At 50.2% G+C, this 50,015-nt stretch carries 50 protein-coding genes and 5 tRNA genes; 10 read left to right on the plus strand and 45 right to left on the minus strand.

Annotated features, from left to right (window positions below):
- Positions 1 to 81: 81 nt before the first annotated feature.
- The 4 genes from NR121_RS21910 to NR121_RS21925 form a co-directional block, all read right to left on the minus strand.
- Positions 82 to 2,205 (minus strand): ATP-dependent helicase, encoded by a 2,124-nt coding sequence (locus tag NR121_RS21910; RefSeq protein ID WP_256831932.1) that lies wholly within the window; start codon positions 2,203 to 2,205, stop codon positions 82 to 84.
- A 107-nt stretch (positions 2,206 to 2,312) separates the two neighbouring features.
- Positions 2,313 to 2,666 carry a DUF6075 family protein gene (locus NR121_RS21915; RefSeq protein ID WP_054818874.1) on the minus strand — a complete coding sequence of 118 codons (354 nt, stop codon included), beginning with the start codon at positions 2,664 to 2,666 and terminating at the stop codon, positions 2,313 to 2,315.
- 173 nt (positions 2,667 to 2,839) lie between these two features.
- The gene (locus NR121_RS21920; protein WP_256831933.1) at positions 2,840 to 3,379 is read right to left on the minus strand and encodes a hypothetical protein; all 540 of its coding nucleotides are present in this window, start codon (positions 3,377 to 3,379) and stop codon (positions 2,840 to 2,842) included.
- 20 nt (positions 3,380 to 3,399) lie between these two features.
- Positions 3,400 to 4,155 (minus strand): helix-turn-helix domain-containing protein, encoded by a 756-nt coding sequence (locus tag NR121_RS21925; RefSeq protein WP_256831934.1) that lies wholly within the window; start codon positions 4,153 to 4,155, stop codon positions 3,400 to 3,402.
- Between the two features lie 362 nt (positions 4,156 to 4,517).
- Here NR121_RS21925 and NR121_RS21930 point away from each other — a divergent pair, with 362 nt between their 5' ends.
- A complete protein-coding gene (locus NR121_RS21930; protein WP_256831935.1) occupies positions 4,518 to 5,651 on the plus strand; it encodes a DUF4238 domain-containing protein in 1,134 nt (377 codons plus the stop codon).
- Between the two features lie 159 nt (positions 5,652 to 5,810).
- On the opposite strand, the gene NR121_RS21935 is transcribed toward NR121_RS21930, so the two are convergent.
- The 9 genes from NR121_RS21935 to NR121_RS21975 form a co-directional block, all read right to left on the minus strand.
- Positions 5,811 to 6,248, minus strand: coding sequence for a hypothetical protein (locus NR121_RS21935; protein ID WP_256831937.1), 438 nt, complete (start codon positions 6,246 to 6,248; stop codon positions 5,811 to 5,813).
- 149 nt (positions 6,249 to 6,397) lie between these two features.
- A complete protein-coding gene (locus tag NR121_RS21940; RefSeq protein WP_054818868.1) occupies positions 6,398 to 6,613 on the minus strand; it encodes a hypothetical protein in 216 nt (71 codons plus the stop codon).
- Positions 6,614 to 6,924: 311 nt separating this feature from the next.
- Positions 6,925 to 7,083, minus strand: a complete 159-nt coding sequence (locus NR121_RS21945; RefSeq protein ID WP_256831938.1) for a hypothetical protein — start codon at positions 7,081 to 7,083, stop codon at positions 6,925 to 6,927.
- 440 nt (positions 7,084 to 7,523) lie between these two features.
- A complete protein-coding gene (locus NR121_RS21950) occupies positions 7,524 to 7,733 on the minus strand; it encodes a hypothetical protein (protein ID WP_054818867.1) in 210 nt (69 codons plus the stop codon).
- A gap of 183 nt (positions 7,734 to 7,916) precedes the next feature.
- Positions 7,917 to 8,180, minus strand: a complete 264-nt coding sequence (locus NR121_RS21955; RefSeq protein WP_054818866.1) for a hypothetical protein — start codon at positions 8,178 to 8,180, stop codon at positions 7,917 to 7,919.
- Between the two features lie 591 nt (positions 8,181 to 8,771).
- Positions 8,772 to 9,071 (minus strand): hypothetical protein, encoded by a 300-nt coding sequence (locus NR121_RS21960; protein ID WP_054818865.1) that lies wholly within the window; start codon positions 9,069 to 9,071, stop codon positions 8,772 to 8,774.
- 104 nt (positions 9,072 to 9,175) lie between these two features.
- The gene (locus NR121_RS21965; RefSeq protein ID WP_256831939.1) at positions 9,176 to 10,021 is read right to left on the minus strand and encodes a hypothetical protein; all 846 of its coding nucleotides are present in this window, start codon (positions 10,019 to 10,021) and stop codon (positions 9,176 to 9,178) included.
- Positions 10,022 to 10,601: 580 nt separating this feature from the next.
- Complete coding sequence (locus tag NR121_RS21970; RefSeq protein WP_256831940.1) at positions 10,602 to 11,441, minus strand: TrmH family RNA methyltransferase; 840 nt, start codon at positions 11,439 to 11,441, stop codon at positions 10,602 to 10,604.
- 11 nt (positions 11,442 to 11,452) lie between these two features.
- Positions 11,453 to 12,112: a potassium channel family protein gene (locus NR121_RS21975; RefSeq protein ID WP_054818877.1), complete on the minus strand. Its 660-nt coding sequence runs from the start codon at positions 12,110 to 12,112 to the stop codon at positions 11,453 to 11,455.
- A 145-nt stretch (positions 12,113 to 12,257) separates the two neighbouring features.
- On the opposite strand from NR121_RS21975, the gene sspI reads away from it, so the two are divergent.
- Positions 12,258 to 12,479, plus strand: coding sequence for a small acid-soluble spore protein SspI (sspI, locus tag NR121_RS21980; protein ID WP_054818864.1), 222 nt, complete (start codon positions 12,258 to 12,260; stop codon positions 12,477 to 12,479).
- 51 nt (positions 12,480 to 12,530) lie between these two features.
- Here the strand turns inward: sspI and NR121_RS21985 are convergent, their stop codons facing one another.
- From NR121_RS21985 to zwf, 8 genes are all read right to left on the minus strand, one after another.
- Positions 12,531 to 13,634: a Gfo/Idh/MocA family protein gene (locus NR121_RS21985; protein WP_074729822.1), complete on the minus strand. Its 1,104-nt coding sequence runs from the start codon at positions 13,632 to 13,634 to the stop codon at positions 12,531 to 12,533.
- A 27-nt stretch (positions 13,635 to 13,661) separates the two neighbouring features.
- Positions 13,662 to 14,366 (minus strand): ThuA domain-containing protein, encoded by a 705-nt coding sequence (locus NR121_RS21990; RefSeq protein WP_256831941.1) that lies wholly within the window; start codon positions 14,364 to 14,366, stop codon positions 13,662 to 13,664.
- Between the two features lie 16 nt (positions 14,367 to 14,382).
- Positions 14,383 to 15,543 (minus strand): Gfo/Idh/MocA family protein, encoded by a 1,161-nt coding sequence (locus NR121_RS21995; protein WP_256831942.1) that lies wholly within the window; start codon positions 15,541 to 15,543, stop codon positions 14,383 to 14,385.
- Between the two features lie 46 nt (positions 15,544 to 15,589).
- Positions 15,590 to 16,660 (minus strand): LacI family DNA-binding transcriptional regulator, encoded by a 1,071-nt coding sequence (locus tag NR121_RS22000; protein WP_074729842.1) that lies wholly within the window; start codon positions 16,658 to 16,660, stop codon positions 15,590 to 15,592.
- Positions 16,661 to 16,785: 125 nt separating this feature from the next.
- Positions 16,786 to 17,553, minus strand: coding sequence for a YheC/YheD family protein (locus NR121_RS22005; protein ID WP_054818876.1), 768 nt, complete (start codon positions 17,551 to 17,553; stop codon positions 16,786 to 16,788).
- A 209-nt stretch (positions 17,554 to 17,762) separates the two neighbouring features.
- The gene (locus NR121_RS22010) at positions 17,763 to 19,346 is read right to left on the minus strand and encodes a peptide chain release factor 3 (protein ID WP_062409629.1); all 1,584 of its coding nucleotides are present in this window, start codon (positions 19,344 to 19,346) and stop codon (positions 17,763 to 17,765) included.
- A gap of 50 nt (positions 19,347 to 19,396) precedes the next feature.
- Positions 19,397 to 20,458 carry a metallophosphoesterase family protein gene (locus NR121_RS22015; RefSeq protein ID WP_054818863.1) on the minus strand — a complete coding sequence of 354 codons (1,062 nt, stop codon included), beginning with the start codon at positions 20,456 to 20,458 and terminating at the stop codon, positions 19,397 to 19,399.
- 155 nt (positions 20,459 to 20,613) lie between these two features.
- Complete coding sequence (gene zwf / locus NR121_RS22020) at positions 20,614 to 22,134, minus strand: glucose-6-phosphate dehydrogenase (RefSeq protein ID WP_062409631.1); 1,521 nt, start codon at positions 22,132 to 22,134, stop codon at positions 20,614 to 20,616.
- A 200-nt stretch (positions 22,135 to 22,334) separates the two neighbouring features.
- On the opposite strand from zwf, the gene NR121_RS22025 reads away from it, so the two are divergent.
- Entirely contained in the window at positions 22,335 to 22,667 is a 333-nt protein-coding gene (locus NR121_RS22025; protein WP_062409632.1) for a hypothetical protein, read from the plus strand.
- Between the two features lie 47 nt (positions 22,668 to 22,714).
- Here the strand turns inward: NR121_RS22025 and NR121_RS22030 are convergent, their stop codons facing one another.
- A complete protein-coding gene (locus tag NR121_RS22030; RefSeq protein WP_054818861.1) occupies positions 22,715 to 23,155 on the minus strand; it encodes a GNAT family N-acetyltransferase in 441 nt (146 codons plus the stop codon).
- A 343-nt stretch (positions 23,156 to 23,498) separates the two neighbouring features.
- Here NR121_RS22030 and fliD point away from each other — a divergent pair, with 343 nt between their 5' ends.
- Positions 23,499 to 24,791, plus strand: coding sequence for a flagellar filament capping protein FliD (gene fliD / locus NR121_RS22035; protein ID WP_137671191.1), 1,293 nt, complete (start codon positions 23,499 to 23,501; stop codon positions 24,789 to 24,791).
- A 12-nt stretch (positions 24,792 to 24,803) separates the two neighbouring features.
- On the opposite strand, the gene NR121_RS22040 is transcribed toward fliD, so the two are convergent.
- The 6 genes from NR121_RS22040 to NR121_RS22065 all read right to left on the minus strand — a co-directional run bounded on the left by NR121_RS22040 (position 24,804) and on the right by NR121_RS22065 (position 32,629).
- Complete coding sequence (locus NR121_RS22040; protein ID WP_256831943.1) at positions 24,804 to 26,141, minus strand: ABC transporter substrate-binding protein; 1,338 nt, start codon at positions 26,139 to 26,141, stop codon at positions 24,804 to 24,806.
- Positions 26,138 to 27,751 (minus strand): response regulator, encoded by a 1,614-nt coding sequence (locus tag NR121_RS22045; RefSeq protein WP_256831944.1) that lies wholly within the window; start codon positions 27,749 to 27,751, stop codon positions 26,138 to 26,140. Before NR121_RS22045 ends, NR121_RS22040 begins: the two co-directional genes overlap by 4 nt.
- Positions 27,752 to 27,754: 3 nt before the next feature.
- Complete coding sequence (locus NR121_RS22050) at positions 27,755 to 29,467, minus strand: cache domain-containing sensor histidine kinase (RefSeq protein WP_256831945.1); 1,713 nt, start codon at positions 29,465 to 29,467, stop codon at positions 27,755 to 27,757.
- A 69-nt stretch (positions 29,468 to 29,536) separates the two neighbouring features.
- Positions 29,537 to 30,376 carry a carbohydrate ABC transporter permease gene (locus NR121_RS22055; protein WP_054818853.1) on the minus strand — a complete coding sequence of 280 codons (840 nt, stop codon included), beginning with the start codon at positions 30,374 to 30,376 and terminating at the stop codon, positions 29,537 to 29,539.
- Complete coding sequence (locus NR121_RS22060; RefSeq protein WP_062409638.1) at positions 30,373 to 31,275, minus strand: carbohydrate ABC transporter permease; 903 nt, start codon at positions 31,273 to 31,275, stop codon at positions 30,373 to 30,375. Before NR121_RS22060 ends, NR121_RS22055 begins: the two co-directional genes overlap by 4 nt.
- Before the next feature lie 76 nt (positions 31,276 to 31,351).
- Complete coding sequence (locus NR121_RS22065; protein ID WP_062409639.1) at positions 31,352 to 32,629, minus strand: ABC transporter substrate-binding protein; 1,278 nt, start codon at positions 32,627 to 32,629, stop codon at positions 31,352 to 31,354.
- A gap of 295 nt (positions 32,630 to 32,924) precedes the next feature.
- Between NR121_RS22065 and NR121_RS22070 the strand changes: the two genes are divergently transcribed.
- The gene (locus tag NR121_RS22070; protein WP_256831946.1) at positions 32,925 to 34,913 is read left to right on the plus strand and encodes a glycoside hydrolase family 125 protein; all 1,989 of its coding nucleotides are present in this window, start codon (positions 32,925 to 32,927) and stop codon (positions 34,911 to 34,913) included.
- Positions 34,914 to 34,987: 74 nt separating this feature from the next.
- Here the strand turns inward: NR121_RS22070 and NR121_RS22075 are convergent, their stop codons facing one another.
- The 7 genes from NR121_RS22075 to NR121_RS22105 form a co-directional block, all read right to left on the minus strand.
- Positions 34,988 to 35,635, minus strand: a complete 648-nt coding sequence (locus NR121_RS22075; protein WP_062409641.1) for a response regulator — start codon at positions 35,633 to 35,635, stop codon at positions 34,988 to 34,990.
- Positions 35,616 to 36,692, minus strand: a complete 1,077-nt coding sequence (locus NR121_RS22080; protein WP_054818849.1) for a sensor histidine kinase — start codon at positions 36,690 to 36,692, stop codon at positions 35,616 to 35,618. The genes NR121_RS22075 and NR121_RS22080 overlap by 20 nt, the downstream gene beginning before the upstream one ends.
- A gap of 22 nt (positions 36,693 to 36,714) precedes the next feature.
- The gene (gene liaF / locus NR121_RS22085; RefSeq protein WP_062409642.1) at positions 36,715 to 37,365 is read right to left on the minus strand and encodes a cell wall-active antibiotics response protein LiaF; all 651 of its coding nucleotides are present in this window, start codon (positions 37,363 to 37,365) and stop codon (positions 36,715 to 36,717) included.
- A 136-nt stretch (positions 37,366 to 37,501) separates the two neighbouring features.
- Positions 37,502 to 38,200 (minus strand): PspA/IM30 family protein, encoded by a 699-nt coding sequence (locus NR121_RS22090; protein WP_062409643.1) that lies wholly within the window; start codon positions 38,198 to 38,200, stop codon positions 37,502 to 37,504.
- Between the two features lie 2 nt (positions 38,201 to 38,202).
- Positions 38,203 to 38,712 carry a PspC domain-containing protein gene (locus NR121_RS22095; protein ID WP_054818847.1) on the minus strand — a complete coding sequence of 170 codons (510 nt, stop codon included), beginning with the start codon at positions 38,710 to 38,712 and terminating at the stop codon, positions 38,203 to 38,205.
- A gap of 2 nt (positions 38,713 to 38,714) precedes the next feature.
- Positions 38,715 to 39,389 carry a PspA/IM30 family protein gene (locus NR121_RS22100; RefSeq protein ID WP_062409644.1) on the minus strand — a complete coding sequence of 225 codons (675 nt, stop codon included), beginning with the start codon at positions 39,387 to 39,389 and terminating at the stop codon, positions 38,715 to 38,717.
- Between the two features lie 43 nt (positions 39,390 to 39,432).
- Positions 39,433 to 39,732, minus strand: coding sequence for a LiaF transmembrane domain-containing protein (locus NR121_RS22105; protein ID WP_054818846.1), 300 nt, complete (start codon positions 39,730 to 39,732; stop codon positions 39,433 to 39,435).
- Positions 39,733 to 39,957: 225 nt separating this feature from the next.
- Here NR121_RS22105 and NR121_RS22110 point away from each other — a divergent pair, with 225 nt between their 5' ends.
- On the plus strand, positions 39,958 to 40,446 hold the full coding sequence (locus NR121_RS22110; protein WP_054818845.1) for a hypothetical protein: 489 nt from the start codon (positions 39,958 to 39,960) through the stop codon (positions 40,444 to 40,446).
- A 353-nt stretch (positions 40,447 to 40,799) separates the two neighbouring features.
- Here NR121_RS22110 and NR121_RS22115 read toward each other — a convergent pair whose 3' ends face one another.
- Positions 40,800 to 41,984 carry a GNAT family N-acetyltransferase gene (locus NR121_RS22115; RefSeq protein WP_074729835.1) on the minus strand — a complete coding sequence of 395 codons (1,185 nt, stop codon included), beginning with the start codon at positions 41,982 to 41,984 and terminating at the stop codon, positions 40,800 to 40,802.
- A 238-nt stretch (positions 41,985 to 42,222) separates the two neighbouring features.
- Between NR121_RS22115 and NR121_RS22120 the strand changes: the two genes are divergently transcribed.
- The gene (locus NR121_RS22120; protein ID WP_083351381.1) at positions 42,223 to 42,315 is read left to right on the plus strand and encodes a sporulation protein YjcZ; all 93 of its coding nucleotides are present in this window, start codon (positions 42,223 to 42,225) and stop codon (positions 42,313 to 42,315) included.
- A 60-nt stretch (positions 42,316 to 42,375) separates the two neighbouring features.
- Here NR121_RS22120 and NR121_RS22125 read toward each other — a convergent pair whose 3' ends face one another.
- From NR121_RS22125 to NR121_RS22140, 4 genes are all read right to left on the minus strand, one after another.
- A complete protein-coding gene (locus NR121_RS22125) occupies positions 42,376 to 43,629 on the minus strand; it encodes a molybdopterin molybdotransferase MoeA (protein WP_256831947.1) in 1,254 nt (417 codons plus the stop codon).
- 74 nt (positions 43,630 to 43,703) lie between these two features.
- Entirely contained in the window at positions 43,704 to 44,354 is a 651-nt protein-coding gene (gene mobA / locus NR121_RS22130; protein ID WP_054818844.1) for a molybdenum cofactor guanylyltransferase, read from the minus strand.
- Between the two features lie 197 nt (positions 44,355 to 44,551).
- Positions 44,552 to 45,358, minus strand: coding sequence for a pyruvate, water dikinase regulatory protein (locus NR121_RS22135; RefSeq protein WP_062409648.1), 807 nt, complete (start codon positions 45,356 to 45,358; stop codon positions 44,552 to 44,554).
- Between the two features lie 31 nt (positions 45,359 to 45,389).
- Positions 45,390 to 46,037 carry a helix-turn-helix transcriptional regulator gene (locus tag NR121_RS22140; protein WP_082660858.1) on the minus strand — a complete coding sequence of 216 codons (648 nt, stop codon included), beginning with the start codon at positions 46,035 to 46,037 and terminating at the stop codon, positions 45,390 to 45,392.
- Between the two features lie 231 nt (positions 46,038 to 46,268).
- Between NR121_RS22140 and glpX the strand changes: the two genes are divergently transcribed.
- The 3 genes from glpX to NR121_RS22155 all read left to right on the plus strand — a co-directional run bounded on the left by glpX (position 46,269) and on the right by NR121_RS22155 (position 49,286).
- Entirely contained in the window at positions 46,269 to 47,243 is a 975-nt protein-coding gene (gene glpX, locus NR121_RS22145) for a class II fructose-bisphosphatase (RefSeq protein WP_062409649.1), read from the plus strand.
- A gap of 76 nt (positions 47,244 to 47,319) precedes the next feature.
- Positions 47,320 to 48,138 carry a sulfite exporter TauE/SafE family protein gene (locus NR121_RS22150; RefSeq protein ID WP_062409650.1) on the plus strand — a complete coding sequence of 273 codons (819 nt, stop codon included), beginning with the start codon at positions 47,320 to 47,322 and terminating at the stop codon, positions 48,136 to 48,138.
- Between the two features lie 95 nt (positions 48,139 to 48,233).
- Positions 48,234 to 49,286 (plus strand): polysaccharide deacetylase family protein, encoded by a 1,053-nt coding sequence (locus NR121_RS22155; RefSeq protein ID WP_256831948.1) that lies wholly within the window; start codon positions 48,234 to 48,236, stop codon positions 49,284 to 49,286.
- Between the two features lie 182 nt (positions 49,287 to 49,468).
- Here NR121_RS22155 and NR121_RS22160 read toward each other — a convergent pair.
- The 5 genes from NR121_RS22160 to NR121_RS22180 form a co-directional block, all read right to left on the minus strand.
- Positions 49,469 to 49,547, minus strand: a tRNA-Leu gene (locus tag NR121_RS22160).
- Between the two features lie 15 nt (positions 49,548 to 49,562).
- Positions 49,563 to 49,636: transfer RNA gene (locus NR121_RS22165), tRNA-Arg, on the minus strand.
- A 25-nt stretch (positions 49,637 to 49,661) separates the two neighbouring features.
- Positions 49,662 to 49,750 (minus strand) — tRNA-Leu (locus NR121_RS22170).
- Between the two features lie 7 nt (positions 49,751 to 49,757).
- Positions 49,758 to 49,831 (minus strand) — tRNA-Cys (locus NR121_RS22175).
- 6 nt (positions 49,832 to 49,837) lie between these two features.
- Positions 49,838 to 49,912, minus strand: a tRNA-Gly gene (locus tag NR121_RS22180).
- Between the last annotated feature and the right edge of the window lie 103 nt (positions 49,913 to 50,015).

Below are 50,015 nucleotides of genomic sequence, written 5' to 3' on the forward strand. Positions count from 1 at the left end.
CGTTTTCTTTCCGGATCGAATCGGGCAGCACTTGCCGTAAGGGGCCAATCTCCCCTAGGGCAGATTCCTTTATACATGAGTTTACACAAAATTATTGACAGACCCGATTTCGCCGCGTCCAAAGACTCGATGCCTGACGGAATTCCCTATCTTCAGTTCTGCTATATTCTTAATCGTATTAGATTTATGCGGGGTAATGGTTGCCCCTTTCTTCTCCCTTCCCCCTTGCTGTGCCCCTTTCTCTTTCGGTATCTGTTTAGGCGGATTCATGATGTTTCGGACATTCGCTACAAATGAGGACTCTTCGACTTTTTCCCCGTCCCGTTCCCTATACGCGATGAGCTCCAGGTGCTTTTTCGCTCGTGTTATTCCGACATAGAATAGGCGGGTTGCTTCTTCCATCAGTTCGGTACTCCCCCGATCGTCTGATGACGGGATGATTCCATCAATCAGGTCAATCATATATACCCGTTCAAACTCCAAACCCTTAGAGCTGTGAAAGGAAGAGAAGGTTACCGCGTTTTGACCCTTTCTGGATTTAGAGGTCTTCAGTACCGATTCCAGATGCTTGAGCCGATTCGCAAATTGTTCCATCGTCTCCAGTGTATCTGCGATCTCCTCTAAGGTGTTGAGGATGCCAATCAAATATTCCTTTCGGAACCCAAGACGCTCGCATATCTTCTCAATAGCCTTCTCGTAGCCTAATCGATCTCGAATGACACGGATTGCGTGACGCGGCGGCATCCCTCTCATTTGTTGGAATGTCTCTTTGCTTGCCTTCAATTGTTTTACTTGATAATCCTGCAATTGCACGTAATTCAGCAAGTTATCAAATACCGATTCGTTGTTGTCGATTTCTTTGACTGCTGCCATCTGCTGTTTACTTATATACCCGTTAAACTTCAAATGGATTTTCTCCAATATGTCAGGACGCTTATCCGTAAAGGTCATTCGCATAAAGTTCAAAACATCCTCAACCACCCAATGCGAAGAGAAACGGTTGTCGGCATCTTTCATATAGAAAGGGATCCCAGCTCGATCAAACTCATTTATTAATGAGATCGAAGAGGAATTGTTACGATACAAAATTGCCACTTCTGATAGATTCTCAACCTTCTGAATTTCCTGCACCAAGTATTTCGCCTGGTACTTATAATCAGCAAAGCTTTTGATCTTAATCGGTTTGTTTGGCGGATTCTTTGTAAACATGTTTTTGTCGTACCGGCTTTTATTCCGCTTGATGAATTGATTGGCGACATCGACAATATCTTTGGATGACCGATAATTCTGCTCCATAAACAGGGTTGTAGCATTAGGGTATACCTGTTTAAAGTTGAGAAGGTAGGACGGCTCTGCCCCACGCCAGCTATAGATCGCCTGATCCTCGTCCCCAACTACACAGAGGTTGCCATGCTTCCGAACCAGCTTCTCGATTATGGCATGTTGAACCATGGAGGTATCCTGACTTTCGTCCTTAAGGACGTAATCAAATCGATCCTGATACTTCCGAAGCAGTTCTCCGTCCCTCTCCAAAACCTGCTCCGCTATCGTCAGCATATCATCAAAATCGACCAGCAACTTGCTATGTCCGGACCGCTTGAACTCCTCATATTCCCGCAGAATTCTTTCAGCTTCCGGCACATCCACTTTAACCGTTGACCAATGTTCAGCAGGAATCATTTTGTTTTTGATAAAGCTGATGTACGTCATCAGCTCGTCCATCTGATCGTCGGTTATGTTTTCGCCGACAATCGCTTTGAACAGGTTCCGTAAAATGATCTTCTTATGTATCGGCAGATCGTTCGATTCGAGTTTATTCTGCTCCTCCAAATCAAGGTCGCCTTCGATAATTTGATAATACGTCCTCGTTCGGCGAAAATGTTCCTTGACCACTTCGAAAGCAAAGCTATGGATTGTCGAGAAATCAACCGGCGGAAGATGTGGGAAGAAACGTTTGAATCGTTCCTTCATGTCATTTGCCGAAGCTCGGCTAAATGTAACCGCTTTGATCCTTGCCGGGTCTACGCCCTTCTCCTCGATAAGATAGCCAATCCGCATGATGATCGTCGTTGTCTTCCCCGATCCTGGTGATGCCAGTAAGAGCAATGGTCCTTCGGTCTGGATAACCGCCTTCTTTTGCACATCGTTTAAGGTAACGCCAATTTCGTTTTTCTTGCGTGTAAAGAAATCTTCCTTTATCTTCATACCTGTTTACCTTCCAAAGTTCGAATCTTATGGTTCCATTATATCATCGTTTGAAAATGGAAAAAGAGGAGCTTCCTCCTCCCCTCATCCCCTTCTTTTCACTGCTTTTACACCTGCTCCAATCCAAACCTGATCTTTATCGCCTCTACCGCCAATAGCTTATTCCTCTCATCCAGACCAGCAAATAAATCAACAACCGTTCCACAGGGATAATTATTGTACAGATTGTATGCAAGCTCCAGCAATGAGCGAGTGCCGTTGGTTAAATCAACCTCGCTAAAGCTCTCGGGTCGAATAAGGCGATCATTGAAGTCATAAAAAAGGTTTACCTTCTCTCCAAGCTCCCGACATCCTGCAAGCACATAAAACAATGCTTTTCGCTCAATATCCTTCGGATGAGTGCCATCCTGCCTTATAAACTGCTCGTATCTCTCCTGGTGCTCTGGAAACAAAAACAACATAGAAGTCCCCTCCTGCTTATTTGAACTCCTATGTTATATGTGTGTGAGCAGGAAGAAATAAAATGTGGTTTTCGGGTTTGGAATTGCCGTGGATAAGGCGAATCAGCACTTATTGAGGACGATATGGCATCATCCGTCTCATTGACTAACCCTTAAATTGTTTAAATCTTCATTCATGTTGTTATACGAAATATTTGTAAACACCATTCGTTGTAAAACGCAGATAGTTCAGTAAGTTTTCCTTTTGCCCATGTCGCTTGTTCCTTTGGACTCAGCCATGAGGTTTCTTCCAGCTCGTATTCAGTCTCATGAATAAAACCCAAATAATATTGACATTGAGGATGTTCTTTTCGCTTCAAGTATGTCTTTACTTTATTAATATCTTCACGAAACGGATTTATTGGCACAGTTCCACTTTTATGCTTCAATTCGATTACTGCCACAATATCGGTGATCTGTTCCCTTAGATGGACCTTTTCACTATCGTCTATTCTGACAACAGAAATATCAATCCGTTCTCCATACCCTGTATGCAATTCGGTATAGATTCTCAGGTTATTCTCTCTTAAAAATGCATCGGTGAGTTTGTTTCTTAGGTGGAAATAAAATGCATTCTTTAAACTGTCTTCGAGCAATATGAAATTTGATGAATAATCAGACTTAATATTGTAGAGCCACGCTTCTTTTATTGCTCTATCTACTGTGATGTGCATGTTTCGCCGTCTCTTCCACTTCATATACTATATCGTTCAAGGAGCTGTTCCTTGTCCTTCTCAAGCTGTTTCCAGTCAAAAATGTCGACGGCTTCCGGCATTACATCAATCTCCTGATCGCTTAAATGCCCAAACAATTTATGAAAAGTCCCGCCGAATTTTTTCTCGAATTCGCCAATCTGCTTGTATATCCTTTCGAGTTTTTGCTCAGGTGTCAGGCTTCTCTCCTGCTTCATTTGATAAATCCATTGAAATTTGAAGGCATTTGAAGGGTTCTTCCATGCTTCTATAATAAATTTTGGGATCTTTTGGCTCCCCTTGGCTCCCACCGTTTCTAAACCACGCTCCATGTACTTGTAGATCATCTGCCGAGTTACTCCAAGTGCTTCCGCCGCGTCAGTGATCGAAAGTAAGTTATCTGGCTTGTAATCGTAAACCAAGAAACCTCCGGCTGTCACTTCATAAAACCACGAATCGAAACTCAACTTCAGTTCGGCAAAGTCCATCTGGTCTTGAAATATGTGTTCCGAAAAAAGCAACATGCTCTTCAAAGATGACAAAAATTTTTCTGTAAAGTTAAAGTCAGGCTCTTTTCGAATCTGTACACGAATCGGCTTAACCGATTGTATAATTTCGGGATAAGTTTCCGCCATATTGAAAGCGACATTTTGAAGAATGAAAATCGTTTCTTTTTCGAGCAAATGAGCATTAAGCTCTTCGAAAGCTTTGTGGATCTGGCTATCTGTTAGCGAAAGCAATTCTGCATTCAGCCTCATTTTTACCACTCTTTCATTTCAGACCGTTTTACACTTTTGAAATATTGTATACTTTACATTATAAAGATATTGTGCAATCTCGGAAAGCATGTTTTCATTTTTGACCAACAAAAAACGCCCATTGTGGCGGTTGATCCTTAACTATCGTTCTCCGTTAGCTGAATCATGTTTCTTAAACAGAATGCAACGGTTGATAATGGCGAGCCCCAAAAACCCAATCTCCTTCGATTTGTTCCGTAAGCTCAGTCACCGTGGGGGTTTGTGGTTGTTAACATCGTTAATAAAAAATATGGATTCCATATTTGCAAATGTATTAAAATGGTATATAGTGAGAGTAACCCGAAGCGAAATAAGGTGAAAATGTGGCTGAAAAAAATAGGCAGCACTACGTTCCGAAGTTTTATTTAAGAAACTTCTCCGATAATCTAAATGCAATCGATACCTTTAATCTTACCAACGCAAAATACATTCAAAACGCATCCATAAAGGATATGTGCCAACGACATAATTTTTATGGAGCTGATAACAGAATTGAGAATTTCCTAAATGAAGTAATCGAAACGAAGGCATGCTTGCTTATTCGACAAGTTCTTGAAACGAATGAATTTCCTCAAACAATGCAGGATTACGTGCACCTATTTATGTTTTTATTGGTCAGTGAAGCAAGAAACTTGAAAGTTGCAGAATCAGCCAATCATACGGTGGATATGCTGGCAAAAGCAATACTGGAACAACATCCTGATTTTCAGGATTTCGACTTGGACAAATTTACAATCAAGTTGAATGAACCAGCCACCTACAACATTCAAACAGCCATAGAAGGTACACCACTTGTCCTGGACTTAAAGCCACTTTTGATTGTCGAACAAACAGGAGGGGCAAGGAGATTCATTACGTCAGATAATCCTTTAATTCGGTACAATTCATTTTACTTGAGTAAGAATTATCCTGGAGGATTTGGCTATATAAACAGAGGAGCACAATTCTTTTTTCCGATCTCGCCACATAAGTGCATCCTGCTCTATGACGAGAAGGCATATGATATCCCCGACCAACAAGATCACATCTTGATTCTAAAGAAAGCAAAAGATGTGGACCAACTAAATGAAATGTTTTATTTAAACGCTCATAATAACGTGTTCTTTAACCAAAAAACAAAAAAGGAATATATCGAAGGATTACATCACAAGAGTAGACGAGAACCCAAGATCGGCGATTTAGAAAGAGAAACTATAGCCTTCAAGGCTGAGGACCCACAGGGTGGCAAGCTTTTACACTTTAGCCATAATCGGGTGCGGAAGAAGTTTCATTTTTCATGGATGAAAATCTCCAAATTCGCGGAAAGTTTAATAATCCCTGCTCATATGGGCGGAATTAATCGAACAGAATCACTATTTATTAGAGAATTTTTAGAAAAAAGAGATTTAGAATTTGCACAGGAACGCCCCCATTTAGTAAAAAATTCTTTAGATCTTAAAATTTCTCAAAAATTATAGGAAGCTGCCGTCAAAGACTACTGCGTTATACTCCCTAATAGCTCAATAGGCCGCCAAATTAATCCACGGCGGCCTCATGGTGCATGTTATTGAACAAGCGTACTCCGTTAGCGGAGCAAAAATTTAACTTTATAGCTTAATGCTCTCATCCATATGCGGTTATTTATAAATAATCTTGCTAAGCTCAAAGGAAAACTCTTGAGATATTGTGTAGCCTTGACTACTATTGGATGATTCAACAAGCAACCCTTTTGTTCCAAATTCTTTGTCTATGTTTAAAACATACTTTTTTTGTGTTCCGTCTTTTAAATTTATCTGCATCAAAAAATACGCCCCATAATCAACTGTTCCCAGCATCTTCTCCGAACCCTCGTTTATTGCCTTGGCAAATAATTCGATATCTTTTTCATACTCAAAAGTCTTTACTGAAAATGGTGCTGTTCCTTTCTGTTTGCATAGCTCTGTGCATTCCAACTGAATAGACGCTACTTCTTTTTTATTGAGTATTTCCTTATCTTTTTCACTGTTAGTCATGCATCCAGTGAGTCCGCAAAGAAAAACCAAAAACGCCAAAATTATAACTGTTCTATTAAACACAGTTCTTCCCCCTTTCTAAAATGTTGAGACGATTGAATACCCTCAAATGTTTCCACAGACAATGAGATTAAACATAACTGCCCGTTACTCTAATAAAATCAACAACAGAGCTTATCAAAGCTTACCCTAAAAGAAATGAGGCGGCTTCATTACCCTGCCCGCCCCACTTCAATTTGTACAAATCGGTTCAGATCTGGAACGTAATAATACCCACCTTTCCGCAGTTCTTCCTTCATATCTTCGGAATCAATGAAGATGCCCGCCGCTAACGCCTCCAGTGATTCATATCGACCGGACTGTAACATGTCGTTCAGGTACTTGGCTCTGATTTGAATTGAGTATTGATAAAACTGATGACCGTACATGTTTCAAACACCTCCTTATCCACATTTGATTTGTTACTTTCATTTTAAGCGGATATCAAGTGGGGAACTATCGGTTTTGTGTTCGAGGTTGTTTGAGCTATGAGTTGAAGTGACGGCTGGATGGAGGGCGGGGGCACTCAAAATTTGAATAAAAAAGCCGAGCAAAATCAGGATCTGACACCTGAATTTCGCTCGGCTCGAAAGATGACTTTTTAGGCTTTGAGATGACTATTTAGGCTTTGTTGAAAGTTTGATTGCTTTTTACAATTTGCTCATATTCAGATCCACTTTTGATTCACTATTCCATTTTTTCATTGTTTTCCACGTACTTCCCTGCAAATCAATTGTGCATCAATCTTATGCTTGGTTTTAACGGATCCTCCAGCCTTTAACGCCCTGCGTTTCATTTCTAAATCCTTATGTTTATATTCCGCTTGCGAATGCTTCATAGTATTTTTGCCTTGTTCCATAATGGATACCCCTCTCTTGTACATTGAATGGGGATTCACTTAGTAACCCTTCTACCCTGACCAAAGACGCTAAGGAAAAACGGTATCCAAATTCATTAATCGACTCAGGGATTTGGTCATATTACTTATCAAGAATAGACCATGGTCTTCATTAGAAAATATCCTTTTACATAAATTGATTTAATTCTTCAAGTGGATTTTTTCCATCTAAATGCGGTCAACCGTAATCCGCTTCAACTTCAACACCGTTACTCCGCATTTGTTCTTTCACTAATGCTAACCCCTGTTTTAAGGATAACAGAAAAACCACGGGAAAACAGAATACCTGATTTCGCTCGGCTCGTCCTCTTTTTCCATACAAAACAACCTCCCGAGAATCTTTAGGCGGAATTTAGCTCGATCTTGTCGAACCTTTCCGCCCGATCCCATTTTCGAATAATCTACTCGAAGAGTTGTTCAATTTGGTTGCGTTCATTGTCTGAAAGCAACTTTTCAGCCATTGTTGTCATGAGCTTAATCACCAAATCTCTTTTCTCCTTTTCAACTAATTCATTCGCGATCTGCACTGAGTCCGTTGTTCTCTGGATACGTGAAATATCGGTTGCCATGAAAGGCAACAAAATAAGCCTGCACAAATCTTCGTCCGTCAAATCGCTCTTCTGTTTTGCTTTTCCGGCAAGTTCTTCTGCGATCTTATCACCATTCCATCTGCTTAACCACAGCCCCTCCGCTTTATACTTGATTGCTCCGATGTCCCAGCTAAGTTGGGCATCAAGAACCTCTTGACCAAAAACAATGATCGTTCGAATTTTTGTCTCGTACTTCTCGCCGATTTATAAATCGTACCACATCAAATCCAAAAACAATCGATCCAAATCTTCTGGGTTTGGAGATAATTGATACTCAATATGGAGCAATGTGTCATCCTCCAGCCAAAACAAATCCTCGATGATGTGTTTCTCTCCTCTGATAGTCAGAATCTCGGTTGGAATGTGCTCAACAATTCTCTTTGATTCAATGCCAAAGGCGATAAGAAAATAATTGCCGAAAGCCTGAACAACCGATCTAACCCATTTGTCGTGATTTGAATTGCTCATTTTGCATCCTCCCTAATATCGGTTCGTTTTGTTTCACCGTTTGTGTTCACTTGTTTTTGAGATATACTACGACCTAAAAACCTGGAAACAATATCATGGAAGTTCCCTCCTGTTTTTTTTACAAACTTTTGTGTTATATGCAGTAAAGCGAGCAGAAATAAAGATTTGGAGTGTATTAGCCTCCCGCCTCGTAAGCGAGATAGACAGCAGTTTTATTGTTGTTACATTCCTAACAAAATAAAAACACTCAGGCGTGATTACCTGAGTGTTTAATCTTTTTTGTGAAAATGGATTAGGTTATAATTGAGATTGACTTTTCTCCGTTTCAAGAGCGTCACGCCCTTCATATCAATTGATTGAGACAGATGATCTCTAATTATGCCTCAACTCAAACTGTATGTCAAGTCAATGACTTCTCCATACCACGATATTTAGCTTTGCCGCCTCTTTTACGGTTTTTCTGTCAGGAGAGGATACCCGGATTTCGCTCGGCTCGTAGGATACTTTTAGGCTTTAGTACGACCATTTAGGCTTTGGGATGACTGAAATTGCTTTCTACAGCATATGATTGGGGTTAGTATATGATTGGGGTCAGTATATTGGTCTGTTAACGAGAACTGCTTTAAAGTGTATATCAACAACACCAACAACATCTGACTGCAACAATTTCTTTTTGATTTCATTGATCCATTTATATATTTCTCTTCCATTCATCACTTCATCAGTTATATCAATTTTTAGTCGCCCAACATTTTCGGTAGGAAATTGCTCAAGTCGCACTGAAACTAAATATGAGTTCAATGGATCATAATAATATTTGAAAGGTTTCGCAATCCAATCCAAATCCTTATAGTGTAATGAAATACTTACTTCGAAAAATTCATTCCCCATTGAATCGTCCCCTATATTCATCTCGAAACGAAAACGACATATTCACTTTAAAGAACATATTCCTTATCCCTTGCCTCAATAAGGCATTTGTTAACTTGAGTTTGTTAACTTAAGATTGTCATCGATCTGTGGTTCAAATATTTATTCAGATATTCTTGCCAATAATCTTCGTCGCCCTCGATTTCATGAAGCCAAAAATACATCATGATAATTTCAAGATACTGTTTCTTTCCCTTGAGAAATGGCTTCGCTGATATTCGTGTGTAGAGCGAATTTATATTAAACAGATTGTTTTTCTGCCTGTAATCATACTTGTATTTCCGCCATCCGCCTTCAAATTTCCTTCTATGGCTCGCTGGCCAGCTATTTTCATTGTCATAAAAGCGATGTACCCAATCACCGCAAAATGCAAGGATATCTACTTTGTACTTATTCCAGGTCTTTACGATCCACTCGTCGATTTCTTCGGTGATGAGGATTGGATTCGCCCCATTGTTTGGCTGGCTCTGAATTTGATGATAGTCCTTAATAAACAAGTACAGCATCTCCGTCTGATCTTTCAAAAACGGATGTTTTTTAATGAGCTGTGCATAGCATTCATACGATAGACTTCTAAAATCACTGTCCGAACTATACAAATAGAAAAGCTCATCCCGTTTAATTACATTGACAATGGAACGATCCATTTTTTTATTATGAGTGTCATATATACCAAGCAGCCATTCCTGAAGATCTGAATCATAATGAGAAATGCTGTTCTTGTATTTTTCAAGTCGCTCATCATTCAAAATGGTCTTCTCATCCATCTTGGTAGTGTCTAAATATTGATTGAAATATTCAAATACATAATTTACGCATGTCTTCATGTTCTCCATCCGGTCGTTCAAGCTAAACTCATTCAAATGGTCTTCTTTTTTCCTTTTTGCTATATAAGCTTCAAGTGTTAACATGCATTCACCTACTGGATGACAATTTGCAAGGGATTCCCTTATCCCTTTCCCCTAAATCCCTATTATTTTGAAGAAAAATAAAAATTCCCGTCCTCCCCCACCATTTTCCCCCAATCACCGCAACTCCTTGCCCCACCAGGTACGAGAGGCATTTTCGAGTCAAAATCGAGTTAAAAAATTAAACGGCAATCGGAGCAAAATAACGGGTTAATAAAATGGGATTATCGGGTTCAATTGTGAACGAAACGAGATAAAAATTGGTGTCCGCAAAGCAGGGGAAAAGACAGAGAAATGACTGGGCGTGAAGGCTTAAAAATCGAGTTAGAGCGGGAGTCGAAACTTGAAAAAATGCTTTCCTCTTTCCGTCTCAAACCCTTGCCACGCTTGAGTTTTAGCTGAAATATGCTTGAGAAATTATTCGAGAATATCCCTGCTTTTTCCTGCATTATTTCCGCCGCGGCATAAGAAAAAGACTGGAGTTTGATCGAGAAAAGAATCGATCAAACTCCAGTCATTGGTGAGTTTGCGGACAGTTGTTTTTATTCCTGGATAGTTATTTGGTGGGAAACTCAGGAATTTCTTATTTGTTAAATCCCCGCTGCCGCATCGCTTCAAAGAGCACGACCGTTGCCGCCATGGCGGCGTTAAGCGACTCCGCGCGGCCCTGCATCGGAATGCGCACGTGGCGCTGTACAAGCTGCTGCACCTCTGCGGATACGCCCTGGCCTTCGTTTCCGATCACAAACCATGTGGGGCGACGGAAGTCATAGTCGTAGAAACTGACCGCATCCTCAAGCCGGGTGGCCGCCACCTGGATACCGCGGGAGGCTGCTTCCGGCAGCCATTGCGCCAAGTCTCCCTGTACAATAGGCAGATGGAACAGCGATCCCATGGTGGAGCGCACCGTCTTCGGGTTGTATAGATCGACCGTACCCTTGCCGAGCAGCACGCCGGAGGCGCCGACCGCATCGGCGCTGCGGATAATCGTGCCCAGGTTGCCGGGGTCCTGAATGCCGTCAATAACAACAACCAGTCCGTCCTGTTCGCTGGCCGAAATCAAATCCGCCGCCCGCCACGGCAGCTTCGGAACAACCGCGAAAACCGGCTGGGGTGTTTGGGTATCCGTGCATTTGGCCAAGACCGCCTCCGTCACCTGAACCAGCTCCACCCCTCGCTCTGCCGCCTCCTGCAGCAGATCGGCACAGGCTTCGGCCCGCTCATCCGAATAAGCCACTACCTCGGGAATCAGATCGGAGCGCAGCGCCTCCTGCACCAAATGAGTACCCTCAATCAGAAAGCGGCCCTGCTTTTCCCTTCCCTTGCGGCTTTGCAGTTCGGTCCACTGCTTGATCCTTGGATTTTGCACTGAGCTGATGATCGTCTCCGCTCCGCGATTCACTAACGGGTCCTTGATATCCACTACCTGTTCACCTATTCCTCAAAAGTCTTCTCAAATCGCTGCAAATCCGTATTACTTCCCACTACGATAAGAATATCATGGGCTTTAATCGTATCCTCGGCTTTCGGGGCAATATTGATTTTTTCTCCCGTTTTGATACCTATAACGTTGCAGCCGTACCGGGCCCGGATATCCAGCCGTCTCAGATTTTGTCCGATCATCTGCCGGCTGGCCTGAATCTCGGCAATGCTGTAATCCTCGGAAAGCTCGATGTAATCCAGAATATTGGCTGAAATCAAATGATGCGCGACCCGTTGGCCCATGTCCCTCTCGGGATAAATCACCTTGTCCGCTCCGATTTTCTTCAGCACTTTACCCTGCAGCTCGGTCTGCGCCTTCACAACGACCATAGGTACGCCGATTTCTTTCAAAATAATGGTTGTCAGAATACTCGACTGTATGTCTTGTCCGATAGCCACCACCACGACGTCGAAATTCCGCAAGCCGAGCGCGCGGACCGCCTCTTCATCCGTTGAATCCGCCTGTACGACGTGGGTAACGATATTGGAAACTTCCTGAACCCTCTGCTCACTCTGGTCAATGGCAAGTACTTCATACCCGAGACTCGATAAAGTTTTGGCAACGCTGGAGCCGAACCGCCCCATGCCGATCACGGCGAATTGCTTTTTCATTGCCATGAGGACGCATCTCCCTTCGCTTTGTTTTATTATATCAAAACGAAGCAGCCTCCATCAAAACTGCGGCGGCCCAAGCATGATTTGAAGTACGGGTGTACATATTAATAAATGGAAAAAGACGAAAAGCGAGGAACATCCGATGAACTTGAGTTTGAGACAAGCCATTATTCAGCGTGTGCATGGCAAAAATGACGATGACCTGAAGGGTGTCATTGAGGATTCGATTGACGGCGAGGAGCGTGTGCTGCCCGGGCTTGGCGTGCTGTTCGAAATGATCTGGAAAAACAGCAGCGCCGATGAACAAAACCAGATGGTCCATACGTTAAAAGAACATCTAAGCCATGCTTCTCCCACCGCATAAAGGAACACAAAAGCGTGCAGAATGACTTCACTCTGCACGCTTTGTCATGAGTTAGTCCAATATCCCGTGAACGGGACCGAGCGGCATCGGGACCGGCCGTTCACAACGGCTCTGCATGATATAATGCTTGCCTTCATCAGCCGCATCATGGAACCCGTGCATGGCTTCGAGCACATGATACGCGAGCTCGCCGCCGGCGCGGTTCGCACGGCCGTTGATCACGGCATATGCCATGTCCAGCACACCCAGACCGCGGCTGTTCTCCGTATAGCCGTGCATGAGCGGAATCTCGCTCCAGTCCTTATGATCGTGGCGTTTTATACGAATGGGGCCGCCGAAGGTGTTCGGATCGGGAACGCTGAGCGTACCCTGGCTTCCATAGATTTCAATCCGCGGAACCTGCGCTCCGCCGAACGCGTCGAACGAGGTGGTGATCGTTCCGATCACGCCGCTGTGAAAATCCATCACCCCGGCCACATGCGTCGGCGTCTCCACCTTTACCGTTTGGCCGAATTTGGGTTGGCTTGTGATCGTCCGCTCAGGATAGGAGATTCGCGTAGAGCCCGTCACTCTGCGGATCGGCCCCAGCATGGCGACCAGCGCCGTCAAGTAGTAGGGCCCCATATCAAACATCGGTCCGCCGCCCTTGGCATAGTAAAACTCCGGATCGGGATGCCAATGCTCATGGCCGCGGCCGATCATAAACGCCGAGGCCGCTACGGGCGTGCCGATCCATCCGTCATCAAGCAGCTTGATGCAGGTTTGAATGCCGCCTCCAAGGAAGGTATCCGGCGCACTGCCGATCAGCCTGCCCTTCTCCTTGGCTTTGGCCAGAATCGCTTGGCCCTCCTCCCGCGTAACGGCGAGCGGTTTCTCCACATACACATGCTTTCCGGCGTCCAGTGCCTGAAGGCACACTTCCGCATGCGCGGCGGGGATCGTCAAATTAATCACGATATCGATTTCCGCATCTGCCAGCAGCTCGGACACCGAACACGCCTTGGGTACGCCGTGTTCTTCAGCGCTTGCCCGGGCGCGCGCCACATTCAAATCCGCGCAGGCGGCTACCTCCAGGACGGGATACGCTTTGCAATTTTGAAAATAAATGCTGCTAATTTTACCGCAGCCGATCATGCCCACTTTCAGCTTTTGCATAGGAAATGTCCCTCCAGAGACGCGATGCTAGAATAAATTCTCCCCGGCCACGCCCGTTTGATAGGCGGCCAGCCCTTTGCCTTCAGCCGCCCAAAGAAGTCCCCTGCGCATCATTTCTTTCACAGGAGGCATCTCCACGATATCGGCTTGATGCCCAAGAGAGCAGTAGAATACCCGGCCTACCCCCCAGCGTTTCGTCCAAACCACAGGCATATCGACCGCTTTGTTCAGCGAATGAGGCCCCGGCACCACCGGAAAACGTGTCGTAGCCAGCACTTCCACCGCCGGATCGACGTGGAGGTAGTACTGCTCGCTCTTGACCGTAAAATCGTCGATCCCTTCGAGCAGCGGGCTCGAACTGTTTTTGATGTTGACCGTATATTCCACGCCGTCGCCGCCCGGATGAGAAACCCAGTTGCCTCCGGTCATAAACTGCCAGTGCACGCTCTTACGGAATGAATCGCACATGCCGCCATGGCATCCGGCGATCCCTACGCCGCTTTGAACCGCCGCCGAAACGTTCTTAACCAGCTCTTCGCCGATTTCGCCCATCGTCCATACGGGCACGATCAGGTCCAGCGCCATGAGCTTTTGCGCATCGGCGAAAGCTTCCAGCTTATCGGATACTTCAACCTCATAGCCGCTGTCCTCCAGGATGCCCCGAAAAATAGCCGCCACCTGCTCCGGCTGATGACCGGGCCATCCGCCCCATACGATCAACGCTTGTTTCATGGCCGTCACTCCTTCGTCATACTTCGTCTACTTGAACCCACCGGCGCTCTGCAATGGATAAATCGACCGCTTCGAGCACCTGCTGGCATTTGACGCCGTCATGAAAATTCGGAACCGGCTGGCGGTCCTCCGCAAGCGCCTGCATCAGCTCAACCGTTTCATGAATGAACGTGTGCTCGTAACCGATCGTATGGCCCGGCGGCCACCAGGCTTCGGAGTAGGCGTGGGAAGGATCGGTCGCCAGCACCCGCCGGAAGCCCTGAACATCCTCCGCGTCTTTGGTAAAATAGACCTGCAGCTCATTCATCCGTTCGAAATCAAACTTCACGCTGCCCTTGCTGCCGTTAATCTCAAACGCGTTGGTGCAGCGGTGCCCCGGGGCAAAGCGCGTTGCCTCGAAGCTTGCGAGCGCGCCGCCGGCGAAACGGGCAAGGAACAGCGTCGCGTCATCCACCGTTACCGGACCGCGGGGAGCATCCCTGCCGCCCTTGGCGCTGAGCCCGGTCATCGTGCTCGGCAGCGGACGTTCCCGGATGAAGGTCTCGCTCATGCCGATCACTTCCTTCATTTCACCGACAAGAAAATGCGCCAAATCAATCAAATGCGCACCCAAATCGCCGTGTGAGCCGGAACCGGCAACCTCCTTTTGCAGCCTCCATACGAGCGGGAAATCGGGATCTACGATCCAATCCTGCAAAAACCAGGCGCGGAAATGATAAATATGCCCGAGCCGCCCTTCCTGAATCAGCTTTTTGGCCAGCTGCACCGCCGGAGCGAATCGATAGTTGAAGCCGATCATATGCTTCACGCCCGCCGCCTCGACCGCCTGCAGCATTTCGCGGGAATCCTTGAGCGTCAGCGCCAGCGGCTTCTCGCAGAACACATGCTTGCCGCCGGCCGCGGCGGCAAGCGCAATGGCTTTGTGCGCATCGCTGGGTGCGTTGATATCGATCAGGTCGATATCGTCCCGCTTTACGAGCTCCCGCCAATCGGTCGTATAGCTTTCCCAGCCAAACTGCTCCGCCGCCTGCGCTACCCCGTCAGCGTCACGGCCGCAGATCGCCTTCATCACCGGTTTGGCCGTCTTCGGAAAAAACATCGGCAAATCACGATAGGCATGGCTGTGTGCCTTGCCCATAAATTTGTAACCGACCATCCCCACTCGAACCTGCTTCATTCTGAATTCCGCCTCCTCCATAAGTGCTGATTCTCTTCTTGGCAGCTTAAGATTTTTTCCTGCAGGATTGACGAATAATGAGCTTCGTCTCCAGCTTCAGCTGAAAGGCATCCAAGCCGGCATCTGCCTCCGGTCCCCCTGCCGAGCGAAGCAGCAGGTTTTTCGCCGCAAGCCGTCCCATCTCATAGAACGGTACGGCTACGCTGGTGAGCGGCGGATCCGTCATACGGGCGGCATCGGAGTCGTCATAGCCAATGACGGCAAGATCTTTGCCCGGTATGCATCCCAACTCTCGCAACCCCTGCATGAGGCCTACCGCCATCCGGTCGTTCGAAACGAATATCGCATCGATCCGGCCGAGATGACGATATATTTCTGCCGCCGCCTTATACCCGCTGGTGCGGCTGTAATTGCCCTCATAATACCAATGCGGCGGAATGCCGTCGCGGACCCCCGCTTCTGTGCCGGGCTCCAGAAGCCCCGCTTCCCGCAGCGCTCTGGCATACCCGCGTAGCCGGTCGCCGCTGTTGGAGAAGGGCGGCGGCCCGTTGAGCATAGCAATCCCGCGGTACCCCGAATCCAGCAGATGACGAACGGCGAGATAGCTCCCCGTCTCGTGATCGGCATCGACCTCATTATAACGTTCCCCGGCATAATGCTGGTTGACCAGGCAGAACGGGAACCCGCCCTCTTCCAATTTCTTGAGCTCCGCCCGTTCGCCAGGCGTATCCATGGCCCCCAGAATGATGCAGGCATCCACTTTCTGCGAACGGAACATTCGGGTGTAATCGCTTTCTTCTCCCGGCGACCGGAACATCAACAGCATGTCATACCCAGACTCCTTGACCTGCGCTCCGATCCCGCTTAAAACTTCGGAGAAATAATAGGTAGAAAAAATATGGACCTTCGGTACATAAGGAAGGACCACACCCAGATTCCCGCTTCGGCGGCGGGCAAAGCTCTGGGCAATCGCGTTCGGATGGTAGTTAAGCTCCCTGGCCGCCAGGAGCACTCTCTGCTTCGTTTCCTCCTTCATCGGGCCAACGCCGTTAAGCACACGGGAAACCGTCGCTTCGGATACTCCCGCCAACGCCGCGACTTCCTTTCGGGTTACGATTCCAGCCACCTCCTCCAGCCTATACCATATATAAAATGTACACGCGTTCATTATCTCTTGGTATAAACTTCCTGTCAACCCTCTGTGACTCCGCCCGCCTGAAAAACAAAAAAAAAGACGACCCTTTAGAGCCGTCCGTATGCTTTCGAGTAGTGATATATTCTTCTGTATATCCGTTTGTCCTTGAGCTTCTTGAAAATGAACGGATCCGGGGCCGTATTTACCTCCAGAATCCAGGGATAAAGCTTCCGATCCAACGCCACGTCGAGCCCCAGCTCCTTAATCCCCGCATATCTCGTCTTCATTTGCTCGGCCACTGAGAGACCGAGCCGCTTCAAGCCCTGGAATAACCCCCTGCGCCTCGCAGCTCCCGTATGCCCCTTCAGGAGCGTTTCGAATGGCAGAAGCGTGCCTCCGTTATGCACGTTGGTCACCACCTTGCGCTTAGCCGCTACCCGGCCGATGATTCCCGTTGTCACCCAGCGTTTGGATGGACTTTGCTGAACCATGACCCGCAGGTCGAAGCGCCGGTTGTTGTATTTCAGCAGATGAATCCCTTTTTGAATCAGATATTTCCGTTTTCCTATCAGCTTTTTGATGGAATTGTACATTGCCTCGTAGCTGTTAAACGTTCTGACCCTCGTTCCCGCTTGATAACGGTACCGGATTCCGCCCGGACCCGATTCTCGTTCTACGCGCATGACGCCGTTTCCATAAGTCCCGTTGTCCGGTTTAACATACACCATTCCGTATTGATACAGCATATCCTGAAGAGAGTTTCGCGTTATCACTCTCGTATCGGGAATATGTTTAGCAATGGAACGATTAGGCAGCAGCGCCTTGGTTTTGGCCCATTTGCTTACAATGTATCTCTGGTTATTCCGTTTGCCCATGTCATCCACCTTTCTTTTCCTTAGCCGAAGAGCCCGGTCGGCCCGACGGAAGCAGACTCCTGAACCCAACATATTGTATGCCCTCAGGCATCCATTGGATAAAGGCAGCAGCCTAACCAAAGTAAAGATCAGCTCATAGCGCCTGACGGAAAACGGCAAGCCCCTCTTCCGGTCTAACCGACCGAAAAAGGGGCTTATGGATTGAAGCGTTAGGGGGCCATCTCCAAAAACTTGAGATTCGGGTTTTTCTCCATCGCCGTGCGCAGCGCATATTCGTTCTCGAACAAGGCCACGTAGTTCTCCTTCTTGTCTTTCACCAGCTGCGAATTGATCCGGAATTTCCCGGGGTCGATCTCGTCTCCGACAAGCCAGCGGGCAAACTGATAGCTCATCCGCGAAAGCTGCACCTCAACCCCATACTCCGCCTTCATGCGGTACTCGAACACTTCAAACTGAAGCTGACCGACGACACCCAGAATCATGTCCTCGAATCCGATCGTTTTGAACACCTGGATCGTGCCTTCCTCCGTCAGCTGATCGACGCCTTTCTGAAACTGCTTATGCTTGAGCGCATTTTTTACCGTCACCTTGGAGAACAGCTCCGGCGAGAAGGTCGGCAGCTCGTCAAACTCCAGCCCCCCGCCTTGACATAGGGTATCTCCGATGCGGAAGATGCCCGGGTCAAACAGTCCTATAATGTCCCCAGGATAGGCGTCTTCCACAATATCGCGGTCCTGCGCCAAAAACTGCTGCGGCTGCGCCAGCTTGATATCTTTACCTACACGCACGTGCTTCACCGACATGCCGCGTTCGAATTTGCCGGAGCAAATCCGCAGGAAAGCGATCCGGTCACGGTGTGCCGGGTTCATATTGGCCTGAATTTTAAAAATATATCCGGAAAATTTCTCATTAAGCGGATCAACCAAGCCTGCCGTGCTTTTGCGCGGTGTTGGCGAAGGCGCGAGCTGCAGGAAGTTCTCAAGGAAGGTTTGCACGCCGAAATTGTTGATCGCGCTGCCGAAGAACACAGGCGTCAGCTCGCCCGCACGGATTTTTTCGTAATCGAATTCGTCACCGGCCACATCGAGCAGCTCCAAATCCTGTACGAGCTGATCATAGAAATACTCTCCCGCAATTTCTTTTACGACCGGGTCATCATATCCGCTTACCTTGCGCACGCTGATTTCTTTATGGTCGTCGCCCTGAAACAGCTCCACCTGGGTCAGCTTCCGGTCATACACGCCGCAAAACTGCTTGCCCATGCCGATCGGCCAGTTCATCGGATACGAGCGGATGCCGAGCACCTGCTCCAGCTCTTCAAGCAAGTCGAACGGATTTTGTCCCTCGCGGTCCAATTTGTTGATAAAGGTAAAAATCGGAATGCCCCGCTGGCGGCACACCTGGAACAGCTTCTTCGTCTGGGCCTCGACCCCTTTGGCCGAGTCAATCAGCATGACTGCGCTATCGGCCGCGGTTAAGGTGCGGTACGTATCCTCGCTAAAATCCTGGTGACCAGGCGTATCGAGAATATTCACCCGATGGCCGTTATAATCGAACTGCATGACACTGGAGGTAACCGAAATTCCTCTCTGTTTCTCGATTTCCATCCAGTCGCTTGTCGCGTGACGGTTCGCTTTTCGCCCTTTTACCGTACCGGCCAGCCGGATGGCTCCTCCGAACAGCAGCAGCTTTTCGGTCAGCGTCGTTTTCCCCGCGTCAGGGTGAGATATAATGGCGAACGTGCGGCGTTTTTGTACCTCTTCTTGCAATTTACCGGTTGTGCCGATACTCATGATCTATTCCAGTTCCTTCCTTGTCATTTCGTCAGTTTCAACCTGCCCTTTTAAACCAGCTTCACCGTCCAGTCCGCTTCCTTGATCCAGGTGCGGTTGCTGAACTCCCTGCCGCGCAGTCTCACTCGGTCTTTATACACCTGCACGTACAGTCCTTGCGACTTCTCCTTGTCGACATGCTGATAGCTTTTATTCAGCACACGGCCGACGGAGGAATTATGAAAGTAGTGAAAGCCTTCTTGAACGTAATGCTCCCCCGTACCTTGAAAATCGTGATGGCGATGTCCGCAAAAAACGAACACGTTCTTGTAGGGCTTCACCAGCTCGCGGAATTTGTTCGCACGAATCAATTGATGCGAACGGCCGTCCTGGCCTGCCGGCGGCAGCGGCTGATGAGTCATGATGAAGACCGGCTTGCCGTCCTTATGCTCAGCCAGCCGCTGCTCCAGCCAGGCCAGCTGCTCGTCGGAGTACCACGCGCCTTCGCCGACCTCCGGTTTTTCCTGAACATAGGTTTCCTGCGAAAGCAAGATCAGATGGTGACCCTTTACCCAATCGTCGTGGTACGGCTTCTGCAAGCCGAAAAACTTCTGAAACCGCTCGCGGGATTGCCAATCCGTCTTGCCGTTAGGCATCGTAGCCGGATTGAACGCCCCTTTGCGGTCAATCCAAATGTCGTAGTAATCATGGTTGCCCATGTTCGCATACACCGTAGGCAGCGGATAGGCCGACAGAATCTTGCGCAGCTCTTGATATTCCTTTTCCATACCATATTCCGTCAAATCACCTGTGATTACAACAGCCTCCACAGGCATGCCGAACTGCTTCATATCCTCTATCGCGTCTTTCAGCTTCTTTATGGTGCTTGGGACCTCCGTTGAAATGTGCAGATCGCTCAAAATCATATAAGAAAACTGCGCAGCGTCAGGATCGCTTTCCGGAAGCATAGCATCGGGCTCCAATACACTCGCCGCCTTTTGCAGCGTAACGGGCTGAGTCGGAGGGCGCTGCGAATCAATCGCTTTCTGGAGCAGCTTCACGAGTGCCGTAGTCGCCGCACCGATCATAAAGAGCAAAGCGATCATCCAACGTATAAAACTGCGTCTTGACATGGCAAGAATCCCCCTGTGTTGCGCAACAGCTTACTCTCCATCATAACATATTTCCCGGTCCAAAAAAAAGAAGTCGAATCCTGTCCACCCATAAAAATAACAAGAGCAAAACCAGGCTCGCCCGGTTTTGCTCTTCATTTTTATCAACCTGCAGCTTAACGCTGCGTCGTTACCCATTCGACTTCGCCTTCATCCTGTCCGTTCACCGGCCACCAGCGGAAGCCATCCTCCGCCACGAGCTGTTGTCCGCGCTCGGGACCCCACGTTCCGGCCGGATACAAGTGCAGGTCTTCCGTACGTTCTCCCCAAGCCGAAGCGATCTTATCCACGTACTTCCAGGCAAGCGCCACTTCGTCCCACCGTGTGAAATAGGTCGAATCTCCGCGCGCCGCATCGTACAGAAGCCGCTCATAAGCCTCGGGCGTATTCAGGCCCACCTCGCAGCTCTGGCAGAAATCCATGGCTACAGGAATAATCGCACCTTCCGAACCCGGCTGCTTCGCATTCACTTTGAAATAGATGCCTTCAAGCGGATTTACGCGGAACACCAGCAGATTGGGTTCTAGCTTGTGCTTACGGGACAAGTATACGCTGTTCGGCACATTCTTGAACTCGACAACCACTTCCGTCGTTTTGACTGGAAGTCTCTTGCCTGTACGGATGTAGAAGGGCACGCCCGCCCAGCGGAAATTATCGACGAACACCCGGGCTGCAAAATAAGTCTCGGTCGTCGATTCCGGATTAACCGAATCCTCTTCGCGGTAGCCGGGCACCTGCCGCCCTTTGACCGTGCCCGCCACATATTGTCCGCGAACCGTGTTCGCGCGCACCTCCGCCGCCGATTGGAAGCCGCGCAGGCTGCGGAATACCTTCACCTTCTCATCCCGGATATCCTCGGGATGCATCCGGCTTGGCGGTTCCATCGCCATAATGGCCAGCATCTGAAGCATATGATTTTGCCCCATATCCCGGAGCGCGCCGGAACGATCGTAGTACCCTCCGCGCTCTTCCACGCCAACGGTTTCGCTCAACGTAATTTGAATATTGGAGATGTACTTATTGTTCCACAGCGGCTCAAAAAAAGTGTTCGCAAAGCGCACCACGTTGATGTTCTGGACCATTTCCTTGCCAAGGTAATGGTCGATCCGGTAGATATCCTTTTCCTCGAACACCTGGCGGATCTCTGCGTTCAGCTTCTCCGCCGACGACAGGTCGTAGCCGAAAGGCTTCTCGATGACAAGGCGGTGCCAGCCGCCCGATTCCAGCAATCCGCCTGCCTGTAAATGATGCGAGACGCTGCCGAACAGCTCAGGCGCCAATGCCAGATAGAACAGGCGGTTGCCCCCGATGCCGAACTTGTCGTCTAAACGGTCGGTCAACTCACGAAGACGGCGAAAACCTTCCACATCATTGATATCCAATGACATATATTCAAAATGATCGGCGAACGAATCCCACTGCTCGTCCTTGGTTACGTTGTAACGGGCGAACTCTTTAATGGATTCATGCACATCGTCCCGGAACTGCTCGTTTGAACGCGAACGGCGCGCCAATCCAATGACGGCAAAATCATCGCCCAGCTTCCGTTCGCGGTATAAGCTGTAAAACGCCGGAAATAACTTGCGGCGGGCCAAATCCCCGGTCGCGCCAAAAATGATAAACACAGCACTCGTCATGGTTCCCTCATTCTTTCTATATGTAGTGTTTTGAAATATCTGTTACTCAATATCCTATAGCATAACCAAAACCGGAGTGAGATTCAACATAGGCTTTTTTCCTGAAATTGGGCGGATTCCATAAGGCATTCGTCTAGGACGGCGCCACAAACGCCCGCATAGTCTGAAGTATAGGCATGCATCGACGGAGGTGATTTCGCGTGACACCGATCCATCCTATTTCTGAAAAAGTCTGCAAAGCTTTTTACGGCAAACCCGTGTGCGTGATTCTGAAGAACGGCGCGCAGTTTATCGGTACATTGAGCCGATGGGAGAAAGGAAAGCTGATTTTAAACGACGAGCCGGCGGTAAAGCTGCAGAGCAAAACAAAAAAGAGCAGAGCCGGGAAAGGGAGAACAGGCTCCAAAGCCAGTAAGGCTGCTGGTGTACGGACGGCTGCAGTCCCTGCGCCCCTGCCCCAGGTTCCCCCTTTCGGCGGCAGTCGAATGGAGTTCATCCCCTCCAGGATCGCGTGGCTGCTTGCTCTCATCTGAGAGCAAGCCGGCAGTAACAAAAAAACGTCCGGTGAGGACGTTTTTTGTTACACGGACTTCATCAACAAATAACACCGCAACCGATGATCGTAATATACCGCCTCATAGCCATGCTTTATATAGAAGCGCTGCGCTTGCACATTGGCTTCGTCAACCCAGAGTACGACTTCCCGCAGCCCGTGTTCCCTCGCCGTTCGCTCAGCCTGGCGCATCAACCGCGTACCGATACCGCGACCCTGATAGTTGGGGTCGACCGCCAGCATATCAATCGCCAGCCGGTCTCTCTCAAGCTTCAGAGCAATAAACCCCGCAGTCTTGTTTCCCGCAGCGGCATACACAAAGGTTATGCACGATTTGAGCCGATTCCTGATCGTGTTCCGGCTCAGACGAAGCCCAGGCAGCGTCTGCCGGGCGAATGGCAGCAGGAGCCTTTCCACCAGCCCGAAGATCGCAGCATCATCCCGCTTTGGAACACGCTTTCGAAGCATGAGATGCCCGCCTTTCCTACGCATAAAGTAAGTACTTTATCGTATGAAACGCAGCAGCGGAAGGTTAATCCATTTCACACAAAAACCGATATAAAGGTTATATTATTTCATATATTTTTTGGCGACGAACGCCATAAAGCCCGCGCAAATGATCAAAACACCCGCAATAACGATCCATTGAATCCAGTTCATGATTCGGAACAAGCTCCTATGTGTAAGTTAAGGTTGATAAACCATCATACTGTAGAAGCTGTCGAGGTGTCAAGAAAAACCATTTTACGGAAAAAGTGAAGTGCAATTATAATGATCCTAAGCATCTGAAGCGAATGTGAGGCGAACGGCAATGACCGATCCCATTCAACGTGTGTCCCGTTCTTACCGAATCCATACCCAGTGGTATGATTGGGAGCATAACCCGGATAGGCAAACGGGAGGTTTGCCTTCCCCCAAACCTATTCCCGCCATACCTGCGGCGGACGAGCTTAACGTGCAGTATGAGTTTGACCGGTTTGCCCAAATGGTCGCAGAACAACTGGCTGCCGTTTTATCGGCCGCCGAAACCTTGAAGCCGACGGCCGAGACGCTAAAGGATGCATCGGCCGGTTCCGTATTAAGCAGGCGAACGGCAGAATGGGCGCCTGGGCCGGCATTAAGCGCCAAGGTGACCGATAACGCCCGGATATACAGCTATCTGATCCGGCTGGACAGCGTGGCGCGAATGCAAAGAAACATCGGATTCGCACAGAAACGCACGGAAATTTCCCCCTTGGCCGGAAGCCTGTGCGAATTTGAGTTGAGCTCCTGCACCGGTCACACCCGGCGGTTGTCTGTTGCTTTCGGACCCACTGATACCAACGAACAGGCGCTCCGAAGAATCCGCCGTGCCGTGAACGATGCTGAAGCAGGGGTAACCGCACTGCTTATCCGTGACCGCCGGGAAAATAAGCTGACGCTGGAACTGAGAGCGGAGCACACTGGGGCAAGCGGCGCTTTCAGCTTAACGGACGTCCGGGGCGAGGCTGTCGCCCTCACAGGTATTGACCGTATGGTGCAGGCCGCGGAGAATGCCGTCTATACCATTAATGAGGGTACATTGGTCAGCTCCGCCTCCAATGAGGTGAAGCTGAATGAAGGGCGTCTGACGCTGATGCTGAAAGAGGCCTCGGCCGAATCCGTTATCCTCTCCGTGTATCCGGATGCAGCGGCCATCAAGAAGCGGTTTGCCGAAGTCATTGCCGGTTACAATCAGTTGATTGCCGCGCTGCAAGAGGCTGCAGAGGTGCTGAATCCCGACATAAGCCGCGACCTGCTTGAAGGTATGCCTCAGCATGTTCTTGAAGAGCTTGGCATCCTGAAGCAAGCGGATGACACATTGCAGCTGGATGAAGAGAAGCTGGTTGCGCAAATCCGCTTCCGGTTCGATATGGTGGCGGCACGGTTGACGGAAAGCAGCGGGCTCATCGATCATATATGCCATGCCGCAAACCAACTGACCACATCTTCACCGGAAACCTTGTTGAATAAACAAAACGGCGCCTACCGCGCCTTGATGAATTACGCTTATGGTCCCGACAAAAGGCTTCGCTCTTATCTGCCCGTTCCCATTACCGGATATCTGTTGAATTTTTATTCCTAGACAGCCGGTTGGCTATGGCCTATTCAGTCCGGAAGCCGGTTCCGCCACGGAGGGCAGCTCTCCGACAATCCGGTCCACTGCCTGAAGCACCTTATCCGCCGGACTGCCCTGGCTCAAGGCGTCGTGCAGACCGATCTGCAGAACCGATGAAATATCGGCATAATGGGCGGCTTTGGGCCGGAAATGCGAATTGGCCAAGACGGCCGGTATATCCCGGTAAAAGGGATTGAAGGCGAGCACTTCAGGGTCCTCAAAGGTTCGTTTCATAACCGGTATCCTCGAGTGCTCGAGGGCGATCTGCTTTTGCGCTTCTTCGCCGATCAGAAATTTGAGAAAGGCAACCGCCGCCGCCTTACGGGATTCGGAGATGCGGGCGTTCATTCCCAGGCTCGAGCCGCCGATGCTTGAGCCTCCTGTCGTCCCGTGCGGACCGACAGGCAGAGGGGCAATCCCGATCCGGCCCTTGACTTTCGAGTCCTCCCGGTTGGATAGCCCCCATACGATCGGGCCGCTTCGCAGGAATGCGGCTCTCCCATCAAGGAACCAGTCTCTGGAATCCCCTTCTTTAAAATCCAATACCTCTTTAGGAGCAATGCCTTCCCGAATCAGCCGCTGCATATACTGCAAAGCTTCCACCGATTCCCGGCTGTACAGCTGAGGGCGGTCGCTTCGCTCGCCAAGCCGGCCGCCGTTATTCCATACGCTTTCCAGAAAATTCACGGTTAAGCCCTCATAGGCATTGGCTTGGAACACATATCCGTGTTCCACAAGCCCTGTGCGCTTCAGCATTTCCGCTTGCGCGATTAAGTCGTCCCAGGTAGCCGGGGGGCGCCGGTCCAACGATTCCAGCAGGTCCTTGCGGTAAAACAGCAGACCTGTATCGGCATACCAGGGCAGCGCATACATCCGGCCGCGGGAATAAACGCCCTCCAAAGGCTTAGGGAGCATGCCCTTCAATTCATTAGCCGGGAAATATTCGTCCAAGGGGGCCAGCCAGCCGGCGGAAGCGAACTCTTCAATCCATATGACATCCAGTGCGAACAAATCGGTATCCGTGGATCCGCTAACCAATTGATTGACGTATTCATTGTGCATCACATCGGAAATAGGCGGAAGAATAACCGTTTTGACTCGGATATCCGGGCGCTGCTTCATAAACGCCTCCGCCATTTTTTGCGCCGTCCCTGTTCCTGTTTCCAGAGAAGAGAACGTGATGGTCACCGGTTCCCTCGGAACAGGCTGAGGCTCGGGCGCATCCTTCGATTGGCAGGCTGCTGCAAACACCAGCGGCAATGCCATCAGCAGGAGAATATGCCCATTTCGCCTGACGCTCCGCCGCCATCCGGTCATAGGGCCTGTTCCTCCCTGATCGGGAGGACGGCATACTCGGACTTGTGCACATGCTGCTCCCGCCAATCCTTCGGCGTCATCCCGCTGTATTCTTTAAAGCAGCGGGTAAAATATTTATAGTCCGAAAAGCCGATCTCGCTTGCGATCTCATATATTTTTTTATGCGTATGCTTCAGCTGCTCCTTGGTCCATTCCATTTTCTGCTCCATCATGTATTCCAAGAATGTTTTTCCGACAGCCTGCTTGAACAAAGCGCTGAAGTGGCTTCGGCTCAGATGCACATGGTCGGCGACGTCGCTCATTTTCAGTTCATCATGCAGATGCTGCTGTATATAGGCAAGCGCCTTTTGAATTTCAGGACGCAGGGAGTTCAAGCCGGAGGAACCCTCCGCCTCCTGCTCCCACACAGCCAGCTCGCTTGCGACTAACTGTTTCACCTGCGACAGCTTCCCCATCTGCTGCAGCTCTTGAACGGCGGTTGCAGGCAGGGAAGGCTGATGCTTATGCCTTGCGAACCGGATCATCCCGATCATGGAAGACGCCATTTCCTTTACGGCGGCCGAGGAAACCCCCGGCCTCCACCTTTTCGTCAGCTGTTCGAACAGAGCTCGGGCCTCCGGCACCGCATTCCTGACCAGCGCCTCAACCCAAAGCTGCTTATCCTCTCCGGTAAACAAGACGCCCGATGCCTCCTGCAAAGCCGCAGAACCTTCGATCATATAGAAGGTCTTCACGCCTTCATCGTAAAAATAAGCTTCCTGTCCCCGCTTGGCCTGTTCAAAAGCCGGTTTGGCCTGACTGATGGAACTGAAGGGCGGAGCTGCCCCGATAAACAGCTCCTCTCTCCTGCAGCCGAACAGCTGAAGCAGGCGGCCGGACCAAATCTGCACCTTATGCTGCACCTCCAAGGCGGAAAGCGCCGATGGAAACCAAAGCAAAACGACCATATACGGCTCCGCGTCCAGCGTGCAGAACAGCTCCGTTTCCTCCGGGAACCGTTCCTCCAGCCGAAGGCAGTTCGTATATAGAGGCTGGGTATGTGCGGGAGCCCATGGGCGTGCGGCCAGCAGAAGGAAGCACTCGTTTTCCGTTCGATGAGCTTCTTTCACCGCGACGGACGGCTCCTTCGCCCCCACATTCTCACCTCCGGCCAGAATCATCCGAAGCTCGGCCTGCTTCTCCAGCCGCTTGCTTTGCTCGATCTGTCTGAGCAGCTCATCCACACTTTTGCGTTCCGCGAGTTTGGCTTGCACCTTGCTTAACGTCCGATCCACCTCTTGATCATCCATCGTCGTTTTCACCAAGTAATCGACCGCACCGAGGCTGATCGCCTCCTTGGCATATTCAAAATCATTATGACAACTCAAGATAACCGGAATGGTCTCCGGATACTGCTTCCGGAGCTCCTTAAGCAGCGTCAGCCCGTCCATTTGCGGCATCCGGATATCCGTGATAACAACGTCAGGCCGCAGAAGCTCCATCGCCTCAAGCGCTTTCATGCCGTTAGAAAAATCCCCTGCCACCTGCATGCCGTATTGCGCCCACGGAATAGTTGAAGCAAGCCCGCGACGAACCAATACTTCATCATCGACAATGATCACTTTCCACATCCGTTATCCCTCCCGAATCGGCAGACTGAGAAGCACTTTCGTTCCCTGGCCTACCTCGCTCATGATGCTGATGCCATAAGGACTTCCGTATAAGCGCTTGATTTTCTCCGCTACGTTAGGAATGCCGATTCCGCTGAACTTCCCTGCAAAATCACTTTCGCTGTGCAGCAGCTGCTCCACCTCTTCCGGCGTCATGCCGATCCCATCGTCCGTCACCGAGAGCAGAAGCGTGGTTCCGGACATTTTCGCTTCGATCCAGATATGCCCGGTTCCATCCTCCAGGCCATGGAAAATACTGTTTTCGACCAACGGCTGCAGGATCAGCCGCGGTACGATACATCTTCCCGCTTCCGGATCAATTTGATAATCGACGGCAAGCCCCTGGCCGAAACGGTACTGCTGAATCAGAATGTAATTGTGCAAATCCTCCAGTTCCTCGGTCAGCGTCACAAACGGGCCCTTCTTGCCGAGACTGGATTGGAGCAGCTTGATCAGCGCGGCAAGCAGTTCCTTGATCTGCGGAACGCCGTGCATGACGGCAAGCCATTGGACCGAATTCAGCGTATTGTATAAAAAGTGGGGATTGATCTGGTACTGCAACGCTTTCAGCTCGGCGTCCTTCTTGGCGCCTTCCTCTTCCTTCACCCGGTTTAACAGCGCGCAGATCGTGTCCAGCATTTCATTATAAGAGGTGCTCAACTCCCCGATTTCGTCATTGCCAAGCACTTGCACCCGGTTTTGAAACGAACCCGTTTTCGTGTTCCGGATCGCATTGCGCAGCAGACGCAGCGGCTTGAGCACGTGCTTGGAAAAAGCCAGCGCGAGCAGCAGACCCAAGAGCCCTGCCGCCGCCGTGATGGTAAGCGTGACGCCCCTGGCTTCCCTCGATGATGAGAATAGCTGCTCATAGGGAATACTGGCTGCGATCGTCCAGCCGGTTACCGGGGAGACACGGCGAATGGCCAGCTCGTCGGAAGTAGGGTTCAGCACATCCTCGTGACCGAGAACGGCTTTTCCGGCCAGATCGATTAAACCGACCTTTTGCCCCGCATACCCTATTCCCGTTTCGAATTCTCCAAGCAGCACGTCTGCGGACATGTGAACGAAAACCCATTCATGGTTCGCCCCCTGAGACGGGATCGGATAGAACAGATTGATGCTTTTGGGACCTTGCATCCGCAGCTTGTAATAATTGGCCGTATGCGGCGCTACAAAAACGCCGGGCTTGCTTTGAAGCACCTCCGGCCACCAGGGCTGATCTGCCAAACGGTCCGGCAGCAGGTCCGTATCCGTACCTGAGCGAACCTTGATCTTCCGGTCTGCGTCGGCAGACAGCAAATAAATACCGCGAATATAGGGCCGGCTTCCCTTTTGCGCATTCAAGAAGTAACGGATATCCAGTTCCTCTTTATACCGCTTTTGCAATTGGTCCACGCTGCTGCTCGCGCCCGTATCCTGGGGCTTTTGCAGCCATTGGACGATGGAACGGTCGAGCACGATCACCTTGGCTATGGAGATCAAATCGAGCATGTACGTGTCTACATTGCTGCTGATTTGCTGCAATGAGGCTTGGGCGGAAGCCGTCGTTTGCCGCTCGATGCTGCTTTCGAATTTATGGTAAGCGAAAATATTGACGATCGTCAGCGGAACAACCGCCAGCACCAAAAAAGAAAGGACCAATCGCGCGCGGATTTTTAAATGAAAGGTCCACCGCATTGATCTCACCACGTTTCCGGTAGGTTCATCTTGTCTGTTTAGCCGAAGAATGATTCAGATACCCACAGATTATCCCTTGACGGCACCTGACGTCAACCCCGAAATAATTCTTCTTTGGAATATTAATACCAGAATGACCAACGGGAAGGTAGATATAAAAGAAGCGGCCGAGATTTGCCCCCAGGGCACATCGTAATCCGACGGCAGGCCGACGATCGCAACCGGCATCGTTTTGAGCGCATCCTTGGAAATGAATGTAACGGCATACAAAAATTCGTTCCAGGCAAAAATGAAGACCAGGATCGCCGTAGTAAACATCCCCGGAGCCACAAGCGGCAACAGTATTTTATAGAACGTTTGAAAGGGTGTCGCTCCGTCCACATCTGCCGATTCGTCCAGTTCCTTCGGCAGCTTGCGGAAAAAGGTGGTCAGGTTCCACAGCGAAAACGGCAGCGTAAAGGCGATATAAGGGAAAATCAGCGCCATGTACGTATTCATCAGATCCAGCTTCTGAATCATAAAATATAAAGGTGAAATGATGACCATCGCCGGGAACATGGAAATGCCGAGCACGAAATAAAGAATCACTTTGGAGCCCGGAAATTTGAGCCGAGCTAGTGCGTATGCGGCAATGGAAGAAACCATTAACGCAATCAGCATGCTGAGTGAAGCCACAAAAAAGCTGTTGACCAAATATTTAAGGAAAGCTTTCTTTTGGAAAACGTCGATATAGTTGTGCCAATACGTTAAGTCCGGTAACCAGCGAATATCATTAATGTTATACAGCACCCGTTCGTCCTGGAAGGAGGCGTTGGTGATCCAGTAAAACGGAAACACCGTAAACAGCACCGCACCGATGACGATCAATACTAAAGCGGCTTTTTCCCATGAAGCGGTTTTGGTTTTCATGCACGTTCCTCCTTCTCCGACAGAGTCCAAATGTAGATGGCGCTGATCGCCGCAATCACAACCAGGATGGATACAGCCAGCGTTGAGCCGTAACCGAAATCCAAATCTTTAAACAACGTTTTGTAGGCGTACAGGCTTGTCACTTCCGTCGCGTTGCCCGGTCCGCCCATGGTCATAACATAGACCAGATCGAAGACGCGGAAGCTGTCCAGCGTACGGAACAGAACAGCTACCAGAATGGTCGATTTGATCATCGGCAGCGTGATGGAGAAAAATTGGCGGAGACGCGTTGCGCCGTCTACCGAAGCCGATTCATACATATCTTTGGGAATCATCTGCAGGCCGGCCAAAATCAGCAGGGCCATAAACGGTGTCGTTTTCCATACGTCGGAAACAATGACCGCCGCAAGCGCGCTTGCCGGTTCGGACAACCAGGCGTGATATTGGTCGATCATGCCAAGCTTGCCAAGCAAAATATTGACGAAGCCCCACTGGTCGTTATACAGCCACAGCCACATGGTGGCCGAAACGACGGTTGGAATGGCCCACGGCACCAAAGCGGCAGCTCTTACAATACCGATCATCCGCAGAGGCAAATTCATAACGAGAGCCAATAGTAATCCCAGCACCAGCTCGAAGAATACGCTGACGACGGTGAAAATCATGGTATTCGCCAGCGAATTCCAGAATCTCGCGTCGTGAATCAATTTTTTGTAGTTCTCCATACCGATAAACTGCTGATCCTGAGGAGCCAGAAGCGAATATTCATAAAAGCTGAGCTTGACCGTCTGAAACAGCGGATAGATCGCTACCAACAGAATAAGCAGGATTGCCGGCGCTACAAAAATGTAACCCCATACCGCCTTTCTTTTCTCCAAATAGGTCATTTGTGTTTTCATTGCTTGTGCAGCTCCTTACTTGCATCATAATCCCCTCCGCCGTTTGGCAGAGGGGTGCCGGTCATGAAAATCGACATTATTTTGCAACGTCCTCAAGCTTCTTCTGAAGATCCGACAGCGCCTGCTCAACCGGTTTTTGACCGTTGAAGGCAAGCGATACCTCCTGTTGGATCGCTTCGGTGACTTTGCCGTAACGCGGAGACTTCGGACGGGAAACACCGTTTTTCAGTACTTCATAGAAGCTTTTGAATGAATCGTTCTTGGTCAGCACTTCTTGATCTTCGTACAAAGATACATCCGACGGCAAGCGTCCGCCCTCGATCGCCTTCACCTTTTGCTGCTTCGCTTCGGTCATCCATTGGATGAATTCAAAAGCTTCTTTCGGATGCTTGGACGTTTGGGATACAGCCAGGTTCCAACCGCCGAGTGTGGAGGCATGCTTACCGTTCTCGCCTTTAGGCAGCGGCACTACGCCAACCTTGCCCTTGACTGCGCTGCCTTCTTTTTCGGCAAGAGGCCATGCGGAGTTCCAATGTCTCATGAACACGGCGTTGCCGTTGAGGAATGTCTCTTGGCTTTCTTTTTCCATATAGGTGTTCACGCCGTTTGGCATAACCTCCTTCAGCTTTACCATCGTCTGAAGCGCTTTTACGTTTTCGGGCGAATTCACAACCGGCTTGCCGGAATCATCCAAAATTTTGCCGTTATACGATTCCATGATCTCCAGCACATTGGTGACCAAGCCTTCATACTGCTTGTATTGGCCGACAAAGCCGTTCATGTTGTATTTTTGGCCAAGCTCTTTGGAAAGCGTCAAAAGCTCATCCCAGGTTTGAGGCGGCTGGACGCCTTCTTTCTCCAGAATGTCTTTGCGGTAGTACAGCATGCCCGCCGTAGAGTTCCACGGAACCGCATACATTTTGCCATCTACCGTCACCGCGTCAACCGGCGCTTTCAAGAATCCGGTTTTCACCTTTTCCTTCATGGCCGCATCCATCAAATCGTCAACCGGGCTGATCCAGCCGGCCTTCGCAAATTCGCTGATCCATACGATATCAAGGCCGAGGACATCCAATGAATCGTCCTTAGCCGCCAGCCATGTCGTCAATCGGTCTCTCAGCTCTCCGGATGGCAGCGGTTTATACGTTACTTTAATATCGGGATGAGACTGGTTAAACGTCTCTACCAGCTTCTTATCTACACCCACACCGTCATCAAAGATGGTAAACGTCAGTTCAACCGGCTTTTTAGCTGCCTCATCCTTGCCCGCACCCGCTTCCTGGTTTTCTCCTGACGGAGAGCAGCCGGTTACAGCCAAGCTCAACAGCAGTAAACTCGCAGCCCATTTTTTCATTTCTTTGTTCCTCCCTTTTTTGCTTGCTTTGTTTTGTAAATGGTTACACCGGTCATTATAGAGGATGAAATGAAAACGGTAACATGGGTCAATCATCTGTTTACGGGGGTCAATTGTCCGATGAAACCCCTTACAATAATCCCGAATTTCCCATTTGGGGTAGATTGTCTGATTCATGGTGGTCATTCGTCCTGACCTTTGCCGGAGCACTAGCCGCCCGGGAGCGGGGATGATACGCTTTCATCAATAATCCATCTTATTGACCATGGTTTTTGGAAAGGAGTCATATACGTTCATGATTCGCGATATGATTGGAGCCTCCGCCGCTATCCGGCAGATTCCTTCACACGGCCAAGACAAGCCGCTGGACACAGGAGGCGCAGGAATCACCGCCAGCATCGGAAACGACGGCAAGCTGCGTTCTTTCAATGACAAGCACAGCGTTCACGGCTATGTCACCCTGACCGGCATAGAACCGTTTCCTAACTCGGAGTGGTACCACTCCGATTATGTTCGCAGCTACCGTACTCTCCTTGTGGAATCGGACGTTACCGGCTTCGGCTGCGTGCCGGAGCAGGCTGAAGATACCCGCCTTTTCCTCATCGATCACCGCTACCCGGCATGGGAATCCGCCGGCGGTTCCTGGGAAGCGGCGGCAATTTATCTCGTTGATGAATCGGCGACCGGTTCACCCAGACTCGTGCAGTGGGTCCGCTGCAGGAATACAAGCGGAGAGCCGATCGATATGCGCTGGAATTTCGGGGGGCGCTTTAGCCTGCACCGCTGCAGCTATGGACAGCTGACCGAGGGCGGACCTATACCGCTTCCGGAGACGAAGCTCGGACTATCGGCCGATCAGCGGGGCTTATATATCCAGAGCCCTTCGTATGCCGCTGAGGCCGCAATTCTTTTATTCGGCTGGGATCATGCCCTGGAGGAGGAGCCACGCAGCATCAGCAAAAACACCGATAAACCGGTCGATTATTCCAAACCTCTGACCGTACGGCTTATGCCCGGCGAAACCAGGGATCTGTTCGTCACCCATCAGATCAGGGATTTGAACGATACGGCAGGCACGAATTCGTTTCATTACGGAGCGCCGAACGCCGACGATTTGACTGCCGCCATCGGCTCCAACGACCTGAAGCTTCTGCCTTCTGCCGAAGCTCTGCCTGGCATCCATATTTGGGCCAGGAATGTGGATTATATTCTTTCGTGCTGCGCCGTTCCCGTCAGGCCGGATTACTGCTGCATTTTGACCGATCACCAGCTTCTTCCTTTATCGTGGAACCGCGATTCATTCTACATGATGATGCTGCTCGTACAGGCCTACGAACAGGCGGAGCATCTATTCCGTAATCCGGAAAAAATCAGACGGCGGATTCTGCATGTATTGCGGGGGCATCTGTTATGGATGTTCGAGCGGGCGGATTGTCCGGAGCAATATTGGGGCCGGGCCTATCTGACGAACGGGTACTGCAAGGATTTGATCTACCAGCTTGATCAGCAGTGTTATCCGCTCTGGGAGCTGGCCGTCTATTATCAGCTGACGGAAGACAGAGCGGTGCTGGAGCGCTGCAAGGACCGATTCGTACAGGCGGTTCAAGGGCTGTTCCATGTGAAAGATCCCGACCATTGGCTGTTCCGCACCGCCGAAACGCCGGCGGACGATAAAGTGGAGCTGCCGTATCATCTGTCCAGTCATATTCTGCTGTGGAAAACCTTACAAGCGGTCGAACAGCTAAATCAAACCACAGGTTGGCTTCAGGAAGATATCGGAGCCTGGGCGGAGGGCGTCAAACAAGCGGTAGCCGAACATTTCAGCGGAAGCTGGAAAGGCAGCCCGGTTTGGGCTTACTTAACCGATGGGCGCGGGCGGCACTCCTACTATCACGATGCCAATGATCTGCCGACCGTGCTGGCGCCGGAATGGGGATTTGTCGAGCCCGGGACGCAAGCGTGGGAGCAGTGGAACGCGACGATGGCCTTCGCTTTTACGGAAGAAAACAAGGGAGGATTTTACCCTGGACCGTTCGGGGGCCTCGGGTCCGTTCATACGCCGCACCCATGGCCGCTTGGCGATGCTCAGGAGCTGGCTTGGCACCGGTTAAACGGCAGGCCGGAGGATTGGGCCCGGGTGTGGAGCAAGCTTCAGGCGACCGGCCAGCGGGACGGCCTGTTCTCCGAAGCTGTAGACGAGCAAACCGGCCGCGTCCGGTCCCGTTATTGGTTTTCCTGGCCCGGTGCGGCCATCGCGATGGAATGGCTTAAGCACAGCCGTTGATCATTGAAGGTTTAAGCAACAGCGGCAGGACCGCCCCGCAAGCGAATGAAACGGCTTGCGGGGCGGTCCGTCTATTATTCCACCAAACCTTGCTTATAAGCGTAAATGGCCGCCTGCGTCCGGTCTTCCACACCGAGCTTGGCGAGAATGTTCGTGACGTGAAACTTCACCGTCTTCACGCCGATGAACAGCTCGTCGGCCACATCCTGATTGGACTTGCCCGAGGCAATCAAACGCAGCACTTCCATCTCGCGCTCGGTCAGCTCCTCGTGGGGCAGCGATGCCTGCTTCGGCTGGCGCAGGCGGTTCATCAGCTTGGAAGCAACCTGCGGCTCGAGCACCGACTGACCCTTCACCGCAGAGCGGATCGCCTGGGCGATTTCACCGGCGCGCGACGTTTTCAGAAGATAGCTGAATGCGCCCGCCTCGATAACGGGATATATTTTCTCGTCATCGATAAAGCTGGTCAGCACGATAACCTTGCAGTCCGGGTGCTGCTGCAGCAGCCGGCGCGTCGTCTCGATGCCGTCCATGCCGTCCATGACCAAATCCATCAGCACGACATCCGGCTTATACTCAAGCGCCATACGGATGCCCTCCTGACCGCTGCTCGCTTCGCCCACCACCTCTATACCGTCCTCCGTGCCAAGCACGGCCGCCAGACCAATGCGAACCATCTCATGATCGTCCACCAGCAGTACTTTAATCGTCGCTTCTTCCATTCTGATGTCCTCCTTCCGCCATAATCGGAATCCGAATATCAATACGCGTCCCCTTACCGGGAGCGGTAACTAAATTCATTGATCCGCCGATCTCGATGACGCGCTCCTTCATGGTGACAATCCCGTAAGAAGCCTGTTTTTTCATATCCAAATCAAAGCCGACGCCGTCATCCCAAATCAACAGCCGGACGGCATCCGCCGACGGCCTCGTAAGGCGAACCTCCAGCTTGGAAGCCTTGGAATGCCGAAGCGCATTGGACATCGCCTCCTGCACAATGCGGAACAGATGGTCCTCAATGCCCCGCGGCAGCTTGATATCCTCGGTCAGCTCCCAATTGATCTGCATCGGCACCTTGGCGGACAATTCCTGCATCAGCTCGACAAGCCCTTCGGACAGCCGTTTGCCCTCCAGATGAACGGGCCGCAGGTGCAACAGCAGCGCTCTCATCTCCGACTGCGCTACAGAAGCCATCTCCTCGATCAAATAAATCTGCCGCTGCGCCTTGTCGAAATCTTTATCCAGCGTCCGCAGAGCGGCCGTCGCCGTCATCGAAATGGCGAACAGCTGCTGGCTGACGGCATCGTGCAGCTCCCTGGCCAGACGCTGCCGCTCCTCCACAATGGCCGAATACTTGGCCTTTTGCGCAAGCTGCGCGTTGTTGTTGGACAGCCGCTGAAGCGAGGTAACCTGCTCCTCCCACTTTTTCGTGATCGCATTTAGCTGCTCCCCCAGACGGCCGATCTCGTCTTCGCCCAACGGAGGTACCGAGCGGCTAAGGTTTCCTTTTTCCAGGGAGAGCATTACTTCACGCAGAAGCTCCAGCCTCCGCTTCATACGGCTGCTGTACCAAAGCCCGTAACAGCCGCCGATGACGACAACGATGGTGATGAGGGTAAGACTAACCCATACGCCTTGCTGCCATGATTCGAACGCTTTTATATATCCCTTGGATTGCAGGAAATAGACTATAACGGCAAACAAAACAAGGCTGAGCCCGATCGACTCTGCCATGCTTCGCCATATCATGTTGGTCAGACGTTTGTCATGTCCATCCATTTCCTAAGCGCCTCCAACGGTTTTAAACGATTTTAATATCAATGTCGGCCACGATATACGAAATTTCCAGGTTCACCTGATGAACCGCAGTCCGATAATTGGGCGACTGCCAGACCATTTTATTGAGTACCCCGGCCTCTTTATCATAGCCGATGCTCGTCTGTCCGAACAATACCGACGCCGATACAGACAAGCCTACATCTTCGGGTACGATCAAATCGATATCGGCGATCACGCCCTGCAGGATGATCGTCGTTTCTTTCTGCTCGGGAATGGCATACGTTAAATCCATCTGCAGCTCCCCAAGCACGTTCCAGATTGACATGCTGCGTAAAATCCACGGTTCCCTGCCCCACCGGATGCTTTCGATCAGGCTTTGCTTGCGAACGTGACGGCCATCCTGATGCATTTTACGCATTTTATTGTAAAAAAAGCCGAGCGAAATCAGAATAATCGCCACAATCATGGGCAAATTGCCGCCTACCAGAAGCAGCAGCCCGATGATCATCAGCCCGTAACCTTTTCTCTCGTCTCCCGAATGAAATTTATGGACACCGATCAGAAGTAAAAAGAGGGCTACCACGGTAAAAAAACTGAGATGATTGTCCGCCAGCAAAAACAATCCTGCGCCAATAAGTATAAGCGCAATGTTGTGATTGCGTTTGCGATGCATCCGTGCCGCCCCCTTTCGCCTAGTCTCCGGTGATTTAAGTAAAAGCCATAGCGGCTTGGAACGGCCCTCTATGGCTTTTGCCTTTCATAGCATATCACAATTGTCCACTTTGCTCCAAGCGCATTTTTCCTTGCGTTTACTGCCCTTGTTCGGAGGATATTTTTTCTTTCAGAAGCTGCAGCTGATCATCTATTTTTTGCTGTTTTGCCGGATCTGCGGCTATTGTGCTGCCGTAAAGGGAGCCTGCGTAGGCAGAGCCTGCATAGGGCTTGCGCGCCAATTCCGCTTCCACTTCCAGCGTCATGATTTTCTCTTCCATGCGGCGGAAGCCTTTCACGGCGCTGCCTCCATCAATCACGTTCTGATTTGTGACCTCGGCCATTTGCTTTTTCGCTTTCGCGAGCTGCGCTCTGGAAACCAGTTCGCTGCGTTTATTACGCATTTGGTAATAGGCATCCTTCATTTCGTGCAGCTGCTGCAGCAGCTCCGCTGCTTGAGCCTTCGCCTGCTCGTGCATTTCCGCATATTCCGTGATTTTTCCGTCATAGTACAATTTTTGCTCTAAAGCTTGCCGCGCCGTCGCCTCTTGACCGTTCTTCAGTGCTTCTCTGGCCTGTTCTTCGTATTGCGCACTGAGGCGGACCGCTTCTTCCCCGCGCTCTTTCAGCTTGCGCTCGCTGGAGATTTGACGGGCTACCGTCACTTCAGCCTGTGCGATTTCCTCTTCCATATCCCGAAGATATTGGTTCAGCATGACGATCGGATCTTCCACCTTATCCAACAATTCATGCATCGATGCTTTTGTCATATCCTTAATTCTTTTAAATACTCCCATGGCTACACATCTCCTTTAGGTTGATTTTGTTGTTTTTCATATTGCGCGACTTTGGCGCGAAGCTCTTCGATTTCTTTTCTCAAGGCTTTCTTTTCAATGTCTTTCATCATATCGTCCAGGTTGCTTCTGGCCGGTTCTCCGTATCCGGAAGCGGGCTGTGCGTACTCTCTTTCATAAGCAGGGTTGTCATGCTGCGGAGCCCAGCCGTACTTTTGCGCCTTGCGATAGTGCTTCTCCGCGCGCTTCCAATCCTTACAGCTGCCCCACTTGTGGCCGAAGCCGCCTTCCGAAGCGTACCCTGGACCTCCGCCGTAGGGTCCCCCTGTATAAGGCTCGTTCGGAATGACCAGTGCAGCCAGGAAATAGAGCGGGACAACGACCCCCACCGAAAAGAACGCCGCGATCACGACCAGAAGGCGCAGCAGCGTGGCGTCGATGCCGAACAGCTCGGCAAGACCTCCGCACAGGCCGGTAATTTGGCGGTCGGTACGTGAACGGTAAATTTTAGTCATAGTTAATTCCAGCCCTCCTGCTTCAGTTTATTGCGCAGCTTCGCAAGCTCCTGCTCCACCGCTTGTGTTGCGGTCCCGCTGACATTCGTCCAAGCCTCGCGCATCCCGCTTCTCACTTCCCTGAGTGTACGGGCCGACAGTTCCATATCGGACACCCGCTCCTCCAGCCGGTCGAACATCCGTGGTGTCGGACCGCCTCCCGAATGACGCAGCCTCTCGTTCATGCGCTGCTGCAGCTTGATGGATTCGAGCCTTGCGATGTAATAACTGCGTTTGGAAACGACCTCGTCAAAATCCGCCTTGAGCTGCTGAAGCTGGTCCTCCAACTCAACGATGCCCACCTTGCTTTGATCGTACAGCGCTTTATACTGTGCCGCCTTCTCCTCCTGCTGCATTTTTTCCTGCAGCGCGATGCGCGCGATTTCATCCTCGCCGGCTTTGAGCGCCAAGAGCGCTTGCTGCTCCCTGCGTTCCTTCATCTTCTCGGCCGAGGTGTACTGCTGACGGAGCGATGCCGCATGCGTCAAACACTGATGCAAAAGCCGTTCGGACTCTCGGATTTGCTCCGATTGGTTCGCCAGATATTTGTCAATCAAGCGTACCGGATCTTCCGCATTCTCCAGCATTTCGTTAAAATGCGCTACCGTTATGTCCCGGAATCGTTTGCCTAAACTCATGCTTTGGTCAACCACCTTTTCTCCTGAATTTCGTTAATGTTGTCTAGTAAGCTTTCTTGCCCCGGAGCATGGACACTCCGTACCAGATCAATCCGACAGCAATCAGAATTCCGATCAAGCCCGACAGCTTGCCGAGAAGAATCATTCCGCCCAAGACGATCAAAATCCAGCCGATGATGCTCTTTCCGTTTTTCAGCCCCAGAAATCCGAGACCCACCATCGCTGCCGGGAACAGGAATCCCATCAAATGATGCCCGAAGTGAAAGCCCATTTTGTTCAACAGGATCAAGGATCCGAAGGTGATCAACAGCAGCGCCAATCCGACATGTTTGTTCACTTTCATTTACTTCGCTCACCGCCTTTCGTTTCGTTGTCGGTCGTTTATGTCTTTATTTTAGGGGAATAGGGCTCCCTTCAAAACGGACCTACGGCGGTTTTTGAAACTGGACCTAAGTCCAGTAACCAACCCTCCTGCGGACAAGCAAGCTCCGGGACCGGCAGACCGCATGATAACGCGAACCACGGGCATAATAGACTTAACCAATTCAAGAACAGGATGGTAAACAAGATGAAATTCACAAAATACACAACCACGCTTTGGGCGGTCATCGCTCTTTTGCTGATGCTGCCGATGTTGGGAGCCGCCGTCGCCCCGAATTCGAATGCCGGTTCACAGCAGGAATCCGTCCCTGCTCCGGTACTCATCTATGACGTTAAGCAGGATAAAGTAGTCCAAGCGATTCCTAATACAGCCGAACTCCGCCAAGAGGCGTCGGACTGGTTTCAGCGAGTCGGAGGCTTATCCGGAAGATTCAGTGTCGGAGCGAACAGCGGTATTGTCATCCGGGTGCCGTTCCAGCCCCCGCTGCCCGTGACCAAGGCCGGTTTATCTTTTCAGTGCAAAGAACTGTTCGTCATCCTTCCCAGCCACGAAGAAAAAGAAAGCCCCCAGCTGCTGGCGTTCAGCACGGAGGACAAAACGTTCGTATTCGAATGTTCTTACCAAGTATTCGAGCCGTTTCTCAAAAAGTATAATATCGCTTTTGAAAGCTTATGACAGGGTTCGCCCGCTTCACTTAAGGAGAGATGCACGAATAAAATCGGAACCCCTCACCCCTGTATATGGGGTTTTCAACTCTTATGGGCACTATCCCTAAGGCTCAGATAATCGCAAACGTACAAGCGGTCCTTTTTAAAAAAACAACTAAAATAAATACTTGAAATCAGAGCGTATGTTCGATATAATTTGATTAGGAACATTTGTTCGGATGTCCATGATAGAACAATGAACTGAGCTATGGGGATAATGGCCATAAGGACTTTGAAGTACAATATATCATGGGATGAGCAGCGTCGAATTTCATTTCAGTTCACGCCACATCTCGAGATTTCAGCCACAGCAGCACCCGATTAGAAAAAATCAGGCAAATAGGTTTGACGCACGGGAATAAGCCGCTCCAACCTTTCGACCATTTCCGGCTTGCAATGCAACCTGCCTATTTCCCTCAAAAAACCCGGCCGCTGATAGCCCATGAGCATCGTAGACAATGTTTGAATGTCGCACTGTACTAATGGCCAATCCACCGTCGTTCCTGAATCATCAGCCACCCGCGCCGTTCCGGACTCATCTATCTTCACTTCGAACATCCGGTTGTTCCACTCTGCATGGGCATCCGACACGTCCAAAAGCAGCGTACTCTCTGTCCCTGAAGCGAAAGGATATTTCTCCAGAAAGCTTGCCGCATCTACGATCCGAGCCATAAAGTAAGGCACCAGCTCTTGCTTCACCCTGGGGTTGTCCAACAGGAAGGGCAGCCGATCATCCGAAGGTGCATTCACGATCAGCTTATCGATCATTGAATCGTGATCCGCCAAAAAACGCCACATTCCCATACGGGCCTCATGGTGCAGACTGACGAACTCATGAACTCTTAATACCCTTTCCTTTACCTGATAAAAAACGTATCCTGCCGGCTGGCCTTCCGTATCGTAATACACTGCGACTGTGCCCTGCTTATTTGCAAAAATGCGTTCCCGCCACCATGATTCATCTCTGACCAAAGCGCCGTTATACCGGGAGGCATATTTTCCGTAGATACTTCCCAGCAAAGGAAAATCCTGTCCGATGCGTAGGATGCGTCCAGGTTGTGGACCTACTTTCGGCAGCAGTCCCGAAGGAATCTCATAAATTTTGTAATCCGTATAGGTCTCCCAACCATATTTACGGTAAAACGCAAACTGAAAGGGATGCAAAAACGATATGGTTTGTCCTTTATCCCGCATGACGCGTAATGCATTGGCCAGCAATTGTGCTACAAGACCGCCGCGCCGGTACTCCGGCCACGTCGCCACTCCGGCGATGCCGCCCATAGCAAATGTTTTGCCCTGAATACGAGTCTCCAGGTTGAGAATCTTCATTTTGGAAGCCAGCCGTCCATCCACATATGCCCCCCACAATTCATCGGAGTGAAGGTTGGCTTTACGTCTCTCCCGCTCTCCCGGCGTAAGTACGTTTTGAAAAGCAAATTCGGACAGCTCCAGACTCTCTGCAAAATGCTCGCTTGGAATATTGCGAATCTCTACTTTTCTATTCATGCACTATCCCTTTCCTTCCCCTTACGATCATTTTCACGATTCGATCGATTTACAATTCGCCACCATTTCATTGTGCAGCAAACGCCGCTTTTAAACAACCTATTTCACCGGATCCGGCAGCGTACTCCTTAGAGGGACAGGTGTTTTTCCCCAATCCCCCCCAATTCGGGTATACGTCCAATCAGCAGACATTATTTCCTCATATCTTATATCAGATTTTCTGAAAGGGGGATATCACATGAGCTTTGCTGGAGGCTTCTTTACGACCACTGGTGTCATATTGGTACTCTTTATCCTTCTAGTTATTGTCTCCCGTGCATGGTTTATCTAATGCCCAAAAACCCAAAACCCCCGGCCGGGTTTTCGCCCTCCGGGGGTTTTCAATTTTGTCTTAATTCTCAGATAACCACATAATACGAACCTTCTCCCCCTGTGCTGCCCCCCTACCGCCCGAGGGAATGCAGATCAGGCAGTCGGCATCTTTAATCGACACCATGATACTTGATTTGTCGAGTCCAGCCGGCCGGACCTTTACCATACCGCCTTCGATACGCGAAGTTCCGCGCACATAACGGGGATACGCAGAGCCTTTGCTATAATCCACATCCAAAAAAGCCTCGGCTTCCGGCAGCAGTGGATGGTTCGCACCGAGAGACGCCTTCATAAACGGTCGAACGAGCAGCTCAAAGCCTACATAAGAGGCTCCGGGATTACCCGACAGCGCGAAAAGCGGCTTACCGTGCCACATACCGCATGATGTCGGGCTTCCCGGACGCATGGAAACCTTATTAAACAACAGGGTTCCGTCCCACCGTTCGAACAAATCGACCAGCACATCCTTATCGCCAACCGAGACGCCCCCGGTTGTAATCACGATATCAGCCCATTCGAGCGCAGCTAGCAGCTGTTTTTCTACAACCTCTGCCTCGTCAGGCAAAATCGGCATCATTTGTGGAAGCCCGCCTGCTCCCTTGACTTGGCAGGCCAGCATATAACTGTTGCTTCCGCGAATTTTACCGGGAGCAAGCGGTGAGTCCACAGGCAGCAGCTCGGAGCCGGTAGAAAAAATCGCCACCTTAGGCTGCTGAAAGACCGGTACGCGGTGGAATCCAAAGGTAGCCAGTATGGCAGCCTCACCCGGTCCGATGATACAGCCCCGTTCCAACAGCGGTACGCCCGGCGACACTTCCTGGCCTATCGGCGTGATGTTCTCGCCTGCTTTCATCGCTTTACGTATCCCTACAGTTCCATCCTTTGCATCCTCAGCCCTGTCAGTCATCTCCAGCATAATCACCGCGTCAGCGCCTTCCGGCACGACAGCTCCGGTCATGATCCGTGACGCTTGTCCCGGTCCGATCGCTTTGGTCGGTACCGAGCCGCAGGGGATCATTTCCGTGACCTCCATCCTAATAGGAGCATCAGCTGCAGCCGACGTCGTATCTACTGCTCTCACCGCATACCCGTCTACTCCCGACCTGCGAAAATGCGGCACCGGCTCGTGTGCGGTCATGTCCTGTGCCAGTCTTCTCCCAAATGCTTCCTCCAGCGGAACCTCTTCTGTCTTCATCAGCTGTGCTTGCTGAAGCACTTGCCGCTGCGCTTCCTCTAAAGTCACTGCCCTCCGGCCAAATCTTAAACTGCCCACGTGTTACCCTCCAATTCGCGAAGTACGTCTGACTGTCGGTGTATGGTTCTGCTCTTCGCTCTGAAGCCTATTCATCATCTCATGAAATAACCGCTTCCAAGGCTCAAAAGCTTATTATACTCATCCGGATTGTTAATGTTTCCTGTAAAATCAGTCGGAATCCCCAGTTCTGCAAAGAATGAGGCATCCGCTTCCTGCACACGAAGCTCACGGAGCAAACGCATCATCCGGTAATCTTCTTCAGCGAGCAGGCGCTCCACGATTTGAAGGCATCGACGGTGGTACAAGCCATGCAGCGGATGCAAACGTTCATGCAGCCGCGCAATCACCGCATCGCTATCGGTATCTTTTCGCAACCCGCTCATCGCTTCCGCGGCTCGGGCATTGACCAAGGGCATATCGCAGCCGACAACCCACAATTCGTCGTTACGTACGGCGGTCATGGCTGCCTGCAGCCCGGCAAGCGGTCCTTTCCCCGGCTGCAAATCGGGAATGACGCGAACGGCTCCGGCGAATGGCTTCAGTTCATCCTCATACCGCTCTGGCTCTTGGGTTACTAGAATCAGCTCACTGCAGACCCTGCCAAGCTCCGTCAGCTGCCTAGCCAAAAACGTCCGGCCTTCGTACTTTAGCAGCGCCTTGCTGTCACCGCCCATGCGCCGGTTCAATCCGCCGGCCAAGATGATGCCCGACCTTTCCGTTTCCTTTGGGCTTCTGTCTTGCATCGGACAAACCCCCGCCTTTATGCTCGTTCTTATTTCATTCCTTACTATAGGACAAAGAAGATGGAATGTCTATGGTTGATAGCTCTCAGTCACGCAAGGGTCATTCTCGCTGCCTCGCGACTTCCATGCCCGCTGCCTGAAATGAAAAAAACCTGAACCATTCTCCGGTCCAAGCTTTTTCCTAGCGGATTCATATATTATTGTAAATAACCCATTATAATGCCAGCCGTTTCTTCAATCGCTTTGTCCGTTACATTAATGACCAAGCAGCCCACCTGCTTCATCAAGTCTTGGGCGTATCGAAGCTCTTCGTCGATTCGTTCCATGGTTGCATACTTTGCTCCAAAAGGGAGCCCTACGGCCTTCAACCGTTCCGTACGAATTTTGTACAGCTTCTCGGCATCCATCGTTAGGCCGACGATCCGGTTACTCGGCACGAGGAACAACTCCTTAGGCGCCTTTACCTCCGGTACCAGCGGAAGATTGGATACCTTGATCCCCTTGTGAGCCAAAAAAATGCTCAGCGGCGTCTTGGAGGTTCGCGATACGCCGATCAGAACCAGTTGGGCCTTCAGCAGCGCACTCGTGTCGCGTCCGTCATCACATTTGACGGCAAATTCAATGGCTTCCACCCGGCGGAAATAATCTTCATCCATCAGATGGAGAAGACCCGGCTTACGTTTGGGCGCATCGTTAAATGTGTCGACAAACGCCTCCATCATCGGTCCCATGATATCCACGGCTCTGACACCCAGCCGGATCGCTTCCTCCTTCATGGTCTCTCTCAGTTCTGGCTGTACCAGCGTATATGCGACAAAACCGCCCCTTTGGGCAGCCTCCTCCAATATTGTACGGATCTCATCCTCACTCTTGATATGACCGATTCGTTTCGTTCTCACCTGATGTGCGTCAAACTGTCGAATCGTCGCTCTCACGACCGCCTCGGCCGTTTCTCCGACGGAATCCGAACAGATTGTAATTTCATACGACTGATCTTCACTCATCCGGTTCCTTCTCCTTTTATCCGCAAAATCCTTAATGGCCAACAGCCATATCCAGCAAAATTTTTGTCATAATGGTTTTGGTTATTCTGCCGACCACATCCCAACGGGGGATACCTCCCGTCTGCTCGAGCTTCGACGGTACGACTACCGGCAAGCTGTCCACCTGGTGATTAATCATTTTCTTAGCCGCATCGACCACCGATTCATCAGGCGACACGTGAATGACGTTGGGCTCGCGCGTCATCACCATACTGACGGGCATGGTGGCAGCATTCGTATTGCCGAATGTAAACTTGAGCAGGTCCTTGCGTGATATGATACCGGACAAGCACCCCTGATCATCCACGACGATCAAGCTGCCCACATTTTCCATAAAAAGTGAAACAACAGCATCGCCTACGGACGCATTTTCCTTCACAATAACAGGAAGCGCCTGCACTTCTTTAACTTTCGTATTCAACAGCTTCCTGGATGCATGGAGACCCGGAGACATAGCCGAGCCCGGTGTATACCCTACCTTCGGCTTGGCGTCTATGAGGCCCAGCATCACAAGCAGCGCCAGGTCCGATCGTAACGTCGGGCGGCTAAGCCCAAGCATTTCCGCTATTTGTTCGCCTGTAATTGGCGCATTTGCTTTTACCAGTTCTACGATCTGTAATTGGCGTGCAGTCAGTTCGATGACCGGTCCCTCCTCATTTCAAAGCAGCCACTGCTGTCTGCCTTTTGATTCCTATCCAATTGTACCAAAAATGCTCTCAAACTCATAGAACTGTAACTCAGTTTATTTTACCGATGAATTATGGTGTACTTTTATCGCAATGTTGCTTTATTTATTGCGTATTATTTAATATTTAATTATACTATATATAATTGTAAATGAACACCATTATTGTTGGGAGGCACGAATGGGATGGAAAGGGAATTGGCGCTCGAGATAGTACGAGTCACAGAACTCGCCGCATTATCGGCTGCAAAATGGATGGGCCGGGGCGATAAAAATCAGGCAGATGGAGCTGCAACCGCAGCGATGCGCGCCATGTTCGATTCTGTATCCATTCGGGGAACCGTAGTGATTGGTGAGGGCGAAATGGATGAAGCTCCTATGCTTTATATTGGGGAGCAAGTCGGCAACGGACAAGGACCAGAGGTTGACGTAGCCGTCGATCCGCTTGAGGGTACCGAGCTTGTAGCCAAAGGGCTTAACAATGCCCTAGCCGTTATCGCCATCGCAGGTAAAGGAAATTTACTGCATGCCCCGGATATGTATATGGAGAAAATAGCGGTAGGACCTGCGCTTGCCGGACAATTAAGTTTGACCGAACCGCTGGAAAAGACGCTGAAGCGTGCTGCTGAAGTGCTCGATAAACCACTAAGCAACTTGACGATCATGATTCTTGACCGGGAACGGCATCGCGAACGAATCGAGACCTTGCGCCGAGTAGGCGTACGGATTAAATTCTTGAGCGACGGCGATGTAGCCGGGGCCATAGCGCCTGCCTTATCCGAATCCGGAATCGACATGTACGTAGGCTCCGGCGGAGCCCCTGAAGGGGTACTGGCGGCCGCGGCACTGCGATGCTTGGGCGGAGAACTGTTAGGCCGACTACTGCCGGCGAACGATGAAGAATATGACCGCTGTATTGCTATGGGTATCAAGGATCCGCACAAAATATTGACAATGAACGATATGGTTGGAACGGATGATGTTATCTTTGCGGCTACCGGCATTACCCCGGGAGAAATTTTGAACGGCGTCCGGTATATGCCTAACTTGAGGGCGGAGACGCATTCGATCGTCATGCGCGCAAAAACCCGTACGATCCGTTTTATCCAATCGAGCCATTATTTACCTAATAAACAATTACTTCAAGAAACCTATATTTAATTTAGGGCGGTTGATTTCTTCCTTTCCTGTGTTACTATTTACTTAGAATAAATGGATATGGGAGAAGGAATAACGCATGGATATCCTGTTTTATACCGTCGTCGGTCTGATTGCCGCCACGTTCGGAAGCTTGGTCGGCCTCGGCGGCGGTATTATTATTGTCCCCGCGCTTGTTTACTTGGGGCCTTATTTTATTGGCGAATCCATTCCGATTTCAACCGCCGTTGGAACATCGTTAGCCGTTCTTATTTTCACAGCTTTATCTTCTACAGTAACCTTTTTTAAACAAAAACGAGTCGATTTTAAAAGCGGGTGGCTCCTTTTCATCACCTGCGGTCCCGGAGCCATGCTTGGTTCCTACACTACGCAATACGTCAATGCCAAGTCGTTTCAGCTGGGCTTCGGAATATTCATGCTGTTTATGGCCGTCCTGCTTATACTTCGGGATTACCTCAAGCCGTTGGATATCAAGTGGAGCATTGAGCGAACGTATACGGACGGGAAAGGGCAAACCTTTCAATACGGTTACAGCGTTCTACCGGTGCTGGTCATCGGGCTCGCCGTCGGATTCATTGCCGGGTTGTTTGGCGTCGGCGGGGGAGCCCTGCTCGTACCGGTTATGGTTATTTTATTTCGTTATCCTCCCCATGTGGCTACTGCAACATCCATGTTTGTTATTTTACTCTCCGCTCTGATGGGAAGCACCACTCATTTTGCACTGGGTGAAGTGAATTTATGGATGGTGCTTGGATTAGCGCCAACCGCCATCGTTGGAGGGTGGCTGGGTGCAGTCATTGCAAGCCGGCTCGGCAGTAAAAAGCTGCTTTGGGTGCTTCGTGTCACCTTCTTGCTTGTAGCGTTGAAGATGATATGGGAAGGCGCATTTTTAAGCTGAAGACAAATATTCATATGTAAGTCAATTATAGCCGCACGGACAGAAGGCTCATAAGGGATAATTCCCTCCTCCTTATCCAAAACTAAAAGAACTGTATGTTTAGTGATAAGGGGGAGCCTTTTATGTATCGACAACCGTTCGCGGCTTTTTTCTATGCTTTAATGTTGGGTATGCTCTTATCTTCCTGTACCGGGACTACGAATGATGATTCAGATATGCCCAATCCTGAGCCGCAATCATTCCTACAGGCCAATCGTATTTCCAAGCTGGAACCACCGATTCCCGATCAAATCATTCCGATCCCGGAACGTAAGCCAGACCATCAACAATCAACTCAGGAGTCTCCTCCCCCGGCGGCGGCTACGGTAGAAAAACCAGTGGCTCAGCCGGAAGCTAAGCCCAAATCCACTCCAATCCAAAAGGCAAACAAGAAGAGGTCACCTTCTTCGGAAAAACCCGCCAGGGAGGTGGCTACTCGGAACAAAGCGTTAACTTTATCCCAGTTAGTTAAAAAGTATCCTGATCTATTGCTGCTCAAAGGTCCTGAAGCATCGAGACAAGTGGCTCTCACTTTCGATGACGCACCGGATAAGCAGTATACTCCTCAAGTGCTAAATGTATTAAAACAATACAATGTCCGAGCTACATTCTTTATTCTGGGGTCCCAAGCAGAACAACATCCTGAGATCGTCAAGCGCATTGCGCGAGAAGGGCATGTGATCGGAAACCATTCCTATAATCATAAGCTGTTCACTAAACTATCTGACGAGAGCTTTAAATCTCAGGTGCTGCTTACACAAGCATCTTTGAAGTCTCTGATCGGCTATTCCCCCAGATTGATTCGGCCTCCTTTCGGAGAGATTAATGAAAATCAACTGTTGTGGGCTTCCATGCAAGGTTACCGCATCGTCAATTGGAATGTCGATTCGGAGGATTGGAAACAGCTCAATCGGGAACAAGTCACAAACAATATTTTAAACCATGTAAAAAAGGGATCGATCGTTCTTCAACACTCCGGCGGCGGACCTGGACAAAACTTAAGCGGAACCGTCGAAGCTCTACCCACCGTCATCCAAACCTTGCAGTCGCGCGGTTACCAGCTTGTCACTTTACCCGAGCTGCTTCAAGTGTCCAAACAGTTAAAGTAGCAGCATTTTCGTATTCAGGCACAAATCTTCATCCGCTCAATGAGCTGACTTACGGCGAGCCTGCTTTAGGCCTGGTTACTGCGTTCCAACTAATCTGATGGTCATTATGTCTAACTTGGCAGGCGCATTACGCAAAAGAGCTCTTAGGATTTATTATCCTAAGAGCTCTTTTCCATGTTGAATACCGGCGAGAGGACTCGAACCTCCACCCTTTCGGACTCGATTTTGAGTCGAGCGCGTCTGCCATTCCGCCACGCCGGCAAATAAAATTTACTCCGTGCCCTGAGAGATTCGAACTCCCGACCTTTTGATTCGTAGTCAAACGCTCTATCCAGCTGAGCTAAGGGCACATGTTTATTTAATTAATTGTTGGAGTGGTGCCGAAGACCAGACTTGAACTGGTACGGTAGTCACCTACCGCAGGATTTTAAGTCCTGTGCGTCTGCCGATTCCGCCACTCCGGCAAAAGAATGGAGGCGCCACCCAGATTCGAACTGGGGGTAAAGCTTTTGCAGAGCTCTGCCTTACCACTTGGCTATGGCGCCGTATAATGGAGCGGAAGACGGGATTCGAACCCGCGACCCTCGCCTTGGCAAGGCGATGCTCTACCCCTGAGCCACTTCCGCATATTAAATATCGGACCCAAGTTGAATAGTTTTCTCCAAGAGTCCGTTACTGGGGATCTAGGATTCGAACCTAGGCATGACGGAGTCAAAGTCCGTTGCCTTA

It is taken from the genome of Paenibacillus sp. Pae15 (assembly GCF_024519685.1).
Taxonomy (GTDB): Bacteria; Bacillota; Bacilli; order Paenibacillales; family NBRC-103111; genus Paenibacillus_G; species Paenibacillus_G naphthalenovorans.

Coding starts and splice junctions, on each gene's coding strand:
- NR121_RS21910 (WP_256831932.1), bottom strand. CDS start 2,205: ATGAAGATAAAGGAAGATTTCTTTACACGCAAGAAAAACGAAATTGGC.
- NR121_RS21915 (WP_054818874.1), bottom strand. CDS start 2,666: ATGTTGTTTTTGTTTCCAGAGCACCAGGAGAGATACGAGCAGTTTATA.
- NR121_RS21920 (WP_256831933.1), bottom strand. CDS start 3,379: ATGCACATCACAGTAGATAGAGCAATAAAAGAAGCGTGGCTCTACAAT.
- NR121_RS21925 (WP_256831934.1), bottom strand. CDS start 4,155: ATGAGGCTGAATGCAGAATTGCTTTCGCTAACAGATAGCCAGATCCAC.
- NR121_RS21940 (WP_054818868.1), bottom strand. CDS start 6,613: ATGTACGGTCATCAGTTTTATCAATACTCAATTCAAATCAGAGCCAAG.
- NR121_RS21945 (WP_256831938.1), bottom strand. CDS start 7,083: ATGGAACAAGGCAAAAATACTATGAAGCATTCGCAAGCGGAATATAAA.
- NR121_RS21955 (WP_054818866.1), bottom strand. CDS start 8,180: ATGAGCAATTCAAATCACGACAAATGGGTTAGATCGGTTGTTCAGGCT.
- NR121_RS21960 (WP_054818865.1), bottom strand. CDS start 9,071: ATGGGGAATGAATTTTTCGAAGTAAGTATTTCATTACACTATAAGGAT.
- NR121_RS21965 (WP_256831939.1), bottom strand. CDS start 10,021: ATGTTAACACTTGAAGCTTATATAGCAAAAAGGAAAAAAGAAGACCAT.
- NR121_RS21975 (WP_054818877.1), bottom strand. CDS start 12,112: ATGAAAAAGCAATTCGCCGTGATCGGCATGGGGCGGTTCGGCTCCAGC.
- sspI (WP_054818864.1), top strand. CDS start 12,258: ATGAACTTGAGTTTGAGACAAGCCATTATTCAGCGTGTGCATGGCAAA.
- NR121_RS21985 (WP_074729822.1), bottom strand. CDS start 13,634: ATGCAAAAGCTGAAAGTGGGCATGATCGGCTGCGGTAAAATTAGCAGC.
- NR121_RS21990 (WP_256831941.1), bottom strand. CDS start 14,366: ATGAAACAAGCGTTGATCGTATGGGGCGGATGGCCCGGTCATCAGCCG.
- NR121_RS21995 (WP_256831942.1), bottom strand. CDS start 15,543: ATGAAGCAGGTTCGAGTGGGGATGGTCGGTTACAAATTTATGGGCAAG.
- NR121_RS22005 (WP_054818876.1), bottom strand. CDS start 17,553: ATGGGCAAACGGAATAACCAGAGATACATTGTAAGCAAATGGGCCAAA.
- NR121_RS22010 (WP_062409629.1), bottom strand. CDS start 19,346: ATGAGTATCGGCACAACCGGTAAATTGCAAGAAGAGGTACAAAAACGC.
- NR121_RS22015 (WP_054818863.1), bottom strand. CDS start 20,458: ATGTCAAGACGCAGTTTTATACGTTGGATGATCGCTTTGCTCTTTATG.
- zwf (WP_062409631.1), bottom strand. CDS start 22,134: ATGACGAGTGCTGTGTTTATCATTTTTGGCGCGACCGGGGATTTGGCC.
- NR121_RS22030 (WP_054818861.1), bottom strand. CDS start 23,155: ATGCTTCGAAAGCGTGTTCCAAAGCGGGATGATGCTGCGATCTTCGGG.
- fliD (WP_137671191.1), top strand. CDS start 23,499: ATGACCGATCCCATTCAACGTGTGTCCCGTTCTTACCGAATCCATACC.
- NR121_RS22040 (WP_256831943.1), bottom strand. CDS start 26,141: ATGACCGGATGGCGGCGGAGCGTCAGGCGAAATGGGCATATTCTCCTG.
- NR121_RS22045 (WP_256831944.1), bottom strand. CDS start 27,751: ATGTGGAAAGTGATCATTGTCGATGATGAAGTATTGGTTCGTCGCGGG.
- NR121_RS22050 (WP_256831945.1), bottom strand. CDS start 29,467: ATGCGGTGGACCTTTCATTTAAAAATCCGCGCGCGATTGGTCCTTTCT.
- NR121_RS22055 (WP_054818853.1), bottom strand. CDS start 30,376: ATGAAAACCAAAACCGCTTCATGGGAAAAAGCCGCTTTAGTATTGATC.
- NR121_RS22060 (WP_062409638.1), bottom strand. CDS start 31,275: ATGAAAACACAAATGACCTATTTGGAGAAAAGAAAGGCGGTATGGGGT.
- NR121_RS22065 (WP_062409639.1), bottom strand. CDS start 32,629: ATGAAAAAATGGGCTGCGAGTTTACTGCTGTTGAGCTTGGCTGTAACC.
- NR121_RS22070 (WP_256831946.1), top strand. CDS start 32,925: ATGATTCGCGATATGATTGGAGCCTCCGCCGCTATCCGGCAGATTCCT.
- NR121_RS22075 (WP_062409641.1), bottom strand. CDS start 35,635: ATGGAAGAAGCGACGATTAAAGTACTGCTGGTGGACGATCATGAGATG.
- NR121_RS22080 (WP_054818849.1), bottom strand. CDS start 36,692: ATGGATGGACATGACAAACGTCTGACCAACATGATATGGCGAAGCATG.
- liaF (WP_062409642.1), bottom strand. CDS start 37,365: ATGCATCGCAAACGCAATCACAACATTGCGCTTATACTTATTGGCGCA.
- NR121_RS22090 (WP_062409643.1), bottom strand. CDS start 38,200: ATGGGAGTATTTAAAAGAATTAAGGATATGACAAAAGCATCGATGCAT.
- NR121_RS22095 (WP_054818847.1), bottom strand. CDS start 38,712: ATGACTAAAATTTACCGTTCACGTACCGACCGCCAAATTACCGGCCTG.
- NR121_RS22100 (WP_062409644.1), bottom strand. CDS start 39,389: ATGAGTTTAGGCAAACGATTCCGGGACATAACGGTAGCGCATTTTAAC.
- NR121_RS22105 (WP_054818846.1), bottom strand. CDS start 39,732: ATGAAAGTGAACAAACATGTCGGATTGGCGCTGCTGTTGATCACCTTC.
- NR121_RS22110 (WP_054818845.1), top strand. CDS start 39,958: ATGAAATTCACAAAATACACAACCACGCTTTGGGCGGTCATCGCTCTT.
- NR121_RS22115 (WP_074729835.1), bottom strand. CDS start 41,984: ATGAATAGAAAAGTAGAGATTCGCAATATTCCAAGCGAGCATTTTGCA.
- NR121_RS22120 (WP_083351381.1), top strand. CDS start 42,223: ATGAGCTTTGCTGGAGGCTTCTTTACGACCACTGGTGTCATATTGGTA.
- mobA (WP_054818844.1), bottom strand. CDS start 44,354: ATGCAAGACAGAAGCCCAAAGGAAACGGAAAGGTCGGGCATCATCTTG.
- NR121_RS22135 (WP_062409648.1), bottom strand. CDS start 45,358: ATGAGTGAAGATCAGTCGTATGAAATTACAATCTGTTCGGATTCCGTC.
- glpX (WP_062409649.1), top strand. CDS start 46,269: ATGGAAAGGGAATTGGCGCTCGAGATAGTACGAGTCACAGAACTCGCC.
- NR121_RS22150 (WP_062409650.1), top strand. CDS start 47,320: ATGGATATCCTGTTTTATACCGTCGTCGGTCTGATTGCCGCCACGTTC.
- NR121_RS22155 (WP_256831948.1), top strand. CDS start 48,234: ATGTTTAGTGATAAGGGGGAGCCTTTTATGTATCGACAACCGTTCGCG.